The organism is Paraburkholderia gardini, from assembly GCF_907164575.1.
GTDB lineage: Bacteria > Pseudomonadota > Gammaproteobacteria > Burkholderiales > Burkholderiaceae > Paraburkholderia > Paraburkholderia gardini.
In genome coordinates, this window is record NZ_CAJQYY010000014.1 from 57672 (window position 1) to 115342 (window position 57671).

Consider the following 57671-nt stretch of genomic DNA (forward strand, 5'->3'; position numbering starts at 1 on the left):
GGTCGAGGTAAGCTGGCGCCCCTGTTTGTCATACGTCATCGTGGTGCGATTGCCGAGCCTGTCGGTAATCGTCACCAGATTTCCTTGCGTGTCGTATCCGTAGACTGTCTTGAACCCGAGGGCGGGGTCACCCGCCTGCGCTTCGGTCAACAGCATGTTGTAGCTGTCGTAGGTGCGCGTAACGAACGTGCTGTACTGGTCCGCCTCGCTGATCCGGTTTCCCTGCGTGTCATACGCGTACCTGTACTGACGATCGGCGGAAGTCACACCCGTGATACGGCCGGTTGCATCGTATGCGAAGGTCTGAACCTGCTGAACGGCCTGTCCAGCGGGATACGTGTTTCGAACCACACGACCATTTACGTCGAACTCCAGTCGACGGATGCTGCCGCGACGGTCTGTCACTTCGCTCTGCATGACTTTGCCATCGGCGATCTTATAGGCGAACCCGAATGCACTTCCGTCGGCCAGTCGTTGCGCCACGACGCGATCGTGATCATCGTACGTGTTGGTCATCTGCACATGCTCTTCCGGATCCCTTACCTCAAGAAGCCGGCCCGCGCTGTCCCAACTGTACTTCCAGACGCCACCTGCGGCATCGGTCACCTGAACCAGGCGATCTTCGCTGTCGTATGCATACACGACGTGGCGATTCAACGGATCGGTTATGCGGCTAATGAGCGGCGTACCGAGATTGCCGACGACCGACTCCAGAATCAACCCACGGCCTCCGGGACTGGTAATTTTCGTGATCGCGCCTGTCTTGTTGTCGCGTTCGATCTGCACAACGTTGCCAGCGCGGTCCTGCACACGCGACAGCCGGTATAAACCGTTGACTGCTGTAAACCTCTGCACAGCGCCGTCGCGGAAAGTGAGCGTCTTGCTCTGTCCTGTCCGATCCGTGTCGCTGAGGCGCGCCCCGAAGTACTCACCCGGGCTCGTCAAGTTGTCCCACGTTGTCGAGGCGTTGGGGCGAAGCGTAAAAGGCACGCGTACGCCACTCGGCAAACGAAGCTCAATGCGCTGACGCATATTGTTTGCGTCACCAGCGTCGATTGTCAGATAACTGTCGTAAGCGAACGTAGCTCCAACGCCAAAAGCACCCACAACGGGCCGTCCGGACGTATCGTAAGCACCGCTTCTGTACACCCGGGCGATATCGACCGGGATTATGTCGGCGACATGCAGGTCGTGTGTGACCAGCCGGAACTGTCCCGTAAGCAGATTGACCGGATCAGCGCCGCTCGTACTATTGCCACAACCGGCCGTGGCAGTCGCGGCACAACTGCCACCATCCCCGCGCTCGCCGTCCGGCGCGTCACCATCCATCGTCACGCTTTCTTCGGGGAGCACGGGCTCCACGGTGTCGCCGGCAGAGGGGCCATTGCAATATTCGTACATCGAGGCCGCCCCATAGCAGGCCATGCCAACACTTGCGGTTGCCGCTTTGGAAAGACAAGCTGGATCGGCAGGGTACGCTCCATTGTTCACATAGGCCCGCACACAGATCGGGTTGACCTCTGCATAGGCGACAGGCGCCTGAAACCACGACATCAAAACAATGATCGCCGATACGGTTGAACGGAAAATCGCTGCGCGACGCAACGCCGGGAGAAAATCTCGCATATCGGGAAGAGCCGGAAAAGTGGGCATGGAGTGCAGTCAAGTGCCCTGATGGGCATCCAGCAAACTGGCGGAGGGAGATGAAAGAACATCATCGCGGGCGGCAGAAGTGGCTGCAGCCCGACGGATTGCCGTGATGTTGCCGGCCGCGTCGTAGTCGTAATACGCGGTGTCGCCTGAGACCGTCACGGACGTGAGTCGTCCCACCGTGTCGTATCCGTAGGTAATATCGTCAGCGTGAGCCATCGACGGCATGACGAGCGCGCACGCAAGCGCAGCGGCTCCGCTTGACCAGTTCAACATCGCCAGTCGGGCCCTGCAAAACCGGGCCAAACTCCCCGCCGCTTGCGGAAATGCGTCAATCATCGATATCTCCTTCGACATTTCATATGACTTACTGAATATCTTTCGAAGATACCGAATCGCGAATCGCGCGGCTGTCCTCCCGTTCCGAGATTGCGTCGGAATACACCGGCGTCGGCGAACCGCTGGCTTTCGCCGCGCCATTTGCGTACTACATACCGCGTACTGCCCGGGCGACACACAAGATCGAAGCGTGTGGTACCGACCCGTGACGTTCATGCCGCAGCCGCTCGAACCGGATGGGAGGGCGAGCGCCAATAACCGAAAAGGACGCACCCAGCGCCCTTTCCGTTAAAATCCATGGTTTGGCACTTTGCTCCACGGCCACCCTCCTGCGTGCCCTGGCGCCCGCGGCGTGGCCCTTATGCCTGAAAGGCACTTCATGCTCACGTTTCAGCAAATCATCCTGACGCTGCAGTCCTACTGGGACAAGCAGGGTTGCGCGCTGCTCCAGCCGATCGACATGGAAGTCGGCGCGGGCACGTCCCACGTTCACACGTTCCTGCGCGCGATCGGCCCCGAGCCGTGGCGCGCGGCGTACGTCCAGCCGTCGCGCCGGCCGAAAGACGGCCGCTACGGCGAGAATCCGAACCGTCTGCAGCACTACTACCAGTATCAGGTCGTGCTGAAGCCCGCGCCGGAAAACATCCTCGACCTGTACCTCGGCTCGCTCGAAGCACTCGGCTTCGACCTGAAGCAGAACGACGTGCGCTTCGTCGAGGACGACTGGGAAAACCCTACGCTCGGCGCATGGGGGCTCGGCTGGGAAGTCTGGCTGAACGGCATGGAAGTCACGCAGTTCACGTATTTCCAGCAGGTGGGCGGTCTCGACTGCAAGCCGGTGCTCGGCGAAATCACTTACGGGCTCGAACGTCTCGCGATGTATCTGCAGAAGGTCGAGAACGTGTACGACCTCGTCTGGACCGAATGGGAAGAGCAAGGCCCGAACGGCCCGGAAACGCGTCGCCTCACGTATGGCGACGTGTATCACCAGAACGAAGTCGAACAGTCGACGTACAACTTCGAACACGCGAACGTCGATCTGCTGTTCACGTTCTTCAACAGCTACGAAGCGGAAGCGAAGCGCATGATCGACGCGCAGATCGCGTTGCCCGCGTACGAACTCGTGCTGAAGGCCGGTCACACGTTCAACCTGCTCGACGCGCGCGGCGCGATTTCCGTGACGGAGCGCGCGGCGTATATCGGCCGCATCCGCGCGCTGTCGCGTCTTGTTGCACAGGCCTACTACGATTCGCGCGAGAAGCTCGGCTTCCCGATGCTCGGCAATCCGGTGCACGGCGTGCCCGGCCTCACCACCGATGCACAGGACGCCGCGATGCCCGCCTGGGCGCCGCCGCTCAAAGTCGAACGCAAGATCGATCCGGACTGACGAGACCACGAACACATGACTCATCCCCAACACACCCTGCTCGTCGAACTGCTGACCGAGGAACTGCCGCCGAAAGCGCTCGCGCGTCTCGGTGATGCATTCGCTGAAGGCATCGCGCAGCGCCTCGCGGCGCGCGACCTGATCGACGGCGAACCGTCGTTCGAACGTTACGCCACGCCGCGGCGTCTCGCGATCGTCATCCAGAACGTACGCGACGTCGCGCCTGAAAAGCACGTGCGCGAGAAGGTGCTGCCCGTATCCGTGGCGCTCGACAAGGACGGCCAACCCACCGCGCCGCTCGCGAAGAAACTCGCGGCGCTCGGCTTCCCCGATTTCTCGGTGAACGATCTCGAACGCGCACCGGACGGCAAGGCCGAAGCGTTCTTCCTGCGCTACGCCGCACCTGGCGCCACGCTCACCGAAGGCCTGCAGGCCGCGCTCGACGAAACGCTCGCAAAGCTGCCGATCCCGAAGGTCATGACCTATCAGCGTCCTGACGGCGCCAACGTGCAGTTCGTGCGTCCGGCACATCGTTTGACCGTGCTTCATGGCGACACGGTCGTGCCGGTCAGCGCACTCGGTGTCGATGCCGACGATACGACACTCGGCCATCGTTTCCTGTCGGAAGGTTTCGTGCAGATCCAGCACGCTGACGTCTACGCGGAAACGCTGATGCACAAGGGCCGCGTGATCGCGAGTTTCGCGGAACGCAAGGAAAGCATCCGCACGCATCTGCTCGCGCAGGCCGAAGGCGACCAGGTCGTGATGCCCGAAGCGCTGCTCGACGAAGTGACGTCGCTGGTCGAATGGCCGGCTGTGTACACCTGTCACTTCGAGGACGAATTCCTGCAGGTGCCGCAGGAATGTCTAATCCTCACGATGCAGACGAACCAGAAGTACTTCGCGCTCACCGATGCGGCGGGCAAACTGCGCTCGCGTTTCCTGATCGTCTCGAACATCGAGACGAAGACGCCGGGCGACATCATCGAAGGCAATGAGCGGGTGGTGCGTCCGCGTCTTGCCGATGCGAAGTTCTTCTTCACGCAGGACAAGAAAAAGCCGCTCGCCGATCGCGTGCCGCTCCTCGCGAACGTCGTGTATCACAACAAGCTCGGCTCGGCGCTGCAACGCGTCGAACGTGTCGAGGCGCTGGCTGGCGCGATCGCCTGCATGATGAACGCGGACGTCGGGCTCGCCACGCGCGCGGCGCGTCTCGCGAAGGCCGATCTGATCACCGACATGGTCGGCGAATTCCCGGAACTGCAGGGCACGATGGGCACGTACTACGCGCGCCACGACGGCGAGCCGGAAGAAGTCGCGCTCGCGTGCTCGGAACACTATCAGCCGCGGTTCTCCGGCGACGCGCTGCCGGCCACCACCACCGGCACGATCGTCGCGCTCGCGGACAAGCTCGAAACGCTCGTCGGCATCTGGGGCATCGGCCTGCAACCAACCGGCGAAAAAGACCCGTTCGCGCTGCGCCGTCATGCGCTGGGCGTGCTGCGTATCCTCGTCGAGAAGCCGTTGCCGCTCGACCTCGTCGAACTGCTGCGCGCGGCGTATGCGCAGTTCGCATCGGTGCCGAACGTCGCCGATTCGACGGCGGCGATCTACGAATTCTGCATGGACCGCCTGAAGGGTCTGCTCCGTGAACGCGGCTACGCTGCAGGCGAAATCGACGCGGTGCTGGCACTGAACCCGACGCGCCTCGACGACATCGTCGCCCGGCTCGACGCCGTGCGCGAATTCGCGGCGCTCACCGAAGCGGCCTCGCTCGCGGCGGCGAACAAGCGGATCTCGAACATCCTGAAGAAGTCGGAAGGTACAACGGGTGGCGTGCAGACCGCGCTCTTCGTCGAACCCGCGGAAAAGGCGTTGTACGCGCAGCTCGAACAGGTTGCGCCGCGCGTGCAGAAGCAGCTGGCCGGGCGCAACTACACGGGCGCGCTCACCGCGCTTGCCGCGTTGCGTGAACCGGTCGATGCGTTCTTCAACGACGTCATGGTCAACGCCGAAGACCCGGCGTTGCGCGCGAACCGTCTGGCGCTGCTCGGTGCACTGCATCAGCAGATGAACTGCGTCGCCGATATTTCGCGGCTCGCTGCCTGAGCGCCACATCATGCCAACCAGCGCGAAAAAAATCATTGTGCTCGACCGCGACGGCGTGATTAACGTCGATTCGGATGCGTACATCAAATCGCCAGACGAATGGATCGTACTGCCGGGCGCGCTCGAAGCAATCGCGCGCCTGACCCAGGCGGGATATCGCATCGCGGTCGCGACGAACCAGTCGGGCATCGGGCGCGGTCTTTTCGACATGAACACGCTGAACGCGATGCATCTGAAGATGCACAAGATGGTCGCGGCGGTCGGCGGCCGCATCGACGCCGTGTTCTTCTGTCCGCATACGGCGGAAGATCAATGCGAATGCCGCAAGCCGAAGCCCGGCATGCTGAAGATGATCGCCGAACGCTTCGAGATCGATCCGGAAGAAACGCCATGCGTCGGCGATTCGCTGCGCGATCTGCAGGCGGCCGCGGCGATCGGCTGTATTCCGCATCTGGTGCTGACCGGCAAGGGCCAGAAAACGCTCGCTGCGGGCGGTCTGCCAGAAGGCACGATCGTGCATGCGGACCTGCGCGCGTTCGCGCTCGACTTCCTCTCAGAAGAACTCGAGTGATGCGACCCGCACGCATCACTTTCATGGATTGACCACACCGATGCGCTTTATCCGTTCGCTCCTGCTGCTGATCTATTTCGTCGTATTCACCGTGCCGTACGCGATTGCATGCTTCATCGCGTTCCCGTTCATGCGTGCCGATAACCGCTACTGGATGGCCGCGGGCTGGTGTGCGTCGACGCTGCATGTCGTGCGCTGGCTGAACGGTATCCGCTACCGGATAGAAGGTTTCGAGAATCTGCCCGACGGCCCCGCCGTGCTGCTGTCGAAGCATCAGTCGGCGTGGGAAACGCTCGCGTTTCCAGCGCTGATGCCGCGACCGCTCTGCTATGTGTTCAAGCGTGAGCTGCTCTTCGTGCCGTTCTTCGGCTGGGCGCTCGGCATGCTGAAGATGGTTCACATCGATCGCAAGGAAGGCAAGTACGCGTTCAACTCCGTGATCAAACAGGGCAAGGCACGCATGGCCGAAGGCGCATGGGTCATCATGTTCCCGGAAGGCACGCGTACACCCACAGGCAAACAAGGCAAGTACAAGACGGGTGGCCCACGCTTTGCGATTGCGTCGGGTGCACCGGTCGTGCCGATCGCGCACAACGCGGGCCGCGTGTGGCCGCGCAACTCGTTCATCAAATATCCGGGTATAGTCACAGTGTCGATCGGCAAGCCGATTGAGACAACGGGGCTCACGCCCGACGAAGTAAACACGCGCGTCGAAACGTGGATCGAAGCGGAAATGCGCCGCATCGATCCTGCTGCGTACAGCGCTGCGGAAAGCACGCCTGCCGCTGCCCGAATCTGACGCGCCCCACGCCATCACGTGGCGTATAGCGCGAAGCCGAAGCCGATGCAGAAGTCTCCCACGTCGCAGCCCGCTGCGGCGCTCGATAGCCGGCAACTCGATCTGCCGCTCTTTGCCGAGCCGGCTGTCCCGATGCCGCCCTCTCCCGCGTCACCCCAAACCCCGTCTTCGTCACAGAAGCCGGGCGCCCAGTACGCCCCCGACGGCACGAAGCTGCGCAGCCTCACGCTCGGTTCGCAGACGCTCCACTATCTGCTGAAGCGCTCGGCGCGCCGGTCGATCGGTTTCGCGATCGACAGCACGGGGCTCATGATCACCGCGCCACGCTGGGTGACGCTCGCCGATATCGAAACGGCCATCACCGAAAAGCAGCGCTGGATTTTCACGAAACTCAACGAATGGCAGAACCGCGTCGAACAGCGCGCGCTGCCGCAGGTCGACTGGAAAGATGGCGCGCAGGTGCCGTATCTCGGCAAGCCTGTCAGCGTGACGCTGGCGGCTTCACGCGGCACGCTCGAGTTCGATGCGCGCCACGCGGCGCTCCTGCTGCCCCTGCCACAGCACGCCGATCCGCAGCAGATCAAGGACCGCGTGCAGGGCTGGCTGCAGAACGAGGCGAAACGGATCTTCGGCGAGCGGCTCGCGATCTATGCCGGGAAGCTCGGTGTGGATTATCGCGCGTACTCGTTGTCTTCGGCGGCGACGCGCTGGGGCAGTTGTTCCAGCGACGGGCGCATTCGCCTCAACTGGCGTTTGATCCACTTTCCGCTTTCGATCATCGATTACGTCGTTGCGCACGAACTCGCGCATCTGCGCGAGATGAACCACAGCCCGCGATTCTGGGAAACGGTCGAGTCGATCTTTCCCGAGTTCCGCGAGGCACGGCAAACGCTCAAGCATCATCCGCCGGAACTGCTGCCCACGCTTTAACGTCGACGTCGCGCGAACCTCGCGACCATGCAAAAGGCCCGCTTGCACAGCGGGCCTTCTGTTTTATTACTGCACTACACGTGCAGCGTGCAGCACATGGACGTTACGGTTTCTTCTGGATGAATTCGATCTTGTAGCCGTCCGGGTCGGTCACGAACGCGATGACGGTCGTGCCGTGTTTCATCGGGCCGGCTTCGCGCACGACCGTGCCGCCTTGCGCCTTGATCTTTTCGCATGCGGCCGAGGCGTCGTCGACTTCGACAGCCAGATGGCCGAACGCCGTACCCATCTCATACGATTCCGTGTCCCAGTTGTGCGTGAGTTCGAGCACGGTGCCATCGCGTTCGTCTTCGTAGCCGACGAACGCGAGTGTGAATTTTCCTTCCGGATAGTCGTTGCGGCGCAGCACTTTCATGCCGAGCAGTCCGGTATAGAAAGCGATCGAACGGTCGAGATTGCCGACCCGGAGCATGGTGTGAAGCAGGCGCATCGTAGACCCCCTGTTGCATTGATGTCGAGGACGTAAATGTACCAAGGAACCCACGAAGCCGCTGGCACCCGCCGCGCTCACCCGGTGCTGTCGCGCAGCGCCCGCCGCAGGATCTTGCCGACCGCGCTCTTCGGCAACTCCGTGCGGAATTCAATCAGCTTCGGGCGTTTGTAGCCGGTGAGCTGCTGCGCGCAGAACGCGAAGATGTCCGCCTGCGAAAGCGCCGGGTCTTTCCTGACGATGAAGAGCTTCACGACTTCGCCCGAATGCGCGTCCGGTACGCCGAGCGCGGCCACTTCGAAGACGCCCGGATGTTTCGCCACGACATCCTCGATCTCGTTCGGATATACGTTGAAGCCCGACACGATGATCATGTCCTTCTTGCGATCGACGAGCTTCACGAAGCCGCGCTCGTTCATCACGCCGATATCGCCCGAGCGGAAGAAGCCGTCGGGCGTCATCACGCTCGCCGTTTCTTCCGGACGGTTCCAGTAGCCCGCCATCACCTGCGGCCCGCGAATGCAGATTTCGCCTGGCTCGCCGGGCGGCACTTCGCGACCGTCGTCGTCGCGAATCGAGATTTCCGTCGACGGCAGCGGCACACCGATCGAGCCGCTGAACTCCGTCGTGCCGGGCGGATTGCTGCTGACCGAAGGCGACGTCTCCGAAAGCCCGTAACCTTCGAGGAGCGGCACGCCCGTCACGGCCTGCCAGCGCGCCGCGACGGCCTGCTGAACGGCCATGCCGCCGCCTGCTGCCTGAACCAGCTTCGAGAAATCGAGCGATGCAAAATCCGGATCGTTGAGGAGCGCGTTAAAGAGCGTGTTCACCGCTGGAAACGTGTTGATCGTAAAACCGCGCAACGTGCGAATCATCGCGGGAATATCACGTGGATTCGGGATCAGGATGCCGAGACCGCCGGTTCGCATCGACAGCAGTCCGCACACGGTCAGCCCGAACACGTGATAAAGCGGCAGCGCGACGACCGTGACGTACTGTTCGATATCGTCGCGGCCACGCACGGACGCTGCGCGCCATGCTTCGGATTGCAGCACGTTCGCGATCAGGTTGCGATGCAGCAGCGTCGCGCCTTTCGACACGCCGGTCGTGCCGCCGGTGTATTGCAGCACGGCGACGTCGTCGGGCGAGATGGCGACGCGCGCGAAGGGCGCGTCCGCGCCTTGCCGGAGCGCCTGTTCGAACGTCACGTGCGAGACGACGGGTGCCGTGTCCGCCTGAGCGCCCGTCGAAGCAACCACCACATGACGCACCTGCGTATTGCGCCCGAGCGCGTTGAACGTCGGCAGGAAAGCATCGAGCAGCACGAGCGCCTGCGCGCCGCTGTCGTTCAGCTGATGTTCCAGTTCGCGCGACGTGTACAGCGGATTCACGTTCACGACGACATAACCTGCTCGCAGGATCGCGGCGAGCGTCACCGGATACTGCAGCAGATTCGGCAGCATCACGGCGATCCGCGCGCCAGGTTCGAGACCTTGCGACTGGAACCACGCGGCCAGCGCACGCGAGCGGTTGTCGAGACCGGCGTAGGACAGTTCGTGCCCCATGCACACGAAAGCAGTCCTCGACGCGAATTTGAGAAAAGCCGCTTCAAGCAGCCCGGCGAGCGAACCGTGCGGTGTGATGTCGATTTCCGCGGGCACGCCGGGTGGGTACGACTTCAGCCAGATTTTTTCCATGCTTCCTCCATTTTTTGCGTCGGGACGCGTCGCTTCGCATCCCGTGTGACCTGTCGTGCGTTCGCGTTATCGCGTGGCGAGTGCGGGCATACGTCGCGATGGCTGGTCGAAGCACGCGAAGAACACTTGCAACTGCTCCAGCGAGCCGCGCTCCAGTGCAATCTCCTTGCTGCTGACGCCCGTCACCAGCATCGCCGGCAGGTCGCGCAGCATTCCACGCAACACGTCTGACGCAAGCGCAAGCTGAACATCGGCGCTCGCCAGCGCGAAGCAATGAACCTGTAGCACGCCGCGTCGCAATTCGAGTGAATACGCTTCGTCGTCGCGATCGGTGAGCCTCAGCGTCAGCGACATGTGAACGTCCGCGCACCGCACAGGGTCGACCACCACGCAGAAGCGCTGGAACACGTTGCGCAGCGGCTGCGCACGCAACACGTCCGACGAGGCAAGCCCACCCGAACCATTGAACGGAAGATCGTCGTACGCGTGCTCGAGTTCCCTCGCCGCGCTCAGATACCAGTTCCGCCAGTTCGTGTTCACCGTGAGAAAACCGAGTTCGCGCAACGCCTTCGCCTTGATGCCGCGCGCGTCGTCATCGCCGGTGTCGAGGCGTACCAGCATCGTCGCGAGTTCGGCGGCCCAGCGCCAGTCCCGGTCGCCGAGTGCGGCACGCGCCGCCTCGCGCACGCGCTCGGTGCCGCCCATCATTCCGATCATGCGGCGCGTGCGTTCAACGCGCGGCAGCGGATCGAGCGAAACAGGATCGCCGTCGAACCAGCCGAGCTGCCCCGAATACACCTGACGCACCGAGTGCTTGACCGTGCCGTAGTACTCGCCAAGCCACGCGTGTTCCGCGAGATGCGGCGGCAGCGCCGGAATGGCTTCGGCCAGTTCGTCCGGGCTCAGCCCAAGATTCATGTGGCGAATCGTCTGGTCATGGATGAACTGGATCGCATCGCGATAGACCGACAGCACGTCCTCGACGGCATCCGCGCCCGAGACCGGCCGGCCGTGCGCGGGCACCATATGCGTCGCGCCGAAGCCGCGCATCATGTCGATCGTGTTGTACCAGCGCACGGGATCGCGATAGCGCGTGCCGCGCAGCGTGTGGACGTTCGCCAGACATTCGCCCTGGATCACTTCCGCCGACAGCAGCACGCCAAGGTCGGGCAACCACATCACGATTTCATCGTCGGCCTCCGATGGCGCGTAGCGAAATTCGAACCGCACGCCAGCGAGCATGATGTCGAGCCGTTCGTCGAACACGCGCGTCGGTGCGAGGAACGTCGCCGCTTCGGCGATCAGCACCGGACCGATGCCTGCATTCACCTTGCCCGTCGGGCCCGGCGGCAACAACGTGCCGAAGCTGTACGCCGAGCGCGTCGCGAGAATCGGTGCGACGAGATTCGCGTTGTTGATGACCGTTTCCATCAGCGAACTGTGCGCGATGATCTCGACGCTGCCGCCGGCCAGCGACGATTCGTCGGCGAACGCGCGCACGCCGCCCGTGTGGTCCGTATGGTTGTGCGTATAGACGATCGCCTTCACCGGCAACGCCGCGTGACGCGGATCGATCGAGCAGAAGTCTTCGTAGATGCGCTTCGCCGCCGACACGGCCTCGGTCGCGTCGACGACCACGATGCCGTCGTCCCCCACCACGAAAATGATGTTGGCGATCGCATAACCGACCGCGCAATACACACGCTCCGCCACGCGATAGATACGCTGGGCCATGCGCTGCGAGTGTTCGGTGAGTTTTGCCGGAACCGTCGGCGCGGCCACTGCGTAAGCGAGATTGACGCCTGCATCGAAAACCACGTCGAGCGGTTCGCCGACGTGAGGCGCATCGAAAGCAGGATGGCGGACCATTCCGGTGCAGCAGCGGGTCATACGATGTCTCCAGAAACGATATCGGAATTCCTGTTCCGATTTATGCAAAAAAATACTACGCTGCCGGCAGATCGAGGCAACGGCGAAACTGGCGCTGCAGGTAAGGCACAAGACGGCGGCTCGTCAGCGACAGCGGTTCCGGGTCGTTCAGTACGCTGTTCACCAGCATGCTGAGCATCAACTGCAACGCGGCGAGCACTTCGAATTCGAGCGCGGCACGCTCCGCCTTCGGGCCGCCCATGCGCACGAGGGCATCGACGAGCTTCGGCACGATCAGCGCCTGGACTTCGAGGTTGCTGTGGCGGATTGCGTCCCAGGTCGACTTGCGCTGTGACGCACGCAGGAGCGACGCGTGATACAGCCCGCGATTGCGGCGAAACGCGCGCACGTAAAGCGAGATCATCGCATCGGCGATGGCGCCCGCGTCGTTCGACTGCCACACGGCCTCGGACACCAGTGCTTCGCGCACCCTGTCGAGCCCCTCGGCAATCACGCGGTCCTGCACGACGTCGAAAAACGTGTCCTTGTTGTCGAAGCGCCGGTAAAACGCGCCGATCGACGTACCCGCGCGCTCGACGATATCCGTGATCGACAGGTCGTCGAGATTGCCGCACTCCTCGATCAGCGCGCGCCCTGCCTCCAGCATCTTCGCGAAGCCGAGCTGACTGCGTGTCTGAAGTGGAGCGCTTGTGGTCTGGAGCGGTTCGCGGGGGCGTCGTTGAGCGGTGGGCATGCGTGTCGCGGTAATCTGGCGGTACTTCGTGGTGTTTCGCGGTGTAATGCCAGCAGACATCAAACCGGAATCTGAATTCCGGATCGTCCGTGATCAGACGGCCTTTGTCAACGGCATCCAGGGAAAGTCCCCGGTCTACGCAGTTGCATGCAGGAAGTTTTCGGCCCCGGTTTTCGCGTCGGACATCACCTGTTCCGCGATCGCCAGCGCGGAACGCGCGGCGGGAGAAGGCGTGCGCTCGGCGAGCGACACGAGCGCGAATTCGAGTCCCATTCTGGGCGCATTGCTCAGCGTGACGCGCGCGAGCCGCCGCGCGCCGAGGTCGCGCCGCACGGCAGACGCCGTCGAGAACATCACGGCGTCGGTCTGTGCAACCACGCCCTTTAGCACCGCGATGTCGTTGCACTCGGTCTGCAGTGGAATCTGTTCGTGCGAACGGAATTTGAGCATCCGGTGCAGCGCGTCCTTCATCACCGGGGGCAGCGATACCGATACGAGCGGAAACTCCCGCAGCGCCGACAGCGGCACCGCCGCGCCCTTCAGCAGCGGATGCCCCGGGCGGACAAACCATCCGCCCTCGTGACGCGGCAGCCGGTGCATCGTCACGTCCGGCACGACGGGCGGCACACGCCGGTCGGTCACGAGAAAATCGATCTGCTCGGTGCGCAGCTTGGCGAGGAGTACGTCGCCGTCGCCCAGTTCGATCGATACCTTGATCTTCGGAAAACGCTTCGCGAATTCGACCAGCAGATCGGGCAGCAAAATCGCAGCCACGTAGGGGCCCAACCCGATGCGCACCTCGCCGAGTTCATGCGCGGCGAGCAGTTCGACGTCGCGAAAAAGACAACGGGTTTCGAACAGCACGCGCCGCGCCCGCTCCACGAGCAGACGCCCGGCCGCGGTCACCGCGACACCCCGCGTGGCGCGGTCGAAGAGCTTCATGCCAAGTTCATCTTCCAGCGCCTGGATGCTGCGGCTCAGCGCCGGCTGGCTCAGATGCACGCGCTCCGCGGCACGCGCGAAGCTCCCCTCTTCCGCGAGCGCGACAAGATGGGTGAGGCGGCGGGAACTGATCTCATGCATTTTATGCAACGTCCTCATAATGAGATTGCACTTGAATTATTCCGTTATACCACCTCAAATGGGCGAAAACACGGCGACTCTGGCCCGGATGCGGCCGGCGGTGCCACACTACAACCATCTTGCATGGGACCAGGAGACAGCTTTTGCCCACCTTATATTTCGTCTTGCGAACAGATTCGCCGGGGCGCTCGCGGCGTTGCCGGATGGCTGGTACGCACCGGTCCCACGCGTCACGGCGGGCGACGCACAATGCGCATCATGTCCGATCGAATCCACCGCAACGCCATAGCCTCCTGGGAGGCTTCCATGTCTGAAGCGCAAGGTTCGGGTTTGAACATCGCGCACGCGGCACCTGTACAGGCCAGTCGAAGCCGCCGCTGGGTGATCGTTGCCTCGCTGTTCCTCTTCATGGTGATCAACTTCGCGGACAAGGCCGTGGTCGGCCTCGTCGCGGTACCGTTGATGCACGACATGCAATTGACACACGCGCAGTTCGGCCTCGTCGGCAGCGCGTTTTTCCTGCTGTTTTCCCTGTCGGGGGTCGGCCTCGGGCTCTTCGTCGATCGCGTCGACGTCAAATGGCTGCTGGCCGGGCTCGCGCTGACCTGGGCTGTTGCCCAGTTGCCGCTCGCATGGCCGGTCAGCTTCGCGGTGCTGCTCGCGTGCCGCGTGCTGCTCGGCGCCGGTGAGGGTCCTGCGGCGGCGTTCGCGCTGCACGTCGCGTACACGTGGTTCGACGATCGCGAACGCAACCTGCCGACGACGTTCATCCAGCTGGGCGCGACCTCGGGCGTCATCATCGCGGGGCCGCTGCTCACCTGGGTGACCGGGCGCTGGGACTGGCACGCGGCGTTTCTCGCGCTTGGCGTGGTCGGCGTGCTGTGGACGCTGCTGTGGCTGTGCGTCGGCAAGACGGGTAACGCGGGTCGAGGCACGGCGGGTGACAGCGCGTCCGCGATGCCGCACCACCATGTGCCCGCGCCGCGCGTTGCAGTCGATCCGCGCACACGCGTGAGTTATCGGCGGCTGCTCGCCGATCGCACGGTGATCGGCGTGCTGCTGCAATGCTTCGTCGGATATGCGGTGATCGCGATCGGGCTTACCTGGGTGCCGGCTTATTTCCGCGTCGGGCTCGGCTTCGATGCGACGCAGGCCGGCAACCTGTTCGGCCTGCAGGTCGCGACGCAGATTCCCGTCGGGATCGCGCTCGCCGTGTTCTCACATCGTCTGCTGAAACGCGGGGTGACGACGCGTCGTGCGCGCGGCACGCTGATCAGCGTGGCATGCGTCGTCAGCGGCATCGCGTATTGCATGCTGTATTCGGGCGCGTCGCCGCTCGCCAAAGTCGGTCTGCTGTCCGTTGCGTTCGCGCTGGCAAGCCAGGTGTTCACGTTCGGACCGCTGCTCATCGCGGAGATCGCACCCACTGCGCAGCGCGGCGCGTTGCTGGCGATCACGAACTCGATCGTGACGACGGCGGGTCTGATCGGACCTGTCTCGATGGGCAAACTGCTCGGCGTAGCTGGCGATCATGTGGGCTATGAGACCGGCTTCGCGATCGCGGGTGCGCTGCTGATCCTCACGGGCATTGCCGGCTTCGCGCTGCTCGATCCGCAGCGCTCGCGGCAAAACCTGCAAACGGCCGCCTGACATGCCTGCTCACGAAGCGCGCGTGACCTCACGAACAGTGCGGTCACGCGCTTATCACAGCCGGACACGAACCCGAGCGCCCTCGCGCTCAGAACGTATGGCGCATGCCTGCCATGACGCCAAGCTGCGTGCTCTTCTGCGCGAGCCCGACACCGTTCACGCCCTGCAACTGCGCGCCGATCAGGTCGCCGTGATACTGCGCGTAGTCGCCTTCGAGATAGACGTCGGTGCGCTTTGACAGCGCGTAGTCGGCGACGAGCTGGTACTGCCATGCCGAGCCGTCCTGCGCGGCCGTCTTGCCGTCCTGCAGCGTGCGCCAGACGTTCGCGGCCAGATGCCACGCCGCGCCGATCTGCTGCGTGATGCCGCCCAGAATCATGCGACGCTTCGAGAAGTCCGTGTACTTGAGCGCCGCGAGCGCGGCCGCGGTGAACGGACCATTGGCGAAGTTGGAAAAGCCTGCGTCGTTCTGGTTGACGATGTAGCCCACGGCAAAACGCGTCTTGTCCCACGTGTACGAACCGCCGACCGTCCACGCGAGCGACCCCGAACCGTTGACCGAATCCTTCGACTCCTCGTACGCGCCACCGAGACTGACCGGGCCGCCCACCGGCGCATACGCCAGCGCCGCGCCATACTGGCTGCCATACGACGTGTGGCCCGCGACGCCGCCGACCGCATACGCCGCCGAGAACAGGATGTCGTGAAAATGCGCCTGATACTGAACCTGGTTGCTGGTCCAGATGCCACCGGACAGCGTGACTTCCGGCTGGTAGCTGAAGTCATATGGAATCCACGGATTGCTGCCGTATCCGCCGATCGTGATGCCTTCGATCATCACGTTGAACTGACGCCCGATGATGACCTGGCCGTACGACGTGGACCGGATGCCGACCTGCGCTTCGTTGAAGAACGGCAGTGTCGGGTCGCTCTGACCGGTGTTCAGATAGAAACGGTTTTCGAGCTTGAAGAAGGTGCTCCAGCCGCCGCCCAGGTCTTCGACACCCTTCATGCCCCAGCGGCTCTCGCTCATGCCGCCGTTGCCCATCACGACTTTCGAATCGCCCGCCTTGTCGACGTTCGTCATGTAGCGGATGCTGCCGTCGACGATGCCATAGAGTGTGACGCTGGATTGCGCGTGCGCCATCTGGCACGCGAGCGCCGCCGGAATCAGTGCGAAACGCCACTTGCTCAGCTTCGTCATACGGTCTCCCCTGGCAGTGCAGGATTGCGAACCTTGCATGACGGTCACTCTCGGGACGAGAGGCCGGTGGAACGTCTGAGGAATGTACTCCAGAGCGTCGCGAGCGGCCATCAGGTCCGCGCGCGGCGTGGCGAAATGGAAGCACGTGCGCGTAGTGGGGTCATCGCATCGGTGACACGTGCCTTTTGATATGGTATGGCCTGCCCTTACACGAGACCGCCCATGATCCTGCGTTTTTGCACTCCAGCACGCATGAAGGCGCACATCGCCATGCATGGCGCGCATGCCATGCGGGCCGTGCGATGAGCACCCGCGCCGTTTCGCTTCGCCGTCCACCCGACACCGTCGCCATCATGCTGATGGTCGTGCTGTGCGCGATCTGGGGCTTTCAGCAGGTCGCGATCAAGAGCACGAATGCTGCGGTTCCACCGGTATTCCAGGCGGGGCTGCGCTCGGCGATCGCCGCAGTGCTCGTGTGCAGCTGGGCGCGGCTACGCGGCACGCCGCTCTTTCGCGACGACGGCACGCTCGGTGCCGGACTGCTCGCGGGCGTGCTGTTCGCTGGCGAATTCGTCTGTATCTTTCTTGGCCTGACGCTCACGAGCGCGTCGCGCATGGCGGTGTTTCTGTACACGGCGCCATGCTTCACGGCACTCGGGCTGCACTGGTTCGTCGCGGGCGAACACATGCGGCGCATTCAGTGGATCGGCGTGATCACCGCGTTCGCGGGCATAGCGCTCGCATTCGCGGACGGCTTCGCGCGCGCCGGGGCTGGATCTGGGTCGGCGAGTCATGCGTCGATGCTGGCAGGCGTCACGGGCGATGCGTTAGGTGTGCTCGGCGGCATCGCATGGGCCGCGACGACGATCGTCGTGCGCGCAACGAAGCTCGCGCATACGAGCGCGAGCAAGACGCTCTTCTATCAGCTGGCGGTATCGGCGGTGGTTCTGCTGGCGCTGGCCGTGCCGCTCGGGCAGGTGCGCGTGGCAGCGGTTACCCCGCTCGTGGTCGCGAGTCTCGCGTATCAGGCGGTGATGGTCGCGTTCATCAGCTATCTGATCTGGTTCTGGCTGCTCACGCGCTACATGGCGTCGCGCCTTTCGGTGTTCTCGTTTCTGACGCCGCTCTTCGGTGTGACGTTCGGCGTGGTGCTGCTCGGCGAATCGTTCAGCCTGCGGTTTCTGATGGCGGCCGTGCTGGTGCTCGCCGGCATCGCGCTCGTGAATGCGCCCGCGCTCCGGCGCGCCACCTGAAGCGCTACCCGGCTGACGTGAGCGCGGCGCCCGGTGGTGTATGGCGCATGCGTTAGTTACGCGGGTGCCGCGCCGCCTGGCCGTGCTTTCGGCGAAGCCGACACCGTCTGCGCGACGCGCACGTATTCCTCGACCGGCACATCTTCCGCGCGGCGCTGCAGATCGAAGCCGAGCGCATCGAAATCGATTACATCGCGATACGCCGAGAGCGTATTGCGCAACATCTTGCGCCGCTGCGAAAACGCGGCCGTGACCACTTCGCCGAGCGTGCGCACGTCGACGTCCGGCAATTCGTGCGGCGCGTGGGGAATCATGCGCACGATCGCCGAATTCACTTTCGGCGGCGGCTGGAACGATTCGGGCGGCACATCGAGCAGTTTGTCGATCACGTAGCGATACTGCAGCATCACGGACAGCCGGCCGAACGCCTTGCTGCCCGGCTCCGCGACCATGCGCTCGACGACTTCGTCCTGCAGCATGAAATGCTGGTCGATCACCACCGGCGCAAACGTCGTGAGATGAAACAGCAGCGGGCTCGAAATGTTGTACGGCAGGTTACCGACGATCCGCAACGAAGGCGTACCGCCCGGCACGGCGAGCGAGCCGAAGTCGAACGCGAGCGCGTCGCCCGCGTGCAGTTCGAGCAGCGCGCCGAACTGCTTCGTGAGACGCGCGATCAGATCGCGATCGAGTTCCACCGCGTGCAACGGCGCTTCGGGCGTCGAGAGACGTTCGATCAGCGGACCGGTGAGCGCGCCAAGACCCGGCCCGATCTCGACCATGCGTTCGCCGCGTTTCGGCGCGATCACGTCGACGATCGAATCGATCACGCCCATGTCGACCAGAAAATTCTGTCCGAACCGCTTGCGGGCGAAATGGCCCTGATGCTGTCTGCTGCCTGGGCTGTTGGACATCGGAAAAACAGTAAAAAAGAGTTCAGGCCGCGCGACGATGGCGCGCCATCGAAACGGCGGTGTCGATGGCGGCGATCAGGCTGCCCGCGTCCGCGCGGCCCGTGCCGGCGAGGTCGAGCGCGGTACCGTGATCGACAGAAGTACGGATGATGGGCAAGCCCAGCGTGACGTTGATGCCTTCACCGAACGTGGCGTATTTCAGGACCGGCAGGCCCTGATCGTGGAACATCGCCAGCACGCAGTCGGCGTCTTTCAGATAGCGCGGCTGGAACAGCGTATCGGCGGGATACGGACCGCGTGCGTCGATGCCTGTATCGTTTGCCCGTTTCAGGGCCGGCGCGATGACATCGATTTCCTCGTGGCCGAGATAGCCGTTTTCACCCGCGTGCGGGTTGAGCCCCGTGACCAGAATACGCGGCGCGGGAATGCCGAAGTGATGACGCAGATCGTGATCGATGATGCGTAGCGTCTCGACGAGCCCGTCGATCGTGAGCGCCGCCGACACATCCTTCAGCGGCAGGTGTGTCGTGGCCAGCGCGACGCGCAGCGGCCGCTGGCCGGTGCCCGCGAGCATCATCACGACGCGCGGCGTCTGCGTGCGCTCCGCGAGATATTCGGTGTGGCCGGTGAAGGGCACGCCGGCATCGTTGATCGTGCTTTTTTGCAGCGGCGCGGTGACGATCGCATCGAACGTGTGCGCGAGCGCGCCGTCGATCGCGTGGTCAAGCAGCGTGAGTACGTAACGGCCATTCGCCGCGTCGAGCCTGCCGGCCTGCGACGGCACGTCAAGCGGCACGTGCTGCATCCGGATGCGTCCGCCCGCGCGTTCGCCAGTGAGCGCGGCCCAGTCGACGCCCACGGTCTGGGCACGCTGTGCGATGAGTGCGGCATCGCCGAGCACGGTGAACTGTGCGTCGGGCCAATGCGCTGCCGCAGCCGCGAGCGCCTGCGCCGTCAGTTCGGGACCCACGCCGGCGGGTTCACCCGTCGTGATCGCGATCTGCAGCGGGGCGCCTTGCGGCTGGGCGGAAGGTTTCATGACCGTGACCGTTATTGCAAGCTGGGCTGGTCGATCTTGTAGTCGACGTACGCGGTGTCGCGCAGTTCGCGCAGCCAGTCGGCATAGGCCTGCTCGGCCTTGCGCTGGCCGATTGCCTGGCGCGCCAGATCCATCTGCTGCGAAATCGAGCCCTCGGCTTCGCGGCGGCCCAGCACCTGAATCAGGTGATAGCCGTATTCGCTGCGCACCGGGTCGCTGATCTGACCGTCCTGCAGCGAATTCATCGCGCGCTCGAATTCCGGCACCGTTTCGCCCGGACTGATCCAGCCGAGATCGCCGCCCTGCGACGCCGAGCCGTCCTGCGAATACGTGCGCGCGAACTTGTCGAAGTCGCCGCCGCTTGCAATGATCTGACGCTTGATGTCTAGCAGCTTCTCGCGCGCCGCCGGCTCCGACATGCCGTCGCCGACACGCAGCAGGATGTGACGCACGTGCGTCTGTACAAGCTTCGATGCGTCGGCCGACGCCGTGCCCTGCGAGTTGCGACGCTCAACGAGGCGCACGATTTCAAAGCCGTCCGCCGTGCGGATCACCGACGGATTCACCTCGCCCGGACGCAGCGTCGAGGCCGCCGTGACGAACTCGGGCGGCAGCTTCGACTGCGACAGGAAGCCCATGTCGCCGCCCTTCGCCGCGTCGGCAGCCTGCGAATTCGACTTCGCGAGCCTTTCGAAATTCGCGCCGCCCGTGGCTTCCTGCAGCAGCGCCTGCGCACGTTGCTGCGCCGCTTCGATTTCCGTTTGCGGCGCGTTCTGCGCGGCCTTCAGCAGGATGTGCTCGAAGTGCAGATCGCTGGTCTGGCCAGGGTTCGGTCCGCGCTGGCTCGCGATGTAGTTCGCGACTTCGCCGTCCGTCACCGTGACCTTGCTGTCCACTTCCTTCTCACGCAGCTTCGAAAGCGTCAGTTCCGTACGCGCGTCGTTCGTGAACACGGTCCAGGGCACCCCTTCCGCCTCGATCCGCGCGCGGTAGACGTCGAGTGTCAGGCCGTTCGACTGCGCGAGACGGCCGAGCGTGCGCTGCACGGTAGCGTCGTCGACGGTGATGCCGTCTTCTTTCGCGCGCTGAAGCTGGATGCGTTCGAGCACCATCTGGTTCAGCACCTGCGTGCGCAGCTGGTCGGCCGGCGGCACCGGTGCGTTCTGTTGCGTGAGACGCCGTGAAATCAGGCCGACACGCTGGTCGAGTTCGCGCTGCGTGATGACCCCGTTGTTCACCACGGCTGCGATCGTGTCGACTGTCTCGCCGTTGCTGTTGCCGAGCGCCTGTGCCTCAGCGGAAGAAACCGGCAGAAAGGACGCCGCGACGGCGATACCCGCTGCGAGCGTTGCGAGGCGAAGCTTTTTCATGATTGCCACAGATACTCCAGTGATGTCGGGCGCGCCCCGCCCGTTTTTTCGCATTTTATAAATGATCGGGCGACGGTCATTCGTAGTTGGTGAAACGCGACTGAGGCGGCGTGCCCGGCGGCAGCGGCGTGTAACCCGGCACGCTGGCGCGGAACGCCGAGATCAGTCCGTTGTCGACATTCGACAGGCCCTTCAATGTCAGCTGCGCGAGGAATTTCGTGCTCGACGTCTGGGTGCCCGATGTGTTCAGTCCATTTGCATAACGCTGAAAACCAACGCCGAGCGTCCAGCAATCGGCATCGTATTGCAGGCCCAGCAGACCGTCGACCACCCGGTGCCCGCCCAGGTCGTAGTTCAGGCGCGCGACACTGTAGACGCGATGCGTCAGCGGCCACTGCCCTGAAATCAGGATCTGGTTGATCGGCTGGTTGTCGAGCGTGGTGTTCGCGCGCGTGTAGCGGTACGCGATGTTGATCACCTTGCCCGATGCTGGACTGAAGCCGAAACCGACGCTGGTTTTGGTCAGCTGATTGTTATCGGCATTATATTGGAACGCGGTTTCCGACGCGAAACCGGCCCCGAGCTTCACAGATGCACCCGCGATCAGGTCCGAATGGGTCGCCTGCGCGTTCGACTGACCCGGCAGCAGCGTGACGCGCTGGTCCTGAAAGTAATACTGCTGCGCGATCACGAAGCGCGCACGTTCGTCGCCGGTTGCCGGGTTGATGAAGCGCGTCGTGAGTGCTGCCGTCAGCCGGTTCGCATCCGCGATCCGGTCGCCGCCGACAAACGTGTTCGGCGTGAAGATTTCGGCGAGACCGAAGTCGGAATCGGCCGTATCGAAGAGCGGCGCGAACTGCTGGTTGCGATACGGCGTGTAGACGTAGTACAGCCGCGGCTCCAGCGTCTGGATGTAATCCTGGCCGAAGAGCCGTACCGAACGGTCGAAAATCAGCCCGGTGTCGAAGCTGAACGTCGGGATCGATTCGGTGAAATTCTTCGGCTGTCCGGCCGGCGCGCCCGTCGCGATATTGCTGAGATCGTACGAGGCGAAGTGCCACTGCACCTTCGGCGTGACAAAGTAGCCGGGCCCCACCACCGAATACGACAGGTACGGGTTGAACATCAACCGCTGACCTTCGGTCGCATCGTCCTGCGTGATCTTGAAGCGCGTGTAGTCGGCTTCCGCACCGAAGTCGAAGCCGTCGACGTTGTACTTCGTGTACTTCACGTTCAACTGCGGCTCGCGCGAATACGGCGGCACCGACGGCTCGAGCGTCTGCCAGTGCTGCTCGCGTGCAAGCACGGACCACGGGCCGTTGTTGTACGTCAAGCCGGCTTCCTGCTGGTACAGCAGCTGCGTGCCGTTCAGGAACTGGTTCGACGTCGACGAAAGGTCTTCCGGATAGGTGTTATCCGAGACCTTGTTGTAATAGACATACCCGGCGAACCCGTTGCCGAAGTTCTGGTTGTGCTGCAGATAGATCGCGTAACGGTCGGTCTTCGTGATCGCGTCGTGCGGCAGGAATTCACCGGTGATCGTGCCGCTGTAAGTGGGCGACAGATAGCGGAACGACGCCTGCGTCTGTACCCCGCGCTTCGAGATGATCCGCGGTGTCAGCGTCAAATCGCGATTCGGCGCGATGTTGAAGTAATACGGAACCGACAGTTCGAAACCGTTGTTCGAACTGAGCGACGCGACTGGCGGCAGAAAACCGCTGCGCCGGTCGCCCGACAGCGGGAACGACAGCCACGGGCTCGCGAAAATCGGCACGCCCTGGAAAAACAGCACGCCGTTATGCGCGACGCCTTCATCCGCGCCGGTGTCGAAATTGAATTCGGTGCCCTTGATGTACCACGCCGGGTCGGTCGCGCACTGGCACGCCGTGTAGGTGCCATGCGAGAACACGGAGCGCTCGCTGTCGAGCATGTCGACGCGCTCCGCGCTACCGGAACCGCCCGTCACGTTGAAGTGGTACTTCGGCGCGGGCATGTAGCCTTCGCTCGCCTCGACGCGCATGTGCGCCTCGGGGCCGGTAAACGAAATGCCGTTGTTGATGACGTGCACCGAGCCGTAAGCGTCGGCCATGTCGGTGTCTTCGTCGTAATGGAGCGCGTCGGCCTTGATCACCGACGTGAAGCGGCGCACCTCGGCCGAACCTTTCGCGGCCATGTCCTGGCCGCTCGTGCCCGTGGTGGAGTCGCCGAGCACGAAGGTGGCGGGCCGCTGGCCGCCCGCGACCGGGTGCTCCTCGAGTTGCGGGGCCAGCCGCAGGCCCCATGGCGCGTCGACAGGCTGCGCCTGCGCGGCGTCGCCGACCAGCTGGGCGTGCGCGAGCGCGGGCATCAGGCCCGGCACGGCGATCAACGCCGCGACGAGCCGCCTTTTGCGCGGTACGCCGTCACAAGAAGGTGTCGTTCGGAAAAGCTGTCTGGGCGGCATGTATCGTTTGGCGAATCGACCCGCCGCCAGCTCACACCGTTACTGTCCGCCGCCAGCGCAAACGGGCCGAGTCAGCCAGAATGCAGACAAACACGCACAATCTGTCGATCGATAAGGCAGGCGGTCAAACGGGATGGGCGAAAGCTGGCGCGAGTCGCGTCAAAAAAGTCGTGGGGTATTATATGGCAAGACGTTGCCCCCCAGAATTTGCCTCGGGTTTTCATGACCTTTTCCACGCCTTCCGGCGCCAGCGCCGCCTCCTCACCCTCCGACAACCGTCTGGATCTGCTCACCACCTGGCTTCGCCCGCATGCCGACCGGTATGGCCTCGAAGTGGCCTCGCTCGCGCCGGCTTCGTCGGACGCGAGTTTCCGGCGCTATTTCCGGCTCGCCGCCAGCAGCGAGCATGGCGCGTCGCTGATTGCAGTCGATGCGCCGCCGCCGGAGAAGTGCCGCGAGTTCGCGCAGGTCGCGCAGCTGCTCGCGCAGGCGGGCGTCCACGTGCCGCGCGTACTCGAGGTCGATTTCGACGCCGGCTTCATGCTGGTCACGGATCTCGGCACGCAGTCATACCTGCGGGCATTGACCGATGCGCAGGGCGAACCCGGCAGCGCCATCCCGCGCACGCTGATGCGCGATGCGCTCGATGCGCTGATCCACTGGCAACTCGCATCGCGGGAAGACGTCCTGCCGCCGTTCGACGAGGCGTTCCTGCGTCGCGAAATGGAATTGATGCCTGAGTGGTTTATCGAACGGCATCTGGATCAGGCCGTCGACGACAACACCCGTGGCGTACTCGATCGCACGTTCGCGCTGCTGGTGGCGAGCGCGCGGGCGCAGCCGCAGGTGTTCATGCTGCGCGATTTCATGCCGCGCAACCTGATGATCGCGACCCCGAACCCGGGCGTGCTCGACTTCCAGGACGCCGTCCACGGTCCGATCACGTATGACGTCGCTTCGTTGCTGCGCGACGCCTTTCTGAGCTGGGACGAAGAATTCGAGCTCGATTGCTTCGTGTACTACTGGGAACGCGCGAAAAAAGCCGGCCTGCCGGTCGATCCCGATTTCGGCGAGTTCTTCCGCCAGCTCGAATGGATGGGCCTGCAGCGGCATATCAAGGTGCTCGGACTCTTCTGCCGGATCAATTATCGCGACGGCAAGCCGCACTACCTCGCCGACCTGCCGCGCTTCATCGGGTACGCGCGCAAGGTGGCCGGACGGTATCGCCCGCTCGCGCCGTTCGCAAAGCTGCTCGACCAGCTGGAAGGCCGCGCCGTCGATATCGGCTACACGTTCTGAGCCCATTCACCCAGGATCGGTCCCTCTGTGAATTCCCTGAAGAAAGCGATGATTTTTGCCGCGGGACGCGGCGAGCGGATGCGTCCGCTGACCGATTCGCGCCCCAAGCCGCTGCTCGAAGCCGGCGGCCGTGCGTTGATCGAATGGCAGATCGAGCGGCTCGCGCGGGCCGGTTTTAATACCGTCGTGATCAATCACGCGTGGCTTGGCGAGCAGATCGAAGCCGCGCTCGGCGACGGCTCGCGCTGGAACATCGCGCTGCGCTATTCGCCTGAAGGCGAAGCGCTGGAGACCGCGGGCGGCATCGCACAGGCGCGCTCGCTTCTGGAAGACGCAGGCAAGCCGGAAATCTTCGTCGCGGTCAGCGGCGACGTGTACGCGGATTTCGACTACGGCACGCTCGATGCTCACGCTGCACGGCTTGCCGCGCTGCCGGAACCGGGCATGCATCTCGTGATGGTGCCGAATCCGCCGTTCCATCCGTCAGGGGATTTCGGGCTTGTCGACGGCGTCCTCTCGCTCGATGCGTCGCCGCGTTTCACGTTTGGCAACATCGGGCTGTACGACACGCGGATGTTCAGCGACCTGCAACCCGGCTCACGCCGCGCGCTGACGCCCTACTACCGCGATGCAATCGCGCGCGGGCGCGCGACAGGCGAACTGTACGAAGGATTGTGGGAAAACGTCGGCACACCGGCGCAGTTGCAGGCGCTCGACAAAAAGCTCGCGGCACGCCGCTAGCGGCAGCGGCCTGTGGCGGCACCACGCTGTCGCCGCGCGAAGCGGTTTGCAACAACCGTTGCGCCGGAATCCGCTTGCGCCTGATCGCGCGGCGCAAATCCACGGTAAGCAGGTAAGCGCGCGTCAGTGCCCGGCGCTGCCCGCTTCGGTTGCCGGCTCCGGCGCTTCGCCGGCATGTTCCGCGCGTTGCTGCTGCAACGCCCACATCTGCGCGAAGAGACCGCCCGCGCGCACCAGTTCGGCATGCGTGCCGCGTTCGACGATCCGTCCGCGATCCATCACGATAATCTGCTGCGCGTGAACGACCGTCGACAACCGGTGCGCGATGATGAGCGTCGTGCGCTCGCGGGCGATCTGGTCGAGTTCGTGCTGGATCGCGCGTTCGGAACGCGAATCGAGCGCGGACGTCGCTTCGTCGAAGATCAAAATCGGCGGATTCTTCAGGATCGTGCGCGCAATCGCGACGCGCTGTTTCTCACCGCCCGACAGCTTCAGGCCGCGCTCGCCCACCGGCGTCTCGTAACCCTTCGGCAGCCCTTCGATGAAATCGTGAATGTGCGCCGCGCGCGCCGCCGCGATCACTTCGTCGCGCGTCGCCGTCGGGTGGCCGTAGGCGATGTTGTAGTAGATCGTGTCGTTAAAGAGCACCGTATCCTGCGGCACGATGCCGATCGAGGCGCGCAGCGAATCCTGCGTCACATCGCGGATATCCTGGCCGTCGATCGTGATCGCGCCGCCCGTTGCACGGTCGAGATCGTAGAAGCGGAACATCAGACGCGCGAGCGTCGACTTGCCCGAGCCGCTATGTCCGACAACAGCCGTCGTCGTGCCGGCCGGAATCATGAAGCTCACGTCGTGCAGGATCTGACGCTCGGGGTCATATGAGAAATTCACGTGATCGAGCCGCACCTGCGCGCCGCGCACGGTGAGCGCGGCCGCGTTTTCCAGGTCGGGTACTTCCTGCGCGGCGCCGAGCAGCGTGAACATACGGTCCATGTCGGTGAGACTCTGCTTGAGCTCGCGATACACCACGCCGAGAAAATTCAGCGGAATGTAGAGCTGCAGCATGAACGTGTTGATCAGCACGAGATCGCCGAGCGTGAGCTTGCCCGCCATGACGCCTTGCGTCGCGCGCCACAGGATGAACACAAGGCCCGTGCCGATGATCGTCTGCTGCCCGAAATTCAGCGCCGACAGAGAGTTCTGCGACTTGATCGCCGCCGCGCGATAGCGCTTCAGGTTTTCGTCGTAACGCTGCGCTTCCCACTCTTCGTTGCCGAAGTACTTGACGGTTTCGTAGTTGAGCAGCGAATCGATGGCGCGTGAATTCGCGCGCGAATCGAGGTCGTTCATCGTGCGACGGAAATGCGTGCGCCATTCGGTCACTTTCACGGTGAACGTGATGTACGCGGCAAGCGCGATAAACGTGACGATCGCGTAATACGCCTCGTATTTGACGACGAAAAATCCCAGCACGAGCCCGACTTCGACGAGCGTCGGCAGGATGCTGTAGAGCGAATACGAAATGAGCTGCGTGATGCCGCGCGTGCCGCGTTCGATATCGCGCGACATGCCGCCTGTCTGCCGGTCCAGATGAAACCGGAGTGAGAGCGCGTGCAGATGCCGGAACACTTTCAGCGCGAGTTGCCGCACCGCGCTTTCGGTCACTTTCGAGAACAGGATTTCCCGCAGTTCGGTGAAGAGCGAGGTGGAAAGCCGCACCACCGCGTACGCGACCACGAGCAGCCCGACGCCGCCGAGCAGCACGATGCCCGGCGCGTGATCCGCGCGCCCGAGCGCAGTCAGATGCTGCACCGACACGAGGTTGTCGATGATCCGCTTCATCACGATCGGCACGCCGAGGTTCGCGACCTTCGCGCCGATCAGGCAGCTGAGCGCGAAAATCACGCGCCACCTGTACGTCGCGAGATACGGCAGCAGCGAGAGGATCGTCTGCCAGTCATTGCGCGGCTGGGTCGAGATCGGAGAAGGCTCGGACGAGGCGGAATAACGGCGCATGAAGGTCGGCTGTGGGGAGGGGGTGTCGAATGTATCGGAGCGCGCCTGCCCGCAGGCATCCGGCGTGCGCGCTTTCCCGTACAATTCCTGATCTTCCTATTGTCGCAGAAGCCGGCTGGCGCCGCTTTGGCCGCGCTGGCCGGGTACCGGCCATGCCGATGGCGCGAAAAACGCGTCTCTTCCATACGAAGCAAAGCCAGCCGGCACGAAGCCCACCCGCTCCATGGACGTCACGATGACCCAGAACCTGCAACTCCCGCAAAAGCCGCCTGCCCTGCGTGTCGTCCCGCAACCGTCGGATTCGAACATGCATGGCGACGTGTTCGGCGGCTGGATCATGGCGCAGGTCGACATCGCCGGGTCGATCCCGGCGAGCCGCCGCGCGAACGGCCGCGTCGCGACGATCGCGGTCAATTCGTTCGTGTTCAAGCAGCCGGTTTTTGTCGGCGATCTGCTGAGCTTTTACGCGGATATCGTGAAGACGGGCAATACGTCGGTCACGGTTTCGGTCGAGGTGTACGCGCAGCGTATGAGCCTCGCCGAACACGTCGTGAAGGTGACCGAAGCGACGCTCACGTATGTCGCGACCGACAGCGACCGTCGTCCGCGGGCATTGCCTGCGCTGGATTGACCGTTTTCAGTTGACGGGAAATATGGGCGCTTCAATCCACACTGGAACAAACGCCGCCGCAGCGCGGCCCCGGTATTTTTCAGGTCTCGACCGATAACACGGCCGCCGCCTGCCGCAACAACACCGGAACCGCCTCGTGCGGCATCGGCTTCGCGAAATAGAAGCCCTGCATTTCGTCGCAGGCACGTTCGCGCAGGAAGTCGAGTTGCGCCGACGTTTCCACGCCCTCCGCGATCACCTGCAATTTCAGCGAGTGCGCGAGCGCGATGATCGCTGACGTGATCGCTTCATCGTCGCTCGATGCGCCGATATCCGACACGAACGAGCGGTCGATCTTCAGACGGTCGACCGGAAAACGCTTCAGGTAGCTCAGGCTCGAATAACCGGTGCCGAAGTCGTCGATGGCAAGACCGATGCCGAGCGCGTGCAACTCGGTGAGCATCGTCACCGCGTCTTCGGCGTTGCGCATGATCGTGCTCTCGGTCAGTTCGAGTTCGAGATACTTCGGTTCGAGCCCCGTCTGCGCGAGCACCTGTTTGACGAGCACCGCGATGTCGCGCTGTTCGAACTGCCGCGCCGACAGGTTCACCGACACGCGCGCCGGCGGCAAACCTTCGTCCTGCCACGCCTTGTTCTGGCGGCACGCCTCGTAGAGCACCCATTCCGACAGCGGCCCGATCAGCCCGCTTTCCTCGGCTACCGGAATGAACGATGCCGGCGACACCAGTCCGACCTCAGGATCGAGCCAGCGCACGAGCGCCTCCATTCCGACAATCCGCCCGCTGGCGATATCCACCTGCGGCTGGTAATGCAGCAGGAATTCACTGTCGCGCAGCGCGCGCCGCAAACGCCGTTCGAGGTTCATCCGCGCGCTCGCGTTCGCGTTCATCTCCGGCTCGAAGAACTGGAACGTATTGCGGCCCATGTCCTTCGCACGGTACATCGCGAGGTCGGCCTTTTTCATCAGCGTTTCGGCGTCGTGCCCGTCCTGCGGGAAAAGGCTCGCGCCCATGCTGCAGCCCACATACAGTTCGGTGCCGTCGAGCCAGACCGGCTCCGAAATCGATGCACGTGCCCGCTCCATCCACGCAATCAGAAACTGTTCGTCGATGGTGTCGGTCATCACGATCACGAACTCGTCGCCGCCGTGACGCGCGACCGTGTCGCTCGCCCGCGCGCAACGCGTGAGCCGCTCCGCGACGACACCGAGCAGCCGGTCGCCAACGCTGTGTCCGAGGCTGTCGTTCACGTTCTTGAAACCGTCGAGATCGATGAACACCACCGCGACGCCCCGCTCGCGACGCTGCGCGGCAATCAGTGCGTGCTGCAGCCGGTCGCGCAGCAGGTTGCGGTTCGGCAGGCGCGTGAGGCTGTCGTAATTCGCCTGGTATTCGAGCTGCTCCTGATAGCGGATCAGCTCGGTCACGTCGTTGATGACGCCGATGTGGTGCGTTGTCTGGCCGTCGGCGTTCGGCACCGGCGCGATGAACAGCTGGTTCCAGAACAGCGCGCCGTCCTTGCGGTAATTGCGCAGCACGGCACTGACTTCGCGATTGGCGGCGAGCCCCTGACGGATCGCGGCGAGCCCTTCCTGATCGCGATCGTCACGCTGCAGCAGGCGGCAATCCTGGCCCAGCACTTCGGCCGGATCGTAGCCGGTGATGCGCTTGAACGCGGGGTTCACATATTCGATCAGGTTGCCAGTCTCCGCCGGCCCGGTGATCAGGATCGCGTTCACGCTTGCGTCGAGCGCGCGACTCTGCAGGCGCAGCGCGAGATCCGAACGCTTGCGCTCGGTGACGTCCGTGTACGAGCCGAGCACCCCGATCACGCTGCCGTCGCTGTCGGTGAACGGCAGCTTGCTCGTGACGGTCGTGCGGTGCACGCCGTCGAGTACGAGATCGACCTCGAAGTTCATCTTCGGCACGCTCGACGCGATCACTTCCTCGTCGATCGTACGTATGTGCGGCGCGAATTCGCGCCACGGCATGTCGAAGTCCGTCTTGCCGATCACCTGCTCCGGATAAGCGAGCCCGGCGTCGCGCGCGAACGCCATGTTGCAGCCGAGATAGCGCGATTCGCGATCTTTCCAGAAGATGCGCTGCGGAATGTTGTCGATGACCGTTTCCAGCATCTGGTTCGACCGCTGCGCCTCGGCTTCGGCGTTGATCTGTTCGGTGACGTCGTCGGCCAGCACGAAAAATGCCGGGCGGCCGGCGAAACTCAGCGCGTGATATGAAATGTCCGCGCTGATCAGTGAGCCGTCCTTGCGACGGTGACGCCACACGCCGGCCATCGTCCGCCCGCTGCTCGGCACGATGTCACTGCGCTGCAAATGCGACTCCAGCCGCGCGACTTCCGCGACCGGCCGGATCACACGAATCGTCATCGCGAGGAATTCGGTTTCGGAATAGCCGTATTGCTGCACGGCCGCGCCGTTCACCGCGAGAAAGCGCAGCGTCTCGCGATCGAAGATGTACATCGGCACCGGATGCGCGTCGAACAGGCCTCGAAAGCGTTCGTCATTGCGGCGCAGTGCACGCACGATGCGGATTTTTTCGCGTGCGGCGGTCTCGCGCACGCCGAACGTGTAGATCAAAAGACCGCTGCCGGCGAGCGTCGTGACGAACAGGAACAGCATCGCGACCTGGGTCGATTTCGTCGAGTCGCCAAGCGCGGCTTCGAGCGCGCGGTCCTCGTCCTGGCGTATTGCCGTGAGGCCCGAATCGAACGCATCGAGTTGCGTGTCGAGACGCGTGTATTCGATTGCGGCCCACGCCCGCGAATCATCGAGCCCCGGTTGCGCCGCCCGGGCGAGCGCCGTGTCGACGCCGCGCTGCAACACGCGCGAGGCCGGCACGAGCCGGTCGAGGCCGTCGATCAGACGCGGCTCGGCGCTGAACCGGCCTCGCAGCGACGCCTCCAGCCTGCTGAGTTCGACGGCCCGACGCGTGGCGGCGCTGGCCGGCTCGATGGTGCCGGACGCTTCGAAACGGCCAAGCGCGGCCAGCCCGCCTTCGAGCGTTTCCCGCCAGGCGTCCAGGTCCTGCTTGACGCTCATCGAGCGCAAGGTCCGTTCGTCCGCGGCGCGCTGGCCGCAGATCTGCGTGTAGGCAACAAAAGCGTTCGCGCCGACGGCCGCGGCGACGACTGCCAGATTGATCAGCAGTCGCTTCGAAAAAAGAGAAGTCATGAGTTCCGAACGTCGGGTCGTTCTGCGGGCGGGAAGCCCGGGCTGGCCTGCTTTTCGTCGCCATGTACGGCTGCACGAACGCGGGTCTTTTGCGCGCTAACCTCTGGTTAACGACCGGTTTCGGAGGAGATTGAGGGCTGGCCGGGAAATAATCCGGCGCAAACGGTTGTGGCTCGTCGCATCGGGCGTTCAGCGCAGGTCGTGCCCGGAAGCCGCGACGCCGAACTCAGTCATCGCCGGGATGAAATCGTGGTTGCCTTCCGGCTTGCGCGACAGCTTGGCGAGCACGTAGCGCTGGAACGGATTGAGCCGTGCCCACTGCTCGCGCGTCGGCGCACGCAGCCGCGCGACGAGCGACTGATGCACGACGCCATCCGGCACCGCTTCCGTATTGCGCCACGCGGGCGCTTCCTCGGGCGTGAACCACTCCGGCTCGACATTCGCGTGCGTGCGCAGCATTTCGAAAAGCGCATGATCGAAATTCGGCTCGATGGTGGCGTCCTCCTCGACCGGAAAACGTGCCAGCAGCGCGCGGTCCTCGTGCGGCAGCATCTGCCACTGCGCGAGGGAGATGCGCAGGCCGAAACGGTCGAGATTAAAGCGCACGGACATCGGAATGAAGCTGAGATTCTCCGATGAAGCGACTTCGAAGTTGAAGAGGAGCGGCGCCTCGTTGAGTCCCATGTCAGTGTCCTGGTTGGTGACCGGCAACGCATGATGCCGGCTTGAGGTATTTTAGAACCTTATTCGCGGGCCGGAAACGCGTTGACGCATTGGCAGCGCGCCCCGCTTGCGGCAATTCAAGGAGTGGACGCTTGAACGAACTGGAAACCACCGGTCAGCCCGGCGCCGTCGAGCAGATCGTGCACCGGCATCGGGGAGAGTCGGTCGAAACGCTCGCCGATCATGTCGGTCAGGAATGGCCTGTCGCGCTCGTTTTCAACGGCATTTCACATGCCGTGATGATGTGCACGCCGCGCGACCTGGAGGCGTTTGCCGTCGGCTTCGCGATTTCGGAAGGCATTGTCGGGCGCGGCAGCGACATTCAGGACATCGAGGTGGCGTGCTTCGAAGGCGAAATGCCGTACGCCGAAGTGCAGCTGACGGTCGTGCAGCAGGCATTTGTCGCGCTGAAGGAGAAACGCCGCGCGCTGGCGGGACGCACGGGCTGCGGTGTCTGCGGGATCGAAAGTATCGATCTGCTCGACCTGCAGCCGGAAGTGGTGCCGGATACCGGCTTTCTGGCACGCCTCGCGCCCGATGCGATTGCACACGCCGCGCGCGCACTGCCGGCACATCAGGCGCTGACGAAACTGACGGGCGGCCTGCACGCGGCCGCATGGTGCGATGCGGAAGGCGCGATCCGCTACGCGTTCGAAGACGTCGGCCGCCATAACGCGCTCGACAAGCTGATCGGCCAGCTGGTGCTCGATCGCGCGGATGCGAAAGACGGCTTCGTGTTCCTGTCGAGCCGCGCGAGTTACGAGCTGGTGCGCAAGGCGGCCCGCGTCGGCATTCCGATGCTCGCGACGATTTCCGCGCCTTCGTCGCTCGCGATTGCGATCGCGAAGAAAGCGCAGCTCAGGCTGGTGAGCTTCTGCCGCGAATCCGGTTACGTCGAATACGGCACGCGGTGATCCGCTCGTGACGGACGCTGCGCAATAGCGCCGCGGCGCCCGACGTCGCTCCGCGAAGACGCTCAGTCGAACTGCCGGAAATCCGGCTTGCGCTTTTCGAAGAACGCCTTGAACGCCTCGCGTGCTTCCGGCGCGAGCAGCATCTTGCCGAAGTGCACGGCTTCCTCAGCGATCTGCGTCTGGATCTCGTGCTGCGCGGCGCGCTTCATCAGCGCCTTCGTCACCCGCAGCGACGAAGCGGGCAGCGCCGCCAGCTTGAGCGCCTGCGCCTTCGCGAACGCGTCCACTTCGGCGACGGGCAGCAGACGGTTCACGAAGCCCATGCGCTGCGCTTCCTTCGCATCGAACGCTTCGCCGAGCAGCAGCTTTTCCGCCGCGCCCTGATAGCCGGCCACGCGCTGCAACAGCAACGACGAAGCCGCTTCCGGACACAGACCCAACTGGGTGAACGGCAGCGAGAACGTCGCCGATTCCGCTGCGTAGACCAGATCGCAGTGCAGCAGCAGCGTCGTGCCGATGCCAACCGCCGGACCCGCCACCGAAGCGACCACCGGCTTTTCCGCCGAACTGATGCCGCGCAGGAACTGGAACACCGGCGAATTCTCACCGCCCGCCGGCGACTTCATGAAGTCTTCCAGATCGTTGCCGGCGCTGAAAATGCCGATGCTGCCGCGAATCAGGATCGCACGCACGGATGCATCGCTGTGCGCTTCGACGAGCGCGTCCGCCATCGCCTGGTACATCGCGGCCGTGATCGCGTTTTTCCTGTCCGGCCGGTTAAAGGCAATCGTCAGCACGCCGTCTGCGCGTTCGACCAGAATATCCATCGCCATCTCCTCGTTATTCCTTCGATTTCCTGAATGGAAAAAACGGTTCGCAAGCCGTATGACCTGCGAACCGTTCGTCTTGCCTGTACGTTGTGCCGTCCGCGCTTACAGGCGTTCGATGATGCCCGCTGCGCCCATTCCGGTACCGACGCACATCGTCACCATGCCGTATCTGAAATTGCGGCGACGCAGCCCGTGCACAACCGTCGACGCGCGGATCGCGCCCGTCGCGCCGAGCGGGTGACCGAGCGCGATCGCGCCGCCAAGCGGGTTGATCTTCGACGGATCGAGCCCCAGGTCCTGGATCACCGCGAGCGATTGCGCAGCGAACGCTTCGTTCAGCTCGATCCAGTCCATGTCGTCGATCTTCAGGCCCGCGGCCTTCAGCGCGGCCGGAATCGCTTCCTTCGGACCGATGCCCATGATTTCCGGCGGCACGCCGCGCACGGCGAAGCTGACGAAACGGGCGAGCGGCGTCAGGTTGAATTCCTTCAGCATCTTTTCCGACACGACGATCAACGCGCCCGCGCCGTCCGACGTCTGCGAGCTGTTGCCGGCCGTGACCGAACCCTTGTTCGCGAACACCGTGCGCAGCTTCGCGAGACCTTCCATCGACGTATCGGCGCGCGGACCTTCGTCCAGCGCGACTTCACGCGTCTTCACCTTCACTTCGCCCGTGGCGAGATCGGGGAAGCGCTCACTGATCGTGTACGCGGCGATTTCGTCGTTGAATTCACCGGCCTGCTGCGCGGCGATCGCGCGGCGGTGCGATTCGACCGAAAACTGGTCCTGCGCTTCGCGGCTGATCTTCCAGCGCCCGGCGACCTTTTCCGCGGTCAGGCCCATGCCGTAGGCGATGCCGAAGTCCTCGCCGCGATCGAAGATGTGCGGCGACATCGACGGCTTGTTGCCCATCATCGGCACCATGCTCATCGATTCGCAGCCGCCCGCGATCATCGCGTCCGATTCGCCGACGCGAATACGGTCCGCCGCCATCGCCAGCGCCGTCAGGCCCGAGGCGCAAAAGCGGTTCACCGTCACGCCGCCCACCGTGTTCGGCAGGCCGGCCAGCAGCGCGCCCATCCGCGCGACGTTCAGGCCCTGCTCCGCTTCCGGAATCGCACAGCCGATGATCGCGTCTTCGATCACCTTCGTATCGAGGCCGGGCACCTGGGCCACGGCCGAACGGATCGCGTGCACCAGCAGTTCGTCGGGGCGCGTGTTCCTGAACATCCCGCGCGGCGCCTTGCCGATCGGCGTGCGGCTCGCGGCGACGATGTATGCGTCCTGCAATTGCTTTGCCATTTGAAAACTCCTTTGTCGATCAGAGTTAGCGCTTTAGCTGTCGACCGGAGTTCGCGCTTTAGCGCGTTACTCCGGTCCTATGCAAAGCACTTACTCTGATCCCATGCAGTCTTATCGCGGTCGACCGCGCGTTAGTTACGCACCGGCTTGCCGGTCTGCAACATGCCCATGATCCGTTCCTGCGTCTTCTGCGTACCGAGCAGATCGACGAACGCACGGCGCTCGAGTTGCAACAACCATTCTTCGTCGACGAGGCTGCCCGCTTCGACGTCGCCACCACACACGGCTTCAGCGATGCGGCCCGCGATCAGGTAGTCGTGCTCGCTGATGAAGCGGCCGTCGCGCATGTTGACGAGCGATGCCTTGATCGTCGCAATCGCCGAGCGCCCCGCGACCGGCACCTGTGTCACGCGCAGCGGCGCGCGGTAACCGGATGCCGACAGCGCGCGCACTTCCTTCTTCGCGGTGTCGAGCAGTTCGAACACGTTGAAGACGATCGTGTCGGACGGTTTCAGATAGCCCATCGCGCGCGCGTCGAGCGCCGAGGCCGAGACTTTCGCCATCGCGGCGTTTTCGAACGACTTCTGCACGAACTTCAGCAGGTCGTTCGTCGCGCCCACCTGCGTCGCGGCTTCGGCGGCACGCAGCGCGGCTTCCTTCAGACCGCCGCCCGCAGGCACGAGACCGACGCCGACTTCGACGAGACCCATGTAGCTTTCGATATGCGCGACGCGCTTCGCGCTATGCAGCGCCAGCTCGCAGCCACCGCCGAGCGCAATGCCCGACACGGCCGAAATCACCGGCACGCTCGCGTACTTCACGCGCAACATGCCTTGCTGGAACTTCTTCACGAACGGCTCGATACCCTTCGCGCCGCCCATCATGAACGCGGGCATCGCTTCTTCGAGATTCGCGCCGGCGGAGAACGGGCCGCCCGGCGTGCCAAGCTTCAGCGATGTGGGCTGCCACACCACCAGACCCTTGTAGTCCTTCTCGGCGAGCTCGATCGCCTGCACGAGGCCGTCGATCACCGATGGTCCGATCGTGTTCATCTTGCTCTTGAACGACACGATGAGCACATCGTTTTCACCTGCGCGGTCGTCGACCCATGCGCGCACGGCATCGGTTTCGAACAGGGTCTTGCCGTATGTTTTCGGGTCAGCAGCGGTCTCGCCGGCGAGCGGCGCACGGAACACCTGCCGGTCGTACACGCCGAGCGACGAACGCGGCACAAACGACTTCGAAGCCGGTGACCACGAGCCTTCGTTCGTATGCACGCCGCCCTTGTCCGCGACCGGACCTTCCAGCACCCACGCCGGCAGCGGTGCGCCCGACAGCGCCTTGCCGGCCGCGATGTCTTCCTGCACCCATTCGGCTACCTGTTTCCAGCCAGCCGTCTGCCAGCCTTCGAACGGGCCTTCGTTCCAGCCGAAGCCCCAGCGGATCGCGAGGTCGACGTCGCGCGCGTTGTCCGCGATCGATTCGAGATGCACGCCGATGTAGTGGAACACGTCGCGGAAAATCGCCCAGAGGAACCGGGCCTGCGGATGATCCGATTCACGCAGCAGCTTCAGACGCTCCGCCGGCGGACGCTTCAGGATACGGCCGACCATTTCATCGGCCTTCGCGCCGCCGTCGACGTATCCACCCGTCTTCGGGTCGAGCACCTTGATCGCCTTGCCTTCTTTCCTGTAGAAGCCGGCGCCGGTCTTCTGGCCGAGCGCGCCCTGCTTCACGAGTCCGGCGAGTACGGCTGGCGTTTCATAAACCGCGAAAAACGGGTCGCCCGCGAGCGTGTCCTGCATCGTCTTGATGACGTGCGCCATCGTGTCGAGACCGACCACGTCGGCGGTGCGGAACGTCGCGGACTTCGCTCGGCCGAGGCGGCTGCCCGTCAGATCGTCGACTTCGTCGAAACGCAGGCCGAACTTTTGCGCTTCGGCAATCACCGCGAGGATCGAGAAAATACCGACGCGGTTGGCGATGAAGTTCGGCGTATCTTTCGCCCGCACGACGCCCTTGCCGACCACGCTGGTCAGGAACGATTCGAGCTGGTCGAGGATTTCCGGACGCGTGGTGGCAGTCGGAATCAGTTCGACGAGGTGCATGTAGCGCGGCGGATTGAAGAAGTGCACGCCGCAAAAGCGTGACTTCAACTCGTCCGAAAAGCCCTTCGACAGTTCGGTGATCGACAGACCCGAGGTGTTTGTCGCAAAGATCGCATCCGGTCCGATATGCGGCGACACTTTTTTGTACAGGTCATGCTTCCAGTCCATGCGTTCGGCGATCGCTTCGATCACGAGATCGCACTCTTCGAGCTTTGCGATATCGTCGTCGTAGTTCGCGGGCTGGATGTACTGCGCGTCGTCCTTGACGCCGAACGGTGCCGGCGACAGCTTCTTCAGGTTCTCGATCGCCTTCAGCGCGATCGCGTTCTTCGGACCTTCCTTTGCAGGAAGGTCGAACAGCAGCACCGGCACCCTGGCGTTGATCAGGTGCGCAGCGATCTGCGCGCCCATCACGCCGGCACCGAGCACCGCTACCTTGCGAATGATCAGATTGCTCACGTTGTTCCTCCGGGGGAGTTATGCGGTATCGCCAGTCGCGCAAATGCGCGACAGGGCTAGCGCGCCGTGCGTTCAGCGTGATGCTGCGCGCGGCGCGTGCCGAAACGGGCTTAGAACAGCGACTCTTCGACTTCCATCAGCGACTTCGAACCGGCGCGCGCCTGACGGATCGTCATGGAGGTTTCCGGTAGCAGCTTCGCGAAGTAGAAGCGCGCGGTGGCGAGTTTCGCCTTGTAGAACGGATCGCCCGACGCTTCGTTATCCAGCGCGATGCGTGCCATACGCGCCCAGAAATACGAAAACACCAGGTGGCCGACCGTACGCAGATACGGCACGGCGGCAGCGCCCACTTCATCGGGGTTCTGCATCGCTTTCATGCCGATTTCCATCGTGAGCTTTTGCACCTTTTCCCCGATGTCGGCGAGCGGGTTGATGAACTCCGACATCTCGGCCTTCACGCCTTCGGCCTCGACGAATCCGGCGACCAGGTTGCCGAACTTCTTCATCTTCGCGCCCATGTCGCCGAGCACCTTGCGGCCCAGTAGATCGAGCGACTGAACTGCATTCGTGCCTTCGTAAATCATGTTGATACGCGCGTCGCGCACGTACTGCTCCATGCCCCATTCAGCAATGAAGCCATGGCCGCCGTAGATCTGCATCGCGTGGTTCGTGCCTTCGAACGCGTTGTCCGACAGAAACGCCTTCAGGATCGGCGTGAGCAGCGCGACGAGATCGGCGGCTTCCTTGCGAGCGGCTTCGTCCGCGTGCGACAGTTCCTTGTCGATCTGCAGCGCCGACCAGTACGTGAACGCGCGTGCGCCTTCCGCATAAGCCTTCTGCGTGAGCAGCATGCGGCGCACGTCCGGATGCACGATGATCGGATCAGCCGCCTTTTCGGGCGCTTTCGGGCCTGTCAGCGAGCGCATCTGCAAGCGTTCCTTCGCGTACGTGAGCGAGTTCTGGTACGCGACTTCGGTAAGCCCGAGACTCTGCATGCCGACGCCAAGACGCGCGGCGTTCATCATCACGAACATCGCATTCAGGCCCTTGTTCGGCTCACCGACGAGCCAGCCTTTCGCATTGTCGAGATTGATCACGCACGTTGCGTTGCCGTGAATGCCCATCTTGTGTTCGATGGAGCCGCACTTCACGCCGTTGCGTTCGCCCGGCTCACCCGCTTCATCCGGCACGAACTTCGGCACGATGAAGAGCGAAATGCCTTTGGTGCCCTTCGGGGCGTCCGGCAGACGTGCGAGCACGAGGTGGACGATATTTTCGGCCATGTCGTGTTCGCCGCTCGAGATGAAAATTTTCGTGCCGCTGATCGCGTAAGAACCGTCGCTGTCCGGCTCGGCCTTCGTGCGCAGGATGCCGAGGTCGGTGCCGCAATGCGGCTCGGTCAGGCACATCGTGCCAGTCCACACGCCGGTGACGAGCTTCGGCAGATAACGCTGCTGCAATTCCGGCGTGCCGTGTGCGTGCAGGCATTCGTACGCGCCGTGCGAGAGGCCCGGATACATCGTCCAGGCCTGGTTCGCCGAATTGAGCATTTCGTAGAGCGCGTTGTTCACGAATGCCGGCAGACCCTGGCCGCCGTATTCGGGATCGCAGCCGAGCGACGGCCAGCCCGCTTCGACGTACTGCCGATAGGCTTCCCTGAAGCCCTTCGGCGTGGTCACCACGCCGTCGCCGACGTACGTGCAGCCTTCCTGGTCGCCGCTCTGGTTGAGCGGGAAAAGCACTTCGGAGCAGAACTTGCCGGCTTCCTCGAGCACCTGGTTGATCGTGTCGGAGTCGAGATCCGCGTGCTTCGGCATCTGCCTGATCTCGGCTTCGACGTTAAGCAGCTCGTGCAACACGAATTGCATGTCGCGCAGCGGCGCGGCGTACTGTCCCATGACTCTTCTCCACTCCAAAGGTGTTGGCTTAAAGCATCGCCACCAGCCAGCGCCCACAACACGGACCTGTTGCGCCGACGAACCCGATGGATCCGGAGACGCTGCTAGCGGCTGCTGCTTTGATACGAAACGATCAATTTATCCAGCGAGGCCCGCGTCAGGCGCACGGCATCCGGCAGGTGCAGGAAGCGTGCATCGTGATGCAGACCCAGCGTGAAGCTGTACATTTCGAAGAGCATCAGTTGCGGATCGGCGTCCGCCCTCAGGTGCCCTTCTTCCATCGCCTGCGAAATGGCTCGCGTGAGCGCGGCGCGCCAGGTGCTCACGCTCGCCACCAGTTGCTCGCGCACCGGGTTGTCCGCGCGGTCGTCGTACTCGACGGCGCCGCTGATATAGATGCATCCAGTGGTGACTTCCTGGATGCGCTTCTCTATCCAGCCCGAGATCATTGCCTGCAGACGCGGCAACCCGCGCGGTTCACGCAGACTCGGAAAGAACACCTCCTCCTCAAAACGGCGGTGATATTCCTTGACCACTTCCACCTGCAGATCCTCGCGCGACCCAAAATGCGCGAACACGCCGCTTTTACTCATCTGCATGCGCTCGGCCAGCAGGCCGATCGTCAGACCCTCGAGTCCGTCGCGGCTGGCCAGGTCGAGTGCTGCGTCGAGAATTGCCGCGCGCGTCTGTTCGCCTTTTCGCATAGCTTTGTACCGTTCTGATTTGACCGAAAGAAAATCGAACGGCCGTACTATTGTTGAGTACGACCGTCCGCGAAACAAGGACTTTATTAGAAACCAGTTTCTAACTGGCCTCCAATTTTGCGGCATCCGTCAATCGGACGAGGCGTAATTTTCGGGATTGTTCGCTCATGCCGCTTAATGACAGTTTTACCGGCTCGACGCGCCGGTGTATCCAGGTGAATTACCCGGATTGCGCCGGCCTGCCGGAAAGGCTCGGCGATGACTTTCGCAGGCTGACGACCCGGCAGAGCCCGGGCGTCAGTCGTAGCCGCCCACCGTCAGCACCTTCATGACCGCCCGGTACGTGTTGTAGGCCAGCCAGTTGAGGATGCGCTCGCCGCGCGGACGCGCTTCGTAGCGTGCGAGGTCGATGCGGCGCGACTCGTCGAACGCCGTCAGGATCGCGGCGCGCAGATCGTGGATCTCGGGATCGGCCACCAGCACGACGTTCGCCTCGTTGTTGACGAGCAGGCTGAGCGCGTCGAGGTTCGACGAACCCACCGTTCCCCAGCTCGAATCGACGACCGCGACCTTGCCGTGCAGCAGCGTCCTTTCGTATTCGGCGATCTTGACGCCCGCGCGCAGCAGCGACCGGTACAGGAACGGCACCGCGTAATCGAGCGCGGCGAACTCCTTGCGCCCGATGATGAGCCGCACCTCGACGCCGCGCCGCGCCGCATGCGTGAGCGCGCGTCGCAGCTTGCGGCCCGGCATGAAGTACGGATTGGCGAGCAGCACCTCGGTGCGTGCCTGGCCAATCGCGGTCAGATACGCCTTTTCGATCGCACGACGATTGACCAGGTTATCGCGCGCGACGAACGCCACGCACGGCAGCCCGGTTTCGCGCACGTCGCCGCGCGCGCGACGACGCATCCGCCAACGCGCGGAGCGGCCCAGATCGGGCGGCGGCTCGGCTTCCGTGCCGGGCGATTCGACCTGCCTGTATCCGATGCGAATGCGGCGCCACTGCACCTCGAACGCTTCGCGGATGTCGGTCACCACCGGCCCGCTCAGTTCGACCGCGAAGTCCCAGCGAGGATACGGCAGGCGCTCGCCGTTGTTGTCGAAGTCGTCGACGATATTGATACCGCCGCAGTACGCGTACGTGTCGTCGATCACCGCGAGCTTGCGGTGCGTGCGTGAGAAGCCGAAGCGGCCAAAGATATGCGGGTTGTAGATGCGGTGTTCGACGCCGATCGACGGCCAGTCGTTGAAAAGCGCGAGCTTCGCGGTGCCGATGCCGTCGGTGATCACGCGTACCCGCACGCCCCGCGCGGCGGCTCTCAGCAGCGCGGCGGACACGTTCTGGCCGGCTTCGTCGTCGCAGAAGATGTACGTCTCGAGCGCGACATCGCGTGTCGCGGCGTCGATTCGACGTGTCAGCGTGTCGAAGTATTCGCTGCCCGAGCGAAAGAGCTCGACGCCGTTGCCGGTGGTGAAGCGATAGCGCCGCCAGTAACGCCGGCTGCGAAGGCTCTGGCGGAGCCGCGCGAAACGCCGCGTGGCGAGGCTCGTCATCCCAGGCGCGCTGCGAGGCGCGTCGGCAGTTGCAGGATGGCTTCCCGGTTCGACGATGAGAAGCAGCGCGCAGCCGCCTGCTCGTACGGCAACCAGGCGTAAGCGGTGTGCTCGCGCGGTGCGAGTGTCACCTCGATGCGGCCTGGCACCTGAAGGCTGAACCAGTGCTCGACGTTACGCGTCACGCCTTCTGCATAACGATGGCGCCACACCGGGTAAATCTCGTATTCGATCTGATGTTGCCAGTCGAGCAACGCGCTGGCCGGCACCCCGGGCGAACCGGTGACGATACCCGTTTCCTCACCGACTTCACGCATGGCCGTTTCGACGATGGGCTCGTCGACGTGATCCTTCGATCCCGTCACGGATTGCCAGAAGCCCGGCCGGTCGGCCCGTTCGATAATCAGCACGTCGAGTTGCGGCGTATGGATGACGACAAGAACAGACTCCGGAATCTTCGGCGGTTTCGGCATGGTGATCGGTAATCAGGCAACGCACCGTGCACGCGCAGGGTACGCACGATACGTGTCACTCAGTGGATCGGGTTCGCTTCGACTGTAACGCATAAAGAGAAAAAGGCGCATGGCGCGCCTTTTTCCCTGATGCAGCTGAAGCCGGTTCGGACGCCCGGCGAACGCTTACTGAACCTTCGGTTCCGGCTGACGCAGACGGATGTGGAGTTCGCGCAGCTGGCGCTCGTCCACTTCGCTCGGCGCCTGCGTAAGCAGGTCTTGCGCGCGTTGCGTCTTCGGGAACGCGATCACGTCGCGGATCGAATCGGCGCGCGCCATCATCGTCACGATGCGGTCGAGACCGAACGCGATACCGCCGTGCGGCGGCGCGCCGTACTGCAGCGCGTCGAGCAGGAAGCCGAACTTCGCACGGGCTTCCTCGGCGTTGATCTTGAGCGCGCGGAACACCTTGCTCTGCACTTCTTCCTGATAGATACGAACCGAACCGCCGCCGATTTCCCAGCCGTTCAGCACCATGTCGTAGGCCTTCGCGAGGCAGCGGCCCGGATCCGTTTCCAGATATTCCAGGTGCTCGTCCTTCGGGCTCGTGAACGGATGGTGAGCGGCAACGTGGCGCGCTTCTTCCTCGTCGTACTCGAACATCGGGAAATCGACCACCCACAGCGGTTTCCAGCCGTCCTCGACGAGGCTGTTCGCCTTGCCGAATTCCGAATGGCCGATCTTCAGACGCAGCGCGCCGAGGCTGTCGTTCACCACCTTCGCGCGGTCTGCCGCGAAGAAAATGATGTCGCCGTCCTGCGCGCCGGTGCGCTCGAGGATCGCCGCGATCGACGCATCGTGCAGGTTCTTGACGATCGGGCTTTGCAGACCGTCACGACCTTTCGCGGCTTCGTTGACCTTGACCCACGCGAGACCCTTCGCGCCATAGATACGCACGAATTCCGTGTAGCTGTCGATGTCGCCACGCGAAAGCTCGCCGCCCTTCGGCACGCGCAGCGCCGCGACGCGGCCGTCTTTCGTGTTGGCCGGCGCGCTGAACACCTTGAAGTCGACATCCTTCATGACATCGGTCAGGTCGGTGAATTCGAGCTTCACGCGCAGGTCCGGTTTGTCCGAACCGAAACGGCGCATGGCTTCCGAATACAGCATGACCGGGAATTTCTCGTCGAGCTGAACGCCGATCGTTTCCTTGAACACGTGACGGATCATCGCTTCAAACAGATCGCGGATTTCCTGTTCGGTGAGGAACGAGGTTTCGCAGTCGATCTGCGTGAATTCCGGCTGACGGTCGGCGCGCAGGTCTTCGTCGCGGAAGCACTTGACGATCTGGTAGTAGCGGTCGAAGTTCGCCACCATCAGCAGTTGCTTGAACAGTTGCGGCGACTGCGGCAGCGCGAAGAACTGGCCCGGGTTCGTGCGCGACGGCACGAGGTAATCGCGCGCGCCTTCCGGCGTGCTCTTGGTGAGCATCGGCGTTTCGATGTCGATGAAACCTTGCGCGTCGAGGTACTTGCGCACTTCCATCGCCACGCGATAGCGCAGTCGCAGGTTGTGCTGCATCTGCGGACGGCGCAGGTCGAGCACACGATGCGTGAGGCGCGTGGTTTCCGACAGGTTGTCGTCGTCGAGCTGGAACGGCGGCGTGACCGATGCGTTCAGCACCGTCAGTTCGTGGCACAGCACTTCGATCTTGCCGCTCTTCAGGCCGGCGTTCACCGTGCCTTCCGGACGGTTGCGGACAACGCCCTGAACGCGCACGCAGAACTCGTTACGCACGCCTTCGGCGATCTTGAACATCTCCGCGCGGTCCGGATCGCAGACGACCTGAACGAGGCCTTCGCGATCGCGCAGGTCGATGAAGATGACGCCGCCGTGGTCGCGACGACGGCTCACCCAGCCGCACAGCGACACGGTTTGGCCCAGCAGGTGTTCGGTCACCAGACCGCAGTATTCAGATCTCATCGACATGATGTTTGTCTTTCGTTTTGCATTGATCGAACGGTGCGCGCCGGCTAGCGACGCGCTCCGGCATTACAGCGGAGGTTCGATGGGGGTAGCGCGGCGCACCGGCGCCGGCTGCACGGGCACGGACGGCGCCACGACACCCATCGAAACGATGTACTTGAGCGCGGCGTCGACCGTCATATCGAGTTCGACGACCTCGCTCTTCGGCACCATCAGGAAGAAGCCGGACGTCGGATTCGGCGTCGTGGGCACGTACACGCTCACGTGTTCTTCCTTCAGGTGGTTGACCACGTCGCCGCCGGGAATGCCCGTCAGAAACGCGATCGTGTAGGAACCCTTGCGCGGATACTCGATCAGCAACGCCTTGCGAAACGCGTTGCCGCTGCTGGAAAGCAGCGTGTCCGACACCTGCTTCACGCTGGTATAGATCGGACCGACCACCGGGATATGACGCACGACGACTTCCCACCACTTCACGAGCGTCTGCCCGATGAAGTTCTGCGTCAATAGTCCGACGATAAAAATAAACGCGATCGTCAGCACCGCGCCGAGCCCCGGCAGGCGGAACCCGAGCGCGCGCTCCGGCTGCCAGGATTCCGGCAGCAGCAGCAGCGTCTGGTCCATCGTGCCGATGATGAGGCCCAGCACCCACAGGGTGATGGCGAGCGGCACCAGCACCAGCAGGCCAGTCAGGAACACCGATTTGAGCGTCGTCTTTTTCGTCGTCATGTGTAGCGCCAGTGAACCGCGCGGGATCGATCCGCCGCGGTGTGCTTGTCGCCCTTGCGGGCTGCGATGCTGTTATGCGCTGTCCGCGCCCGAACTCGATGCGGGCGCCGCGGCGGCCGGCGTGGCCGGCGTGGCTTTGCCGCTGTCCGTGCCAGCAGGCGACGAACCCGCTTCGCTCTTGCCGCTCCCGGCCTTCGCCGGTTCGGCGGCGCCGTTTTCACCGGCGGCGGGCTTCGCGGCTGCATTCGCGCCGCCCGAGCCACCGCGAAAGTCGGTGACGTACCAGCCCGAGCCCTTCAGCTGGAAACCCGCGGCCGTAACCTGTTTGCGGAACGCGTCTTTGCCGCATTCCGGGCATTGCGTCAGCGGGGCGTCGCTCATCTTCTGAAGCACGTCCTTCCCAAAGCCGCATGATTCACAACGATAAGCGTAGATCGGCATGATCTTTATTCCCTGCGAAAAATCCTGTAAACGCCTGCAAAGCCTTGAATTATAGCCGCAAACGGTTTGCCGCCCCGGAAATCGGGGCCTGCGGCGGGACAGACCCGCCGTGGCACTAAATGGGGGCGTTGCAGCCCGGATCAAGCTGCTGCAACCCCGCGGCGACGCCATGTCATCCAGCGTTCACGCCCGGCGAATACCGGTATCGAATCCGCGACGGCCTCGTCTTCGATCAGCTCGAAATGCGGCACCAGCAAGGCTTCCAGCTCCTCACGCTCGATGCCGAATGGCGGCCCTTTCGGCGTCGCGCCGAGAAAGTAGAAGCCGGCGAGCAACGCCCCTGCCGGCAGCAACGCGGCCATTCGCTGCGCATAATCGCCCCAGCGGGCTTTCGGCAGCGCACAGAGAAACGCGCGCTCGTAGATCCAGGCTGGCGTGAACGGCGGCTCATACACGAAGAAATCCGCCTGTTCGACGACTGACGCGTAGGCGCCCAACTGCTTGCGCGCGGCGGCGACCGCGTTCGGCGAGAAATCGATGGCGCGCACCTGACGCCCTTCCTGCCCGAGCGCGAGTGCTTCCCATGCGCTGCCGCAGCCGGGAATCAGCACGGCACCTTCTGCGTGCCTTGCCGCGAAAGCCTTGAACGCTGGCGGCACGCCCGCCTGATCCCACGGCATGAAACCGCGCTCGAAGCGCTCGTCCCAGAACGCAGGCGAATCCGGATCGCGCGAGACGAATTCCGGCGCAGTCTGGCGCGCGCCGGAGGGCAGCGGAGGACGGTTTGAATCAGCGTTCATCGATATCTCCCGGTCAGGCCAGGGTCGGGCAACGATCACCCGCCATACAACATCGCCAGCCAGACGCGTGCGACCACCGCGCCGATGCCCGCGGCAATGCCGAACATCAGCAGCCCCTGCAGCAGCCGGTTGGTCCGCTTCTGCTCCAGCAGGATCATGCGCATGACGTCGTTGTGCGGCTGGCCGTGCTGGGCGTCGTGGCGCGACGCCAGCGCGTGATGGATCAGGCGCGGCAGTTGCGGCAGCGTCTTGCTCCACTGCGGCGCTTCGATCTTGAGCCGCTCGTACCATCCGGACAGCCCGATCTGCTCGTTCATCCAGCGTTCGAGATACGGTTTTGCCGTTTTCCACAGATCAAGCTCGGGATCGAGCGAGCGGCCCAGACCCTCGACGTTCAGCATCGTCTTTTGCAGCAGCACGAGCTGCGGCTGGATCTCGACGTTAAAGCGCCGCGACGTCGAGAAGAGACGCAGCAGCACCTGACCGAGCGAAATATCCTTCAGCGCGCGATCGAAGTAGGGTTCGCATACCGCGCGAATCGCGCTTTCGAGTTCTTCGACGCGGGTCGTTTTCGGCACCCAGCCGGACTCCAGATGCAGCGTCGCGACGCGGTGGTAGTCGCGCTTGAAGAACGCGAGAAAGTTCTGCGCGAGATAGTTTTTATCGAAGTCCGACAGCGCGCCGATGATGCCGAAATCAAGCGCGATATAGCGCCCGAAGTGCCTGGGGTCGAGACTCACCTGGATGTTGCCCGGGTGCATGTCGGCGTGAAAAAAACCGTCGCGGAACACCTGGGTAAAGAAAATCTCGACCCCTTCGCGCGCCAGCTTCGGAATATCGACGCCTGCCGCGCGCAGCGTTTCCACCTGGCTGATCGGCACACCGACCATCCGCTCCATCACGAGCACATTGGGTGTGCAGAATTCCCAGTACATCTCGGGCACGAGCAGCAGGTCCAGCCCGGCGAAATTGCGGCGCAGCTGGCTGCCGTTCGCGGCCTCACGCATCAGGTCGAGTTCGTCGTGCAGGTATTTGTCGAATTCGCCGACCACCTCGCGCGGCTTCAGGCGCTTGCCGTCCGCCCACAGACGCTCGGCCCACACGGCGAGATCGCGCATGAGCGCGAGATCGGAATCGATCACAGGCAGCATGTTCGGCCGCAGCACCTTGACCGCCACCGGCTTGCCCGCGTGCTGACCGGCCTTCACCTTCGCGAAGTGCACCTGCGCGATCGACGCGCTCGCCACCGGCACCCGCTCGAAATCGTCGAACAGCACACCGACGGGCGCGCCCAGCGATTTTTCGACGATCGCGATCGCGACATCCGAATCGAACGGTGGCACCTGATCCTGGAGCTTCGCAAGTTCGTTGGCGATATCGACGGGGAGCAGATCGCGCCGCGTGGACAGCACCTGACCGAACTTCACGAAGATCGGCCCGAGGCTTTCGAGCGCCAGACGAAGACGCACGCCCGGCGGTTGCTCGAACTTGCGGCCGATCGTGGTGATACGCAGCAGCAGACGCACGCGCCGGTCGTTGACGCGGCTCAACATCATTTCGTCAAGACCAAAACGGATGACGGTAAAGAATATTTTTAGAAAGCGCAGAAAACGCATCGTAGAGCCCGGTGACTAGCGCGTGCCGCGCGAAGTGGCGGCTCCGCCCGACGCATCGGCGTCACGGGCTTCAACCTTGTGTTCAAGACGTTCGACGCGCTTTTCGACGCGCGCCAGCGCATCGCGCGCCCGGGCGAGTTCGGCGTTGAAGTCGTCGAGCGCCGTGCGCCGCACCAGTTGCGGCTTTTCGTCGAGCAGATATTCCGCGACCGAATCGAGCAGATTGCGGCCCGTGCGAAGCGCCTGCCCGTGCGCCGACCGTGCCAGCGAAGCGACGCGCACCGCCGGGCCGTCGCCGATCAGTTTCGCGAGATCTTCTTCCGGCTCCCAGCGTAGATGCTCGGCGAGCTTCGCGATCACCGTGGCGAATTCGGCATCGCCCTCGATCTTCACGTGCTTCATGACCGCGGCCTGACCGCCCTGCACGAACGCGGGCAGCGCATCCGACGGCACGGACACCACGACGTCGAACTGCTGCGTGACGGATTCGTCGACCGCGGACAGATAGCCGTCCGGCCCGACGAGCAGTATCAGCGTGACAGGCGAACAGGTGAGCCGGGCGGTCTTGCCGGCGTAGGGAGCGAGGCGCTCGCGTGCCCACGATTCGCGGGCGAGCAGATGGTTGACGGCAGCAGCGAAGGGCTTGGCGGCGAGGGTCATCGGAAGTGGATAAGAAAAAACCCGCGCCGGCGATCTGCCAGCGCGGGTTCCTATTGTAACGTCCGTTGGCTTGCGGACTGTCTATGCCGAACGGCCAGTCAGACGACCGGTGAACGATCGACCGGGTGCTTGTGCAGCGTGCCCGGCCTCCGGGTCAATGCTGCGCGACCTGCTGGATGCCGGCGAGCAGCCAGCCTTCGTTGGCGTGTGTCGACTTCGACAGGTTCCAGATTTCCACGAACGGCTCGGCCGAAGCGTCCGCCGTCTCGCGAATCAGGCCCGAGAAGCGCACGCTCGCCAGGTACTCGGCGCCGCGGTCCTCGACGCCCAGCAGGTCCGCGTTCAGCTGCACGACGTCCGTCTGGTTCGCCTCCCCGCCGCGCGAGGAAAGATCCACCTTCACCTCGGCGAACATTTCCGGCGTCGTGAATTCGCGGATGTCTTCCATGTTGCCGACGTCCCACGCAGCCTGCAGACGCACGAAGTACACCTTCGCGTTACGCAGGAACGCTTCCGTGTCGAAGTTCGCGGGCACCGAAGGCGCGGCGCTGAGCGCCGGCGTACCCGACGGACCGCCCAGTGGCGCGGAATACGGGCCCGACGGCGGTGCCGTATAAGAGGGCTCGCGCGTCGAATAGCCGGTTCCGCCGGCATTTAACGTCGGCGAACCGGCGCCGCCCGCATAGGCCGGCGTACCGGCGTCACGCTTGCGCCCGATGAACTTGCGGATCAGCCAGATGGCTACCATCGCGATCAACGCGATGATGATGAAGTTCGCCATCGCGCCGGCAAATGCCTCGCCGAGGCCGAAGTGCGACAGCAGCGCGGCGATACCGAGACCGGCGGCGAGACCTGCGATCGGGCCAAGCCAGCGCGAACGGTTCGGCGCGGGCGTGGCACCCGGCGCCGGTTGCGCGCGCTGCGCCTGGGCGCCTTGTGCCGATTGCTGCGCGGGTTGTGCGGGCTGCGCCGGCGGCGGCGTGGTGGAACGCTGCATGGTGTTCGACTGGCGGCCGAAGCTACGCCCACCGCCCATGCGACGCGCCTCGGCGTCGAGCGAGGCGAGCGTTCCGGCCATGATCAGACCGACCATCGCCAGCAGTCCGATTCGCCTCGCCCAGGAACCCGATTTCTTACGGGAAGCTAACACAACGGAATCAGACATTTTTCACATTCCTTAAAAAACAATGATTTAGGACGCTAGTATTTCGTCCCCACGTGTAAAGCTACCACACCAGCTGACAAATTGTAATATTTGACGGCATCGAGGCCCGCTTGTTCCATCATTGTTTTTAAAGTTTCCTGATCCGGATGCATGCGGATCGATTCGGCAAGGTAGCGATAGCTTTCGGCGTCTTTCGCGAAGCGGTCGCCGAGCCACGGCAGCACCTTGAACGAGTAGACGTCGTAGGCTTTCTTCAGCGGATCCCAGACTTTCGAGAACTCCAGCACGAGCAGCCGCCCGGCCGGCTTCAGCACGCGGCGCATTTCTGCCAGCGCCACGTCCTTATGCGTCATGTTGCGCAACCCGAAGGCGACAGTGACCACGTCGAAGTAGTTGTCCGGAAAGGGAATTTTCTCGGCATCGCACAACAGCGCCGGCGTGATCACGCCCTTGTCGAGCAGACGGTCGCGGCCCACGCGCAGCATCGATTCGTTGATGTCCGTGTGCCAGACTTCGCCCGTCGAGCCCGCCTGCTTCGCGAACGCCTTCGAAAGATCGCCGGTGCCGCCCGCGATATCGAGCACCTTGAAGCCCGGCCGCACAGCCGCCTGGGCGATCGTGAACATCTTCCACGCGCGATGCAGCCCGCCCGACATCAGATCGTTCATCAGGTCGTAGTTGGTGGCGACCGAGTGGAACACACCCGCCACCTTCTTCGCTTTTTCCTGTTCGTCGACTGTCTGAAAGCCGAAGTGGGTTTTGTTCATCGCGCTTGTCCTTTCGCGTATTCTGGAATGTTGCGCCGCAATATCCGGCGCGCAGGCCGCATCGTACCAGCGGACGATCTGATTAGTGGCAATGTCCGTGCCCGTGACCCTGGGGGGCGCCCGCTGCGTCCATCGGCGCGTCGCGGTCGACGCCCGCCGCTTCGAGCTTGCCGAGGTACTCGCGCCACAGTTCGTCCTGGCGGACCGCGATGTCGTACAGCAGGTCCCACGAATAGAGGCCGGTCGAATGGCCGTCCGAGAAGGTCGGCTGCAGCGCGTAGTTACCGACACCTTCGATCGATACGATCGACACATCGCGCTTGCCGGTCTGCAGCGTTTCCTGACCCGGACCGTGGCCGCGCACTTCCGCTGACGGCGAAAACACGCGCAGAAGCTCGAACGGTACGCGGTAGCTTTCGCCCTCACCGTACTGGAGTTCGAGCACGTGCGATTTCGCGTGAACGACGACGCCGGTCGGAACCGGCGTGTCAGGAGTCAGTCCGCTCATGATGACCTCAGTCGAGAGCTTGTTCGATTTCGGTGCGTACCGCTTCGCGCAGCAGCGTGGCCTGCGCGCGGCGCTGCGACAGCAGTGCCTCCGACACCGTCCGCTGGCGCGGCGCCCAGATGGGCAGCGGAAAATGCGCGTCGTTGGAAAAGCGCGGAATCACATGCCAGTGCACGTGCGGCACCTGGTTGCCAAGACTCGCGAGATTCACCTTCACCGGTTGCATCACCCGACGCATCGCACGTTCGACCGCATAGACCGCGCGCATCACGCGATCACGCTCTTCTTCAGACAGATCGGAAAACTCGGCGATATGCGCGTTCCAGATTACCCGGCAAAAACCCGGGTAATCGTGTTCACCGGCCAGAACGACACGTAGCGTATCGTCCTGCCACAGCACATCGCCGCCTTCCTCCCGGCAAAATACACAATCCATCATCTTCCCCGCACGGATATGTCAGCCGTGTCATTAGACCAGCACGCGCTCGATTCCGCCATTGTTCGCACGTTGTACATAGTCGGCCATCCATTCCTCGCCCAGCACGTGACGCGCCATTTCGACGACGATGTAATCCGCTTCGGTGCCCGAGTCTTCGTTATAGCGGGACAGGCCCTGCAGGCACGACGGGCAGCTCGTGAGAATCTTGATGTCCGGCACCTTGCCCGGCTGCGCGCCGTTGCCGGCCTTCAGCACCGAGCCTTCGGCCGCGCCCGCCGACGCATTCGCCGGATCGGCCGGGTTCGCCCCCACCTCACCGACTAACGGAATAGCACGCAGCCGCGCCGCGCCCTTGCGCATCTCCTCTTCCTTGCGGAAGCGGACCTGCGTCGAGATATCCGGACGCGTCACGGCGAGCGTGCCCGATTCGCCGCAGCAACGATCGTTCTTCTCGATTTTGTAGCCGTCGTGCTCGGAACCCATCAGTTCATTGACGAGTTTCACCGGGTCCATCGTCTTGATCGGCGTGTGGCACGGGTCGTGATACATGTAGCGCGTGCCGCTGACGCCTTCGAGCTTCATGCCCTTTTCAAGCAGGAATTCGTGGATGTCGATGATCCGGCAGCCCGGGAAGATCTTCTCGAATTCGTAACCCGCAAGCTGGTCGTAACACGTGCCGCACGACACCACGACCGTCTTGATGTCGAGGTAGTTCAGCGTGTTCGCGACGCGATGGAACAGCACGCGGTTATCCGTCACGATTTTCTCGGCCTTGTCGTACTGGCCCGAGCCGCGCTGCGGATAGCCGCAGCACAGGTAACCCGGCGGCAGCACGGTCTGCACGCCCGCTTCCCACAGCATCGCCTGGGTCGCGAGGCCGACCTGCGAGAAGAGACGCTCCGAACCGCAGCCCGGGAAGTAGAACACCGCTTCCGAATCGGCCGTGGTCGTCTTCGGGTTGCGGATGATCGGCACGATCTTGTTGTCTTCGATGTCGAGCAGCGCGCGCGCCGTTTTCTTCGGCAGATTACCCGGCATCTTCTTGTTCATGAAGTGGATCACCTGCTCGACGACGGGCGGCTTGCCGACTGTCGCCGGCGGACGCGTCGTCTGCTTCTTCGCGAACTTCTTCAGCAGCTCGTTGCCGAGGCGCTGCGCCTTGTAGCCCACGCCCATCATCGCGGTGCGCGCGAGATTGATGGTCTGCGGGTTAGTGGCGTTGAGGAAGAACATGCCGGCCGCGTTGCCCGGGTTGAACTTCTTCTTGCCCATCTTGCGCAGCAGGTTGCGCATGTTCATCGTCACGTCGCCGAAGTCGATCTTCACCGGACATGGCGTCACGCACTTGTGACAGACCGTGCAGTGATCGGCGACGTCGTTGAACTCGTCCCAGTGCTTGATCGACACGCCGCGGCGCGTCTGCTCTTCGTACAGGAACGCCTCGACCAGCAAGGATGTGGCGAGAATCTTGTTGCGCGGGCTGTACAGCAGGTTCGCGCGCGGCACGTGCGTCGCGCACACCGGCTTGCACTTGCCGCAGCGCAGGCAGTCTTTCACCGAATCGGCGATCGCGCCGATGTCGGACTGCTGCATGATCAGCGACTCATAGCCCATCAGGCCAAAGCTCGGCGTGTACGCGTTACGCAGGTCCGCACCCGGGAGCAGCTTGCCCGCGTTGAAGCGGCCATGCGGGTCGACGCGCTGCTTGTACGCGCGGAATTCGCCGATTTCGTCTTCCGTCAGGAATTCGAGCTTCGTGATGCCGATACCGTGCTCGCCGGAAATCACGCCGTCGAGCGAACGCGCGAGCTTCATGATGCGCGCGACCGCCGTGTGGGCGTCCTGCAGCATCTCGTAGTTGTCGGAATTGACCGGAATATTCGTGTGAACGTTGCCGTCGCCCGCGTGCATGTGCAGCGCGACGAACACGCGGCCGCGCAGCACCTGCTTGTGGATGGCCTGCGCTTCGTCGAGGATCGGCTTGAACTCGCCGCCCGCGAAAATCTGGCGCAATTCCGCGCGAATCTCCTGCTTCCACGACACGCGTACCGTACGGTCCTGCGTCACGTGGAAAACGGTGGCGTCCGGTTGATCATCGACGCGGTCCGCGAATTTCTCCGCGAGACCTTCATAGCCGAGCTGCACCATGTAGTGCTGCGCCTCGCGCAGCGACAGGTCGAGCTTGTCGCGCAGGAACTCCCAACGCGCACGCACGTGCTTCAGCAGATCCAGCGCCTGCTGCACGCGGTCTTCGAGCAGCTCGGCGCTCGGAATTTCGTTCGCGTCGTCGCTCTTGCCGAGCGGCAGCTTGCCGGCCTTGAAGAACGCTTCGAGCGCATCGATCAGTTGCAGCTTGTTCTTGATCGACAGCTCGATGTTGATGCGCTCGATGCCGTCCGTGTACTCGCCCATCCGGTTGAGCGGAATCACGACGTCTTCGTTGATCTTGAACGCGTTCGTGTGCTTCGCGATCGCGGCCGTGCGGCTGCGGTCGAGCCAGAAGCGCTTGCGCGCTTCCGCGCTCACGGCGACAAACCCTTCGCCGCTCTTGCCGTTGGCCATCCGCACCACTTCCGACGTGGCCTGCGCGACCGCATCGGCGTCATCGCCGACGATATCGCCGATCAGCACCATCTTCGGAAACGCGTTGCGCTTGCTCTTCGTCGCGTAGCCGACCGCGCGCAGATAGCGCTCGTCCAGATGTTCGAGGCCCGCGAGAATCGCGCCGCCCTTCTTCGACGTCTCGAACAGGTATTCCTTGATTTCGACGATGCTCGGAATCGCCTCGCGCGCCTGGCCGAAAAATTCGAGGCAGACAGTGCGCGTATTCGCGGGCATCTTGTGCAGCACCCAGCGCGCCGACGTAATCAGACCGTCGCAGCCTTCCTTCTGGATGCCCGGCAGACCGGCCAGGAACTTGTCGGTGACGTCCTTGCCGAGCCCTTCCTTGCGGAAACGCCGGCCTTCGATGTCGAGCGACTCGGTGCGCAGCAGCTTTTCGCCCGGCGCGTGCTCGCCGTCGAACCACTGCAGTTCGAAGCGCGCGACCGGGATGTCATGGATCTTGCCCATATTGTGGTCAAGACGCGTGACTTCGAGCCAGTTGCCCTCCGGGTCGACCATGCGCCACCAGGCGAGGTTGTCGAGCGCCGTGCCCCACAGCACCGCCTTCTTGCCGCCCGCGTTCATCGCGACGTTGCCGCCGATACACGATGCGTCGAGCGAGGTCGGATCGACCGCGAACACGAAACCCGCCTGCTCGGCGGCTTCAGTCACACGACGCGTGACGACACCCGCGCCCGAGAAGATCGTCGCGACGCGCCGGCCGACGCCGGGCAATTCGGTCATCTCGACAGCGCCGAGCTCTTCGAGCTTTTCGGTGTTGATGACGGCCGCAAACGGCGTGAGCGGCACCGCGCCGCCCGTGTAGCCCGTGCCACCGCCTCGCGGGATCACGGTCAGACCGAGTTCGAAGCACGCCTTGATGAGGCCGGCGATTTCGGCTTCGGTATCCGGCGTCAGGACGACGAACGGGTATTCGACGCGCCAGTCGGTCGCATCGGTGACGTGCGAGACGCGCGACAGGCCGTCGAAACGGATGTTGTCCTTCTGCGTCTGGCGGCCGAGCACTTTGGTCGCACGCTTGCGCAGGTCGGCGGTTTTGTCGAACTCGCTTGCGAAATCCGCGACGGCGCGGCGCGCGGCGGCGACCAGCGTTTCGACGCGCGCCGCGCGGTCGATGCCGGCTTCGTCGCCATGTTCGATCAGGTCGGCTTTGCGACGCTTCTCGATTTCGGTCAGACGATGGTTCAGCGCTTCGATCAGCAGCGTGCGGCGCTTCGGGTTGTCGAGCAGGTCGTCCTGCAGATACGGATTGCGGCGCACAACCCAGATGTCGCCGAGCACTTCGTACAGCATCCGCGCCGAACGGCCGGTGCGGCGTTCGGCGCGCAGTTCGGCGAGCGCGGCCCAGGCTTCGTCGCCCAGCAGCCGGATGACGATTTCGCGATCGGAAAACGACGTGTAGTTATAGGGGATTTCGCGCAGGCGCGGTTCGAGGTCGACGGCTACCGCGGCGGCGGCACCGTGCGGATCGAAAACTTGAGGTGCGTTCATATTCGGACGACTCGGTGGGTCAGCAAAACCCGCTTCAGACGAAGAGGCCGGCTGACAGTGCGCGTGGGGCGCAATTCTGGAAATCTTTCTGTTGGGTGAAGCCCGGACGACGGAAAATCACATCGACGGCCTCACGGCGCTAGCAGCTACACGATCGTGCATGCCGGACGTGCCGCTGCGCCGCGGGACGGGACTCACGCGGTACGGGCATCAAATGGTCGATCCGGGGCTGCCAGTGCATCTTCCGATCCTTGTTCCAAAACCGGATTCTAACGCATGATGCATGCGCGCGCCGGAGGCGGAATCAGGCTTCGACAGGCGTTTCACGCGTCTGCCCCGCCGATGGACGATCCATTTCGTACACAGGCACGGCGCCCGGCGCTCGCGCCCCCAGAGCCAGCCGGACGACGGTTGGCGCTATCATTAGCCCTTTCCTGTCCCGCAAAGCGCGTTGCGCGCCACCCGCATGGCTTCCCACGACTATCTGAAGAAAACCCTGACCGCGCGCGTCTACGACGTGGCCCGCGAGACCGAGCTCGAACGTGCGCCGAATCTGTCGGCACGGTTGCGCAACCCGATTTATCTAAAGCGTGAGGACAATCAGCCGGTTTTCTCATTCAAGCTGCGCGGCGCGTACAACAAGATGGTGAACCTGCCGGCCGATGCGCTGGAACGCGGCATCATCACGGCATCGGCGGGCAATCACGCGCAGGGCGTGGCGCTGTCTGCGGCGCGGCTTGGCGTGAAGGCGATCATCGTGGTGCCTGTCACGACACCTCAGGTGAAAGTCGACGCGGTGCGCGCCCACGGTGGCCCGACCGTCGAAGTCGTGCAGTTCGGCGAATCGTTTAGCGACGCCTACGGGCACGCCACGCAACTCCAGGAAGAACGCGGACTCACGTTCGTGCATCCGTTCGACGATCCGTACGTGATCGCCGGCCAGGGCACCGTCGCGATGGAGATCCTGCGCCAGCACCAGGGGCCGCTGCACGCGATCTTCGTGCCGATCGGCGGTGGCGGTCTTGCGGCAGGCGTCGCGGCCTACGTCAAGGCGGTGCGCCCCGAGATCAAGGTTATCGGCGTGCAGACTGAGGATTCGTGCGCGATGGCCGAATCGTTGAAGGCGAAAAAGCGCGTCACGCTGAACGAAGTCGGTCTCTTCTCCGATGGCACCGCGGTGAAGCTGGTCGGCGAAGAAACGTTCCGCCTGTGCAGCGAGTACCTCGACGACGTGCTGGTCGTGAACACCGACGCGCTGTGCGCCGCCATCAAGGATGTCTTCCAGGACACGCGCAGCGTGCTGGAGCCGGCGGGCGCGCTCGCGGTAGCGGGCGCGAAGCAGTACGCGGAACGCGAAGGCATCGAGGGGCAGACGTTCGTCGCGATCACGTCCGGCGCCAACATGAATTTCGACCGGATGCGCTTCGTCGCGGAGCGTGCCGAAGTGGGCGAGGCGCGCGAGGCGGTGTTCGCCGTCACGATTCCCGAGGAGCGCGGCAGCTTCAGACGCTTTTGCGAACTGGTCGGCACACGCAGCGTGACCGAATTCAACTACCGGATCGCGGATGCCAGTTCGGCGCACATCTTCGTCGGCGTGCAGATCAGGAACCGCGGCGAATCGGCTGAGATCGCGACAACGTTCGAGGAACACGGTTTCGCGACCGTCGACCTGACGCACGACGAACTCTCGAAGCAGCACATCCGTTACATGGTGGGCGGCCGCTCGCCGCTTGCTCACGACGAACGCCTGTTCCGCTTCGAGTTTCCGGAACGGCCGGGCGCGCTGATGAAGTTCCTGTCGTCGATGGCGCCGAACTGGAACATCAGCCTGTTTCACTACCGCAATCAGGGTGCCGATTACAGTTCTATCCTCGTCGGCATCCAGGTGCCGGGCGCGGAGAACGGCGAGTTCGCGCGCTTCCTCGGTTCGCTCGGTTATCCATACTGGGAAGAAAGCGCGAATCCGGTTTACCGGCTGTTCCTTTCCTGACGGCGCGGGACGTCGACGCATATGGCTTTTTCGCTCGAAGACAAGCTGGTCGTGGCGATTTCATCGCGGGCGC

At 63.6% G+C, this 57671-nt stretch carries 46 protein-coding genes (2 of these 46 cut by a window edge); 13 read left to right on the top strand and 33 right to left on the bottom strand.

Translation table 11 applies throughout. From position 1 onward, the window contains the following. Nucleotides 1-1653, bottom strand: partial view of an RHS repeat-associated core domain-containing protein gene (locus tag LPA34_RS13450; protein WP_228978855.1) — the start only. It extends 1821 nt beyond the left edge of the window; the window shows 1653 of its 3474 coding nt (coding positions 1-1653); it begins with the start codon at nt 1651-1653; its stop codon lies beyond the left edge, outside the window. Nucleotides 1654-1662: 9 nt separating this feature from the next. Further along, the gene (locus LPA34_RS13455; RefSeq protein ID WP_228978858.1) at nt 1663-1989 is read right to left on the bottom strand and encodes an RHS repeat domain-containing protein; all 327 of its coding nucleotides are present in this window, start codon (nt 1987-1989) and stop codon (nt 1663-1665) included. 379 nt (nt 1990-2368) lie between these two features. Here LPA34_RS13455 and glyQ point away from each other — a divergent pair, with 379 nt between their 5' ends. From glyQ to LPA34_RS13480, 5 genes are read left to right on the top strand one after another with little or no spacing between them, the layout of a single operon-like run. Then, nucleotides 2369-3376, top strand: a complete 1008-nt coding sequence (glyQ, locus tag LPA34_RS13460) for a glycine--tRNA ligase subunit alpha (RefSeq protein ID WP_228978859.1) — start codon at nt 2369-2371, stop codon at nt 3374-3376. Between the two features lie 15 nt (nt 3377-3391). Next, nucleotides 3392-5485, top strand: coding sequence for a glycine--tRNA ligase subunit beta (gene glyS, locus LPA34_RS13465; RefSeq protein ID WP_228978862.1), 2094 nt, complete (start codon nt 3392-3394; stop codon nt 5483-5485). 10 nt (nt 5486-5495) lie between these two features. After that, the gene (gene gmhB / locus LPA34_RS13470; RefSeq protein ID WP_228978863.1) at nt 5496-6056 is read left to right on the top strand and encodes a D-glycero-beta-D-manno-heptose 1,7-bisphosphate 7-phosphatase; all 561 of its coding nucleotides are present in this window, start codon (nt 5496-5498) and stop codon (nt 6054-6056) included. Between the two features lie 40 nt (nt 6057-6096). After that, nucleotides 6097-6855 carry a lysophospholipid acyltransferase family protein gene (locus LPA34_RS13475; protein WP_228978865.1) on the top strand — a complete coding sequence of 253 codons (759 nt, stop codon included), beginning with the start codon at nt 6097-6099 and terminating at the stop codon, nt 6853-6855. A gap of 45 nt (nt 6856-6900) precedes the next feature. After that, the gene (locus LPA34_RS13480) at nt 6901-7785 is read left to right on the top strand and encodes a M48 family metallopeptidase (RefSeq protein ID WP_228978867.1); all 885 of its coding nucleotides are present in this window, start codon (nt 6901-6903) and stop codon (nt 7783-7785) included. Between the two features lie 103 nt (nt 7786-7888). On the opposite strand, the gene gloA is transcribed toward LPA34_RS13480, so the two are convergent. The 5 genes from gloA to LPA34_RS13505 form a co-directional block, all read right to left on the bottom strand. After that, nucleotides 7889-8275 carry a lactoylglutathione lyase gene (gene gloA / locus LPA34_RS13485; protein WP_228978869.1) on the bottom strand — a complete coding sequence of 129 codons (387 nt, stop codon included), beginning with the start codon at nt 8273-8275 and terminating at the stop codon, nt 7889-7891. Nucleotides 8276-8352: 77 nt separating this feature from the next. Continuing rightward, nucleotides 8353-9972, bottom strand: coding sequence for a long-chain-fatty-acid--CoA ligase (locus tag LPA34_RS13490; RefSeq protein ID WP_228978871.1), 1620 nt, complete (start codon nt 9970-9972; stop codon nt 8353-8355). A 66-nt stretch (nt 9973-10038) separates the two neighbouring features. Continuing rightward, nucleotides 10039-11862 (bottom strand): alkyl sulfatase dimerization domain-containing protein, encoded by a 1824-nt coding sequence (locus tag LPA34_RS13495; protein WP_228978873.1) that lies wholly within the window; start codon nt 11860-11862, stop codon nt 10039-10041. Between the two features lie 55 nt (nt 11863-11917). Beyond that, a complete protein-coding gene (locus tag LPA34_RS13500; RefSeq protein WP_228978875.1) occupies nt 11918-12595 on the bottom strand; it encodes a TetR/AcrR family transcriptional regulator in 678 nt (225 codons plus the stop codon). A 135-nt stretch (nt 12596-12730) separates the two neighbouring features. Then, on the bottom strand, nt 12731-13678 hold the full coding sequence (locus LPA34_RS13505) for a LysR family transcriptional regulator (RefSeq protein ID WP_228978877.1): 948 nt from the start codon (nt 13676-13678) through the stop codon (nt 12731-12733). A gap of 306 nt (nt 13679-13984) precedes the next feature. On the opposite strand from LPA34_RS13505, the gene LPA34_RS13510 reads away from it, so the two are divergent. Continuing rightward, on the top strand, nt 13985-15328 hold the full coding sequence (locus tag LPA34_RS13510) for an MFS transporter (RefSeq protein WP_228978878.1): 1344 nt from the start codon (nt 13985-13987) through the stop codon (nt 15326-15328). Nucleotides 15329-15416: 88 nt separating this feature from the next. Here LPA34_RS13510 and LPA34_RS13515 read toward each other — a convergent pair whose 3' ends face one another. Next, nucleotides 15417-16532 (bottom strand): porin, encoded by a 1116-nt coding sequence (locus tag LPA34_RS13515; RefSeq protein ID WP_228978881.1) that lies wholly within the window; start codon nt 16530-16532, stop codon nt 15417-15419. Nucleotides 16533-16834: 302 nt separating this feature from the next. Between LPA34_RS13515 and LPA34_RS13520 the strand changes: the two genes are divergently transcribed. Continuing rightward, nucleotides 16835-17785 (top strand): DMT family transporter, encoded by a 951-nt coding sequence (locus tag LPA34_RS13520; protein ID WP_228978882.1) that lies wholly within the window; start codon nt 16835-16837, stop codon nt 17783-17785. 56 nt (nt 17786-17841) lie between these two features. Here LPA34_RS13520 and rsmA read toward each other — a convergent pair whose 3' ends face one another. The 4 genes from rsmA to LPA34_RS13540 form a co-directional block, all read right to left on the bottom strand. Further along, nucleotides 17842-18699: a 16S rRNA (adenine(1518)-N(6)/adenine(1519)-N(6))-dimethyltransferase RsmA gene (rsmA, locus tag LPA34_RS13525; protein ID WP_228978884.1), complete on the bottom strand. Its 858-nt coding sequence runs from the start codon at nt 18697-18699 to the stop codon at nt 17842-17844. Nucleotides 18700-18721: 22 nt separating this feature from the next. Further along, entirely contained in the window at nt 18722-19738 is a 1017-nt protein-coding gene (gene pdxA, locus LPA34_RS13530; protein ID WP_228978886.1) for a 4-hydroxythreonine-4-phosphate dehydrogenase PdxA, read from the bottom strand. Nucleotides 19739-19749: 11 nt separating this feature from the next. Continuing rightward, nucleotides 19750-21117, bottom strand: a complete 1368-nt coding sequence (locus tag LPA34_RS13535; protein WP_228978887.1) for a peptidylprolyl isomerase — start codon at nt 21115-21117, stop codon at nt 19750-19752. A 67-nt stretch (nt 21118-21184) separates the two neighbouring features. Then, the gene (locus tag LPA34_RS13540) at nt 21185-23551 is read right to left on the bottom strand and encodes an LPS-assembly protein LptD (protein WP_228978890.1); all 2367 of its coding nucleotides are present in this window, start codon (nt 23549-23551) and stop codon (nt 21185-21187) included. A gap of 222 nt (nt 23552-23773) precedes the next feature. Here LPA34_RS13540 and LPA34_RS13545 point away from each other — a divergent pair, with 222 nt between their 5' ends. Then, a complete protein-coding gene (locus LPA34_RS13545; protein ID WP_228978891.1) occupies nt 23774-24850 on the top strand; it encodes an aminoglycoside phosphotransferase family protein in 1077 nt (358 codons plus the stop codon). 48 nt (nt 24851-24898) lie between these two features. Beyond that, a complete protein-coding gene (gene murU / locus LPA34_RS13550) occupies nt 24899-25591 on the top strand; it encodes an N-acetylmuramate alpha-1-phosphate uridylyltransferase MurU (RefSeq protein ID WP_228979001.1) in 693 nt (230 codons plus the stop codon). A 123-nt stretch (nt 25592-25714) separates the two neighbouring features. On the opposite strand, the gene LPA34_RS13555 is transcribed toward murU, so the two are convergent. Continuing rightward, a complete protein-coding gene (locus tag LPA34_RS13555; protein WP_228978894.1) occupies nt 25715-27610 on the bottom strand; it encodes an ABCB family ABC transporter ATP-binding protein/permease in 1896 nt (631 codons plus the stop codon). A 235-nt stretch (nt 27611-27845) separates the two neighbouring features. Here LPA34_RS13555 and LPA34_RS13560 point away from each other — a divergent pair, with 235 nt between their 5' ends. Then, the gene (locus tag LPA34_RS13560; protein ID WP_228978897.1) at nt 27846-28241 is read left to right on the top strand and encodes an acyl-CoA thioesterase; all 396 of its coding nucleotides are present in this window, start codon (nt 27846-27848) and stop codon (nt 28239-28241) included. A gap of 79 nt (nt 28242-28320) precedes the next feature. Here the strand turns inward: LPA34_RS13560 and LPA34_RS13565 are convergent, their stop codons facing one another. Together LPA34_RS13565 and LPA34_RS13570 are read right to left on the bottom strand one after the other, a co-directional pair. Beyond that, nucleotides 28321-31434 (bottom strand): sensor domain-containing protein, encoded by a 3114-nt coding sequence (locus LPA34_RS13565; RefSeq protein ID WP_228978899.1) that lies wholly within the window; start codon nt 31432-31434, stop codon nt 28321-28323. Between the two features lie 189 nt (nt 31435-31623). Next, nucleotides 31624-32118: a nitrate reductase associated protein gene (locus LPA34_RS13570; RefSeq protein ID WP_228978901.1), complete on the bottom strand. Its 495-nt coding sequence runs from the start codon at nt 32116-32118 to the stop codon at nt 31624-31626. A gap of 131 nt (nt 32119-32249) precedes the next feature. On the opposite strand from LPA34_RS13570, the gene fdhD reads away from it, so the two are divergent. Next, nucleotides 32250-33071, top strand: a complete 822-nt coding sequence (fdhD, locus tag LPA34_RS13575) for a formate dehydrogenase accessory sulfurtransferase FdhD (protein ID WP_228978902.1) — start codon at nt 32250-32252, stop codon at nt 33069-33071. A gap of 62 nt (nt 33072-33133) precedes the next feature. On the opposite strand, the gene LPA34_RS13580 is transcribed toward fdhD, so the two are convergent. From LPA34_RS13580 to LPA34_RS13665, 18 genes are all read right to left on the bottom strand, one after another. Then, on the bottom strand, nt 33134-33904 hold the full coding sequence (locus LPA34_RS13580) for an enoyl-CoA hydratase (RefSeq protein WP_228978904.1): 771 nt from the start codon (nt 33902-33904) through the stop codon (nt 33134-33136). A 99-nt stretch (nt 33905-34003) separates the two neighbouring features. Then, nucleotides 34004-35203 (bottom strand): acetyl-CoA C-acyltransferase, encoded by a 1200-nt coding sequence (locus LPA34_RS13585; RefSeq protein WP_228978905.1) that lies wholly within the window; start codon nt 35201-35203, stop codon nt 34004-34006. A gap of 131 nt (nt 35204-35334) precedes the next feature. Then, nucleotides 35335-37770 carry a 3-hydroxyacyl-CoA dehydrogenase/enoyl-CoA hydratase family protein gene (locus LPA34_RS13590; RefSeq protein ID WP_228978907.1) on the bottom strand — a complete coding sequence of 812 codons (2436 nt, stop codon included), beginning with the start codon at nt 37768-37770 and terminating at the stop codon, nt 35335-35337. A 110-nt stretch (nt 37771-37880) separates the two neighbouring features. Continuing rightward, nucleotides 37881-39668 (bottom strand): acyl-CoA dehydrogenase C-terminal domain-containing protein, encoded by a 1788-nt coding sequence (locus tag LPA34_RS13595; protein ID WP_228978908.1) that lies wholly within the window; start codon nt 39666-39668, stop codon nt 37881-37883. Nucleotides 39669-39772: 104 nt separating this feature from the next. After that, a complete protein-coding gene (locus LPA34_RS13600) occupies nt 39773-40372 on the bottom strand; it encodes a TetR/AcrR family transcriptional regulator (protein ID WP_228978911.1) in 600 nt (199 codons plus the stop codon). A gap of 297 nt (nt 40373-40669) precedes the next feature. Next, nucleotides 40670-41929 (bottom strand): phospholipase D-like domain-containing protein, encoded by a 1260-nt coding sequence (locus LPA34_RS13605; protein WP_228978912.1) that lies wholly within the window; start codon nt 41927-41929, stop codon nt 40670-40672. Continuing rightward, complete coding sequence (gene nudB / locus LPA34_RS13610; RefSeq protein WP_228978914.1) at nt 41926-42402, bottom strand: dihydroneopterin triphosphate diphosphatase; 477 nt, start codon at nt 42400-42402, stop codon at nt 41926-41928. The genes LPA34_RS13605 and nudB overlap by 4 nt, the downstream gene beginning before the upstream one ends. A 165-nt stretch (nt 42403-42567) precedes the next feature. Continuing rightward, nucleotides 42568-44370: an aspartate--tRNA ligase gene (gene aspS, locus LPA34_RS13615; protein WP_228978916.1), complete on the bottom strand. Its 1803-nt coding sequence runs from the start codon at nt 44368-44370 to the stop codon at nt 42568-42570. Nucleotides 44371-44433: 63 nt separating this feature from the next. After that, the gene (locus tag LPA34_RS13620) at nt 44434-45096 is read right to left on the bottom strand and encodes a DUF502 domain-containing protein (RefSeq protein ID WP_228978917.1); all 663 of its coding nucleotides are present in this window, start codon (nt 45094-45096) and stop codon (nt 44434-44436) included. Between the two features lie 72 nt (nt 45097-45168). After that, nucleotides 45169-45537 (bottom strand): FmdB family zinc ribbon protein, encoded by a 369-nt coding sequence (locus tag LPA34_RS13625; protein ID WP_228978919.1) that lies wholly within the window; start codon nt 45535-45537, stop codon nt 45169-45171. A gap of 140 nt (nt 45538-45677) precedes the next feature. Then, nucleotides 45678-46337: a TPMT family class I SAM-dependent methyltransferase gene (locus LPA34_RS13630; RefSeq protein WP_228978920.1), complete on the bottom strand. Its 660-nt coding sequence runs from the start codon at nt 46335-46337 to the stop codon at nt 45678-45680. A 35-nt stretch (nt 46338-46372) separates the two neighbouring features. Continuing rightward, the gene (gene ubiB, locus LPA34_RS13635; RefSeq protein ID WP_228978922.1) at nt 46373-47953 is read right to left on the bottom strand and encodes a ubiquinone biosynthesis regulatory protein kinase UbiB; all 1581 of its coding nucleotides are present in this window, start codon (nt 47951-47953) and stop codon (nt 46373-46375) included. A gap of 15 nt (nt 47954-47968) precedes the next feature. Continuing rightward, nucleotides 47969-48613 (bottom strand): ubiquinone biosynthesis accessory factor UbiJ, encoded by a 645-nt coding sequence (locus LPA34_RS13640; protein WP_228978923.1) that lies wholly within the window; start codon nt 48611-48613, stop codon nt 47969-47971. Between the two features lie 154 nt (nt 48614-48767). Beyond that, nucleotides 48768-49778: a Tim44 domain-containing protein gene (locus LPA34_RS13645; RefSeq protein WP_228978926.1), complete on the bottom strand. Its 1011-nt coding sequence runs from the start codon at nt 49776-49778 to the stop codon at nt 48768-48770. 35 nt (nt 49779-49813) lie between these two features. Next, nucleotides 49814-50545 (bottom strand): bifunctional demethylmenaquinone methyltransferase/2-methoxy-6-polyprenyl-1,4-benzoquinol methylase UbiE, encoded by a 732-nt coding sequence (gene ubiE / locus LPA34_RS13650; RefSeq protein WP_228978927.1) that lies wholly within the window; start codon nt 50543-50545, stop codon nt 49814-49816. A gap of 82 nt (nt 50546-50627) precedes the next feature. Further along, the gene (locus LPA34_RS13655) at nt 50628-51053 is read right to left on the bottom strand and encodes a gamma-butyrobetaine hydroxylase family protein (RefSeq protein ID WP_228978929.1); all 426 of its coding nucleotides are present in this window, start codon (nt 51051-51053) and stop codon (nt 50628-50630) included. 7 nt (nt 51054-51060) lie between these two features. Then, nucleotides 51061-51489: an HIT family protein gene (locus LPA34_RS13660; RefSeq protein ID WP_228979002.1), complete on the bottom strand. Its 429-nt coding sequence runs from the start codon at nt 51487-51489 to the stop codon at nt 51061-51063. Between the two features lie 33 nt (nt 51490-51522). After that, nucleotides 51523-55608, bottom strand: coding sequence for a DUF3683 domain-containing protein (locus tag LPA34_RS13665; protein WP_228978930.1), 4086 nt, complete (start codon nt 55606-55608; stop codon nt 51523-51525). A 466-nt stretch (nt 55609-56074) separates the two neighbouring features. On the opposite strand from LPA34_RS13665, the gene ilvA reads away from it, so the two are divergent. Further along, nucleotides 56075-57598: a threonine ammonia-lyase, biosynthetic gene (gene ilvA, locus LPA34_RS13670; RefSeq protein WP_228978932.1), complete on the top strand. Its 1524-nt coding sequence runs from the start codon at nt 56075-56077 to the stop codon at nt 57596-57598. A gap of 21 nt (nt 57599-57619) precedes the next feature. Next, on the top strand, nt 57620-57671 hold the 5' portion of the coding sequence (locus LPA34_RS13675) for a 5'-nucleotidase (RefSeq protein WP_228978933.1). Its footprint extends 866 nt past the window's final position; the window shows 52 of its 918 coding nt (coding positions 1-52); the start codon lies at nt 57620-57622; its stop codon lies off the right edge, out of view.

What these genes read in the sequence shown, in the direction of transcription:
- LPA34_RS13455 (WP_228978858.1), bottom strand. Translation starts at nt 1,989, where the DNA reads ATGATTGACGCATTTCCGCAAGCGGCGGGGAGTTTGGCCCGGTTTTGC.
- glyQ (WP_228978859.1), top strand. Translation starts at nt 2,369, where the DNA reads ATGCTCACGTTTCAGCAAATCATCCTGACGCTGCAGTCCTACTGGGAC.
- glyS (WP_228978862.1), top strand. Translation starts at nt 3,392, where the DNA reads ATGACTCATCCCCAACACACCCTGCTCGTCGAACTGCTGACCGAGGAA.
- gmhB (WP_228978863.1), top strand. Translation starts at nt 5,496, where the DNA reads ATGCCAACCAGCGCGAAAAAAATCATTGTGCTCGACCGCGACGGCGTG.
- LPA34_RS13475 (WP_228978865.1), top strand. Translation starts at nt 6,097, where the DNA reads ATGCGCTTTATCCGTTCGCTCCTGCTGCTGATCTATTTCGTCGTATTC.
- LPA34_RS13480 (WP_228978867.1), top strand. Translation starts at nt 6,901, where the DNA reads ATGCAGAAGTCTCCCACGTCGCAGCCCGCTGCGGCGCTCGATAGCCGG.
- gloA (WP_228978869.1), bottom strand. Translation starts at nt 8,275, where the DNA reads ATGCGCCTGCTTCACACCATGCTCCGGGTCGGCAATCTCGACCGTTCG.
- LPA34_RS13490 (WP_228978871.1), bottom strand. Translation starts at nt 9,972, where the DNA reads ATGGAAAAAATCTGGCTGAAGTCGTACCCACCCGGCGTGCCCGCGGAA.
- LPA34_RS13495 (WP_228978873.1), bottom strand. Translation starts at nt 11,862, where the DNA reads ATGACCCGCTGCTGCACCGGAATGGTCCGCCATCCTGCTTTCGATGCG.
- LPA34_RS13500 (WP_228978875.1), bottom strand. Translation starts at nt 12,595, where the DNA reads ATGCCCACCGCTCAACGACGCCCCCGCGAACCGCTCCAGACCACAAGC.
- LPA34_RS13505 (WP_228978877.1), bottom strand. Translation starts at nt 13,678, where the DNA reads ATGCATGAGATCAGTTCCCGCCGCCTCACCCATCTTGTCGCGCTCGCG.
- LPA34_RS13510 (WP_228978878.1), top strand. Translation starts at nt 13,985, where the DNA reads ATGTCTGAAGCGCAAGGTTCGGGTTTGAACATCGCGCACGCGGCACCT.
- LPA34_RS13515 (WP_228978881.1), bottom strand. Translation starts at nt 16,532, where the DNA reads ATGACGAAGCTGAGCAAGTGGCGTTTCGCACTGATTCCGGCGGCGCTC.
- LPA34_RS13520 (WP_228978882.1), top strand. Translation starts at nt 16,835, where the DNA reads ATGAGCACCCGCGCCGTTTCGCTTCGCCGTCCACCCGACACCGTCGCC.
- rsmA (WP_228978884.1), bottom strand. Translation starts at nt 18,699, where the DNA reads ATGTCCAACAGCCCAGGCAGCAGACAGCATCAGGGCCATTTCGCCCGC.
- pdxA (WP_228978886.1), bottom strand. Translation starts at nt 19,738, where the DNA reads ATGAAACCTTCCGCCCAGCCGCAAGGCGCCCCGCTGCAGATCGCGATC.
- LPA34_RS13540 (WP_228978890.1), bottom strand. Translation starts at nt 23,551, where the DNA reads ATGCCGCCCAGACAGCTTTTCCGAACGACACCTTCTTGTGACGGCGTA.
- LPA34_RS13545 (WP_228978891.1), top strand. Translation starts at nt 23,774, where the DNA reads ATGACCTTTTCCACGCCTTCCGGCGCCAGCGCCGCCTCCTCACCCTCC.
- murU (WP_228979001.1), top strand. Translation starts at nt 24,899, where the DNA reads ATGATTTTTGCCGCGGGACGCGGCGAGCGGATGCGTCCGCTGACCGAT.
- LPA34_RS13555 (WP_228978894.1), bottom strand. Translation starts at nt 27,610, where the DNA reads ATGCGCCGTTATTCCGCCTCGTCCGAGCCTTCTCCGATCTCGACCCAG.
- LPA34_RS13560 (WP_228978897.1), top strand. Translation starts at nt 27,846, where the DNA reads ATGACCCAGAACCTGCAACTCCCGCAAAAGCCGCCTGCCCTGCGTGTC.
- LPA34_RS13565 (WP_228978899.1), bottom strand. Translation starts at nt 31,434, where the DNA reads ATGACTTCTCTTTTTTCGAAGCGACTGCTGATCAATCTGGCAGTCGTC.
- LPA34_RS13570 (WP_228978901.1), bottom strand. Translation starts at nt 32,118, where the DNA reads ATGGGACTCAACGAGGCGCCGCTCCTCTTCAACTTCGAAGTCGCTTCA.
- LPA34_RS13580 (WP_228978904.1), bottom strand. Translation starts at nt 33,904, where the DNA reads ATGGCGATGGATATTCTGGTCGAACGCGCAGACGGCGTGCTGACGATT.
- LPA34_RS13585 (WP_228978905.1), bottom strand. Translation starts at nt 35,203, where the DNA reads ATGGCAAAGCAATTGCAGGACGCATACATCGTCGCCGCGAGCCGCACG.
- LPA34_RS13595 (WP_228978908.1), bottom strand. Translation starts at nt 39,668, where the DNA reads ATGGGACAGTACGCCGCGCCGCTGCGCGACATGCAATTCGTGTTGCAC.
- LPA34_RS13600 (WP_228978911.1), bottom strand. Translation starts at nt 40,372, where the DNA reads ATGCGAAAAGGCGAACAGACGCGCGCGGCAATTCTCGACGCAGCACTC.
- LPA34_RS13605 (WP_228978912.1), bottom strand. Translation starts at nt 41,929, where the DNA reads ATGACGAGCCTCGCCACGCGGCGTTTCGCGCGGCTCCGCCAGAGCCTT.
- nudB (WP_228978914.1), bottom strand. Translation starts at nt 42,402, where the DNA reads ATGCCGAAACCGCCGAAGATTCCGGAGTCTGTTCTTGTCGTCATCCAT.
- aspS (WP_228978916.1), bottom strand. Translation starts at nt 44,370, where the DNA reads ATGTCGATGAGATCTGAATACTGCGGTCTGGTGACCGAACACCTGCTG.
- LPA34_RS13620 (WP_228978917.1), bottom strand. Translation starts at nt 45,096, where the DNA reads ATGACGACGAAAAAGACGACGCTCAAATCGGTGTTCCTGACTGGCCTG.
- LPA34_RS13625 (WP_228978919.1), bottom strand. Translation starts at nt 45,537, where the DNA reads ATGCCGATCTACGCTTATCGTTGTGAATCATGCGGCTTTGGGAAGGAC.
- LPA34_RS13630 (WP_228978920.1), bottom strand. Translation starts at nt 46,337, where the DNA reads ATGAACGCTGATTCAAACCGTCCTCCGCTGCCCTCCGGCGCGCGCCAG.
- ubiB (WP_228978922.1), bottom strand. Translation starts at nt 47,953, where the DNA reads ATGCGTTTTCTGCGCTTTCTAAAAATATTCTTTACCGTCATCCGTTTT.
- LPA34_RS13640 (WP_228978923.1), bottom strand. Translation starts at nt 48,613, where the DNA reads ATGACCCTCGCCGCCAAGCCCTTCGCTGCTGCCGTCAACCATCTGCTC.
- LPA34_RS13645 (WP_228978926.1), bottom strand. Translation starts at nt 49,778, where the DNA reads ATGTCTGATTCCGTTGTGTTAGCTTCCCGTAAGAAATCGGGTTCCTGG.
- ubiE (WP_228978927.1), bottom strand. Translation starts at nt 50,545, where the DNA reads ATGAACAAAACCCACTTCGGCTTTCAGACAGTCGACGAACAGGAAAAA.
- LPA34_RS13655 (WP_228978929.1), bottom strand. Translation starts at nt 51,053, where the DNA reads ATGAGCGGACTGACTCCTGACACGCCGGTTCCGACCGGCGTCGTCGTT.
- LPA34_RS13660 (WP_228979002.1), bottom strand. Translation starts at nt 51,489, where the DNA reads ATGGATTGTGTATTTTGCCGGGAGGAAGGCGGCGATGTGCTGTGGCAG.
- LPA34_RS13665 (WP_228978930.1), bottom strand. Translation starts at nt 55,608, where the DNA reads ATGAACGCACCTCAAGTTTTCGATCCGCACGGTGCCGCCGCCGCGGTA.
- ilvA (WP_228978932.1), top strand. Translation starts at nt 56,075, where the DNA reads ATGGCTTCCCACGACTATCTGAAGAAAACCCTGACCGCGCGCGTCTAC.